The following is a 57,671-nucleotide window of genomic DNA, read 5'->3' as shown; positions in this document are numbered from 1 at the left end:
CCAAGTGCGAATCTGAATCTTACCGTGCTCTCGATACCCGTTTGCATCGTCTTCTTTTGCGGTATTGGCGTCTTCAGCAATCGCATCGGCGGCATTGCGGAGCAGATTCACTAACACTTGCTCTAACTTGATCTCCTCCGCGCGCACAAGCAGCGCTGACTCTGGCGGCTGCCAATCGAGCACAATGCGATGTTTGTCTAACCTAGGTTGAACCACCACCAGCGCGTTGCGCACAGACTGTGCGATATCAACGGGCGATAGCGCGCTGACCGACTTGCTGGCAAAGTGCTTCAAGCGTGAGATGATTTTTGTCACGCGGCGAATAAGGTGGTCGATCTCATCGAGATTTTCTTGCGCCATCTCATAACCACCGCGCTCAACCAATAACTGGGTACTGGCTAAATAGGTCAACGTCGCTTGCAATGGCTGACTAATTTCGTGCACCAACTCCGCAGACAGTTGACCCAACGCGGCCAATTTTTCTGCCTGAATCAACTCTTCGTTGGTTTGCCGCAAGATATTTTCCGTACGGATACGCTCTTCGATCTCTCGTTTGAGTTGCGAGTTACTCTGCCTGAGGGCGTTGGTGCGCTGCGCCACCCGCCATTCGAGCTGCTGCTGATGGCGAAAACGGCTCATCAGATAGAGCGCCACCAGCGCGAACACCATCGCTAGCAAGGCGGTCACGATCATTGCGTTGCATTTGCTTTGGGTAAGGTCTTGTAGATCACTGAGGTAGACCAATCGCCAGCCGAGCGCACGAATGTCGCGTTGATGGAGAACGTAGCGTGTCGCAACGCCATCCTCGCCGCGAAGATCCAACACCGTTTTTCCTTGTGGTGAGGCGGGCAAATCCGTATAGCTCAGCGGTTCAATCGGGTGATTGGCGTACTTTTGTGCTTGGCGTAATGCCTCTCGGACTTGGTCAGAAATCGCGCCCAAGGTGCGGTATCGCCAATGCGGCTGACTGGCCAAAAAGATCACACCGTCAGCATCACTGACCCAAACCCCTTCGCCACCTGCGTGCCAACTCGATTCTAATTGAGACATGTCCACTTTGAGGACAGTGACACCAACAATCCGGTTTTCGACGCGAACAGGACGAGAGAGAAACAGACCCGGTTCACCTGTGGTCACGCCAATGGCAAAAAATCGACCATTGCGGCCCGCCATCGCCTCGGTAAAGTAAGGGCGAAAGTGGTAATCATGGCCGACAAAGCTGCCCTCTTGGTTCCAGTTGCTACTGGCAAGGACTTGCCCTGATTTGTCCATTAGATACAGTGCATCCGCACCTGATTCACTTTGCCACTGAGCCAGTTTTTGGTTCACTTCGTCAATCAGCCGCGTTTTCTTTGGCGTTGCCAGTAGCTGCTGCACGTCATCATCTTGCGCGGCAATAAACGGAAGATAGTGAAAGCGTTGATACTCAGCCTCAACGGTAGAGGCGTAGAGGTTCAGCCTCTCTTCACCGACGGTATCAAGCTCCGCAAAATGTCGTGTCTCGATACTCTCGATCCATAACCGAGCCATAACAATAGCCAGTACCGTTGCAATCACCACGATCCAGACCGTGACTTTTCTACTGCTCTCGAGGTGCAGCCCCCACCACGCCGGTTTACTGACCATGATTTCCCTTCTCTGTTGTACGACGACGATTGTGCCTTTCACTGAACTTAAGCAACTCAAAAACCGCGCCAGCCTGTACCCTCTACCGCTTAGCAACAAGCCTGATGGACGCGCGACGGCGTGAATCTTAATAGGTACACAAATAGCACTCACTGCCATCGGCCAAATTTGGCGCATCCAATCACTCAGCCCCCACAAGGATGAGCCAAATTTGGCCGATTTTCTTGTTGCTGCGTCTAAATTGCGCCGTTCATCACGCCTAGTCGGCTCGCTCAGCCCTTTCATCACCGGACGCGGCGCAAACAGTTAACATTATCACAACAAGTTGGCAAACCCCTTGCTATACCCAATGGGTCACAACAAAAAACGGAGCGCCATGTTAAGCAGGCTAAACCTGTCGCGCCCACTTCAACCCTACACGACTGGTGACCAGTCAAATCAATACAACAAGGATGAAAGAATGAAAACTCTCAACGCCACTTTAATCACCGCCCTCGCGTTAAGTGGGTTTGTCGCAACGGAAGTCAGAGCCGCTACCGAGTGGAACGTCTCTCTGTGGGGCAAACGCCGCGCTTTTACCGAAAACGTCGAAAAGCTGGCTGAGCTGGTCGAGGCGAAAACCAACGGCGAGTTCAAGCTCAATATTTCTTACGGTGGCTTATCAAAAGCAAGGGAAAATCTCGATGGCATCTCTTTTGGCGCGTTTGAAATGGCGCAGTTTTGTGCCTTCTACCACGCAGACAAAAACCCCACCATCACGGTGGCAGAACTACCCTTCTCTCAAGATGTATCGCTTGGCCGCGTGAGCGAAATCTACATGGAACTGTTCAAGCATCCGGCCGTGGTTAAGGACCTCGCTCGCTGGAATGCGACGCTCCTTATGCCTACACCAATGCCGCAATACAACATCGTCAGTAAAGGGGATCCGCTAACGTCACTGGAAGACTTTGACGGTCTGCGTGTCCGCGGCCCGGGCGGTATCATGGGTGTGTTAAGTAAACTGGGCGCGATCAAAACCGGTGTTCCGTTTGCCGAAGTTCGTCAGTCCATGGACTCCAATGTTATCGATGCGGCTTCATTTGCGCCGCACGCGCATCTCGCCACCAACTCCTATAAAGTGGCGACGTGGGGCACCACCAACCTCAACTTAGGTTCTGCGAACTGTCCGGTGGTGGTCAACACCGAAGCGCTAGAGATGCTCAAACCCAGTCACCGTGAAGCGCTGCTTGGTTCTGTGGATGAAGCGCTCGATCTCTACGTTCAAAACTACGAACAGAACACCACCGCAAAATACGAAGCCGCAGTTAAAGCGCAAGGTTTGACCATGGTGACGTTCAACGCCGAACAAACCGAGCAGTTGAACACGCTCTCTGAGTCCGTACGTCAAGAGTGGGTGGCGCAGTACAAAGATCAGTTTGACTCTCAAGCGGTCCTTGATTTCACCGCCGGGTTATTCGCACAAAAGTAACTGAACACTAAGCTCGTTGGGCTCAATCTGAGCCCAACGTTTCCTGCTTCACCTTGATTTTATTTTGATGACGTTAATCGCTATTCGATGAATGTCTGAGACAAAAGGAGGCCGAAATGTCGGCTGCTGCGTCCGTACGAGAAGATCACTCTCTGCTCAGTCGAGTGGATCGCTGGTTGTTCCGTTTTGAATCGCTACTGAACTTACTCGGTGGCATCACCATATTTTTATTGGTTTTTCTTGCCACCGTGAACATCTTGGGTCGTTGGCTGTTTAGTGCCCCTATCAGCGGTTATGTGGATTGGGTGGAACAAGCGATGGCGTTTATCGCCTTTCTTGGCATTGCCTACACTCAGCGAATGGGTGGCCACATTCGCATGGACATTGTTGTCGGCCAGTTTCGCGGTCGATGGCTGTGGTTTACTGAACTGCTGACGACCGCGCTGATGCTGATGGTCACTTTCGTACTGATCTACGGCTCTTACCTGCATTTCTGGCGCGCTTACTCGATTGGCGACTCCTCACTCGACATCAATCTCCCCACGTGGCCAGCCAAATTAGTCGTCACTGCGGCGCTGTCGATTCTCGCCTTGCGTCTCTGTTTACAACTCTGGGGTTATGCACGTGCGCTAAGGCAAGGCGGCGACTCGCCAGTAGCCGTACCTTTGATTGAGTCCGCTGCGGAAGTGGCGGCAAAAGAAGCTGAAAGTGTCAGCGGTCACGACAACTAGGAGCCTTATCTTGTCTGATTTATTTACTACGATGGGCAACATGGACAGTATCGAAATCGGTCTGTGGGTGTCCGGAGCCATGCTCCTGTTTGTTCTTCTCGGTGTGCGCGTCGCCTTTGCCGCTGCGATTGCGGGGTTTTTAGGTTTGGTTTGGATCTTTAGTGCCAAACTGGGTTTTGAGCGCGGCTTTATGGTTGCGATCAAAATGGCTGGCACCATCCCTCACTCTAAAGTGTCATCGTTGGCGCTCTCATTGATCCCAACCTTTATTCTGATCGGTTTTCTCGCGTATCACGCAGGACTCACCAAGTCATTGTTTGAGGCGGCGAAGCGTTGGGTGGGCTGGCTCCCCGGCGGCATGGGGGTGGCGACGGTTTTCTCTACCGCAGGTTTTGCCGCGGTGTCGGGAGCGTCTGTAGCCACCTCTGCAGTGTTTGCGCGTATCGCGGTCCCTGAAATGCTCAAACTCGGCTACGACAAGCGCTTTGCTGCAGGCGTGGTCGCTGCAGGTGGCACACTCGCTTCCTTGATCCCCCCTTCGGCTATTTTAGTGATTTACGCCATCATTGTTGAGCAAGATGTCGGCGCGCTGCTGATGGCGGGCTTTATTCCCGGATTGGTCTCGGCACTCATCTATGGCGGCTTAGTCATCTTCCTCGCGATGACGCGCAAAAACTTCGGTCCACCAGTGCGCGGCTACACTTGGAAACAGCGCATGGAGTCACTGCCTGCGGCTGCACCTATCTTCTTTGTTGTCGCCATCATCATGATCTGTATCTATGGTGGTGTGGGTACGCCCACCGAAGCAGGCGCGCTTGGCGCGACCGCCATTCTGTTTGTCGCACTCTATCATGGCAGTCGCTGGCAAGAGCTGAAAAGCTCAATGATGGAGACCGCGAAACTGTCGGCGATGATCTTCGCCATCATTTGGGGCGTGTTGATTTACGTGCGTTTTCTTGGCTTTGCCGATTTGCCGAGCGCCTTCTCAGACTGGATTGTTAGCCTTGAACAAAGCCCGATGCTGACACTGCTGCTGATCCTCTGCGCCTACGCCGTCCTTGGCATGTTTATGGACGCCATCGGCATGCTTTTGCTGACGTTACCTGTGGTCTATCCTGCCATTATTGCCTTAAACGGCGGAATGGATGTCGCCGCAGCAGACTCCGCCTTTGGTGTGTCTGGCATTGGCTGCGCAATCTGGTTTGGCATTATCGTGGTGAAAATGGCAGAGCTGTGTCTCATTACTCCACCGATTGGCTTGAACTGCTTTGTGGTCGCTGGCGTGCGCCCCGAGTGCTCAGTACAAGATGTCTTTCGCGGATGTACGCCATTTTTTGTCGCCGATGTCATTACCATCGCGGTCTTGATCGCCTTCCCGAGCATCGTTCTTTGGTTACCAGAGTTGATTGGCTACGCTTAATCAACGCAAACAGGGAGCCTCGGCTCCCTGTTTGTTTCTCTCTATCGGATTGAATCTCGACACACGCTCAATCTCGCTATCTAGAGCATGGTCAACGCCAATTTGGCAAGGTTGTAGGCATCGACATAGCCTGAGTGCTGGCGCCCTTCCCAGTCAATGCCTTGACTTTCTTGCGCCGCGCGATGCCCAATACGTTTATCTTTCAGGCGATGCTGAATTCGATACAGGGTCGCAAGGTTAATGAACTCTCTAAACGGCATCTCAATGCCTTTCTCTGCGCACTCTTTCGCAAGGATCTGGTCGTCTCGCCCCCATGAGGCATAAATCTTATTGCTACCGCCAAAGTTTTTAATCATCGACTTGATCACCTCGGCTAAAGGGCGACCTTGCTTATCAATTTTGCGCGGTGTAATGCCTGTCAGTTCCGCACAAAACAGTGAAACTTCATCACGCTCGGGTTTGACATAGTATTGCGCTCGCTTAACCACCTCGCCTTTGGCCAAATCGATTTCCGCCAGACCAATTTCAATGATCTCGCCCGTGGTGCCGACACCGTTCTCATTCCAGCAACACATTTCTAAATCGAAACAGACTACTCGGTTGTGGTTCATGACTCGCCTTTAGGTTCGCTATTGTGACAGTAACAAAGCGCCGAATTTTACCCTAACTGGGCGCAAAACTCGACCTCGCGCTGACCAGCATTGCATCGCTTAAACCGATTTGGCGCGATTTTATTTGCCGTTTCTGCGCCCGTTTTCACCATTCATTACGTTGGCATGGTTAAAAAGAGAGCAAATACATCGCCAAATCTGGTGCGAGTTTGCTTTGACACAAGCGGTTTCACTTGAATGTGTTATATTTGCCCCAATTTCATGTCAAATGATTGTGCCGCTGCCAAGGCAGCCAACACAGGCAGCCGTGTTTAGCTCGGCGCAAAATTTAGTTTCCAAGAGAATGATTATGACTTTCGATTTACAAATGATTCCTCAAACCTTCGACATGCTTCATGCCGGATTAACCGCCTCAAGCGTTCTACTGTTACTTGTTGCGGTTTCACGCAAGTCTAAGGTGATTGAGAAAGTGGTTGAAAAGCCCGTTGAGAAAATTGTCGAGATAGAAAAGCCGGTCGAGAAAATCGTCGAAGTTGAAAAAGTCGTTGAAGTCGAAAAGATCGTTGAGAAAGTGGTGGAAGTGGAGTCAAAACTGGCCACGGCGTCAACCGATTCCGCGATGCAGTTGCTTTCATTGTTACAACAAGAAGCGCGTTTAATTGATTTCCTCAAAGAAGACGTCAGTGCGTTTTCTGATGAAGAAGTTGGCGCTGCTGCGCGCGTCATTCATAGTGGCGGGCAAAAAGTACTCGCAGAGTACGTGACCCTTGAGCCGATTCGTCAAGAAGAGGAAGAGAGCCGCATTACTGTGGAAGAAGGTTTTGATCCGCAAAAGGTTCGTCTAACGGGTAACGTGACCGGCCAAGCGCCGTTCCATGGCACCTTGGTCCACAAAGGCTGGAAAGCCAGCGCGATGACGCTGCCTAAGTTGGCGGATCACTATGATGCGTCGATCATTGCACCAGCAGAGGTGGAGCTGTAATGGAACAAACAACAAACGCACCGACCTTCAGTGTCGGTATTGACTTAGGCACGACTCACTGTGTCATGTCGTTTGTTGATACGCGCGTCGAAGATGCGCGTGTCGAGGTGATGGCCATTCCACAATTGACTGCCCCGGGCACGGTAGAATCCCATACTCAACTGGGTTCGTTTCTCTATCAGCCCCATGAGCATGAGATGAACCCTGCTGCGCGCGTTCTTCCTTGGTCTTCAGAACCTAAAGCCTTGGTTGGTGCTATTGCTCGTAACCTCGGTGCTAAAACCCCGATTCGCTTAGTGGCCAGTGCCAAATCTTGGCTTTGTCACGGCGGCGTAAACCGTCGCGACGCGTTTTTGCCCGCAGGTAGCCCGGAAGAGGTCGAGAAGGTCTCGCCTTTGCGTGCGACTGAGCTCTACCTTGAGCACCTCAAAGCGGCGTGGAATCATCGCCATCCTCAGTACCCGCTAGAAGAGCAAGACGTAACCTTAACGGTGCCCGCCTCGTTTGACCCTGCCGCGCGCGATTTAACGGCGGAAGCGGCGCGTCATGTGGGCCTCACACACCTCACACTGCTTGAGGAGCCTCAAGCGGCGCTCTACAACTGGATAGACAACAGCCAAGACGCTTGGCGTGATGAAGTCGAAGTCGGTGATGTGGTTCTGGTGGTCGATATTGGCGGCGGTACCACGGATTTGTCTCTGGTTGAAGTGACCGAAGAAGAGGGTAACCTCGCGCTAAACCGCATCGCGGTGGGCGAGCATATCCTCCTCGGCGGTGACAACATGGATCTGGCCCTCGCCTATCGATTAAAGATGAAACTTGCCCAAGAAGGCAAAGAGCTGCAACCTTGGCAAGTTCAAGCCATGACTCACGCCTGTCGTGATGCGAAAGAAGCGTTGCTCAACGATGCGGATCTGGCGAGCGTGCCGATTGTCGTGCCGAGTCGAGGCTCCAAACTATTGGGCGCGACACTCAAAACAGAACTCACTCAGCAAGAAGTGCAGCAAACACTGGTGGATGGCTTCTTCCCGCAAGTAGGGATTGATGAGCACCCGGTTCAACGTGCGCGCGGCGCATTGACCCAAATGGGTCTGCCGTACGCCCAAGATGCGGGTATCACTCGTCACATTGCGGCTTTTCTCGTCAAACAAGCAGGCGCACAAAGTGGCCAACATGAGTCAGAGAGTGCCATGCCATTTGCTGGTATTCCGGGTATGGCCCCTGCTCCGCTCAGCTTTATCAAACCTACGGCGCTGCTGTTCAACGGTGGCGTATTGAAGTCGCCTCTTTTGGCAGAACGTCTTGAGAGCACACTCAATACTTGGCTCACTGAGGCCAATGCCCCTGCGACCAAGCGATTGACTGGTGTCGACCTTGATCTGGCGGTTGCCAGCGGCGCAGCCTACTATGGCGCGGTGCGTCGTGGTCAAGGCGTGCGTATTCGCGGTGGTATTGCCTCAAGCTTTTATGTCGGTATCGAAAGTGCCATGCCAGCTATACCAGGAATGGCGCCGCCGATGGAAGCACTGTGTGTAGCACCTTTTGGTATGGAAGAAGGCTCAAGCGTGGACGTACCCAGCCAAGCCTTTGGTTTGATCATTGGCCAGCCAGTCAACTTCCAGTTCTTCGGTTCGACCGTGCGTCGAGACGATCTGGCCGGCACGCACCTTGACCATTGGGGGCCAGATGAGCTCGAAGAGCTGCCGGAAATTCAGGTCACGCTGCCCGTCTCTGAAGGTCGTAGAGAAGGCGAAGTGGTGCCCGTCACCCTCTCTTCACGCGTCACTGAGCTCGGTACTTTGTACCTTGAAGCCATTGCCAATGATAACGGCCAAAAATGGCACGTTGAATTTGACGTACGCGAAGAATAATCCCATAACGGCATCCCTTGGATGCCGTTTTTACTCTGATTTCAACCTATCTGCACATTGAAAAGGTTTTCAACATGACCACGGCTCGTTATTTAGTGGGTATCGATCTTGGCACCACCAATACTGTGGTGGCGTATTGTGAGATCACCGCGGATCTCAACGCCTCCCCAGTGGCACTGTTCGATATAGACCAGTTGATTGGTCCCGGTGAGGTGGTGCGTAAACCGCTGCTGCCCTCTTTTCGCTATCATCCCGCGAAGGGGCAGATTGGCGAGCGCGATTTGACGTTACCATGGGAACATCAGCCCGTCTCTGGCGATATGGATCAGGTCATTATTGGCGAATGGGCGCGTGAGCTTGGCGCGAAAGTGGAAGGTCGCCAAGTGGCCAGCGCTAAAAGCTGGCTCTCTCATCAAGGCGTCGACCGCCGCTCTGACATATTACCTTGGGCGGGCGCCAATGACGTCACCAAAGTGTCCCCCTTAATTGCCAGCGCCAGTTACCTCAATCATATACGTCAAGCTTGGAATCACCGCCATCCGAGTGACCCGCTTGAAGTGCAAGATGTGGTGATCACCGTACCGGCCTCCTTTGATGAAACTGCGCGGAAATTGACTCTCGAAGCCGCCGAGCTCGCAGGGTTAGACAAGGTGGTGCTCCTTGAAGAGCCGCAAGCGGTCTGCTATGACTGGTATGCACGTCATCAAGAAAACGCCGCCGACGCGCTATCGAACGTACCTTTGATTCTCGTCTGTGATGTCGGTGGTGGCACCACGGATTTGAGCTTAATCTCCGCACAAGTCAGTGACGACCATGCGCTGACGTTAAACCGCATTGGAGTAGGCGAGCACTTGATGCTCGGCGGAGATAACCTCGATCTCGCCCTAGCCCATTTGGCGGAGCAGCGTCTAAACAGCGGTAAAAAACTCAATGCGGCGTCGCTGTCCAAATTAATTCAGCAGACGCGCAGCGCCAAAGAGCAGTTGCTGAGTCGCCAAGCGCCCAACGATGTCAAAATCACCATGCTAGGCAGTGGTTCTAAGCTGCTTGGCGGCACTAAAAGTGTGGCGCTTGGCAAAGATGAAGTACACCAAATTGCGCTGGAAGGTTTTTTCCCTCTCAGTGACATCAACGAGGGCCCAGACAAACGCCGCAGCGCTGTCGTCGAGTTCGGTCTGCCCTATGTTTCCGATCCTGCGGTGAGTAAACATGTCGCCGCTTTCTTGCAGCAACATCAAAGTGTCGCTCTTGACGCACTCAAACACACATTAAGCACAGCACCAGACAACACGTCGGCCGTCCCGGTTGGCTTGCTACTCAATGGCGGTGTTTTTAACAGTGAACTTATCAGCGAACGATTGGAGACGCTGCTTAGCCAATGGCGAGGCGAGCCTGTCCGACTGCTGGACAACCCACACCCCGATTGGGCAGTGGCGCTAGGCGCCGTGGCATTTGGTAAAGCGCGCCGCGGTGTACAACTCAAGATCGGTGGCGGAGTCGCACGCTCCTATTTCCTCCATTTACCAGACAAACAACGTTTGGGCCATGCACTGTGTTTATTGGCCAAGGGCTCAGAGGAAGGCCAAGAAATCCGACTCACAGGACGTCGCTTTTCCCTCACTCTCGGCGAGCCGGTACGCTTCAATCTTCTGACTTCAACCCATGATCGCATTCGCGACGATCAAGCGTTGCAAAATGGAGTGATGGTTGACGTTGACCCTGACAAGCTTTCGCCTTTGCCTCCTTATGTCGTGACACTGGACAGCCAAGGGGCACAGTTGCACGCCAATCAAAAAGAGCGGGTCGAAGTTCAACTGGCGTGCCAACTGACCGAAGTGGGCACATTGAAGATGGAGTGTGTGAGCGTCGCAAACGAGCAGCAACGCTGGGCAGTAGAATTCGAAGTTCGTCATCAAAAAGAAGAACAGAAACCACACAGCCTGCCCCCAAACTTACCGCACTGCCAAGCACTGATCAGCAAACTCTACAGCGCGAATAAAAAAAGTGCGGAGGAGGCGGACATTCGCACCTTGAGTAAATCCCTTGAACGTCAACTGGGCAAACGCGATGAGTGGGACTTCACCACGCTTCGGCAGCTGTTTGACACCTTGGCTCAAGGAAGAAAGCGTCGCCGCCGCTCAGAAGCACACGAGAAACAGTGGTTACGTTTGGCTGGCTATACGCTACGCCCCGGCTTTGGCGATGTCACCGATGATTGGCGGATTGAGCAAGTGTGGGGGCTCTACTCGCAAGCGATTCAATTTAAAAATCACCAAGGCTGGACGGATTGGTGGGTGTTCTGGCGCCGAGTGGCTGGCGGACTCAATCAAGAGCAGCAAGAGCAACTGCTCGCCGATATTGCTAAGTACCTGCATCCCGGTGCGATGAAAAACCCGCAATCGGCCAAAGCCGCGCAAGAGATGGGGTATGAGTCGATGGTGAGACTGGCCGCCTCTTTGGAACATTTAGAGGTGGAAGATAAGACGCTGCTGGCCAACTGGTTTTTAAGCAAAGCGCTCAATCAAAACCAGTTCAACGATGCCCACTGGTGGGCGCTAGGCCGCCTTGCTTCCCGTACTCCGCTCTATGGCAGTGCGCACAATGTGATTGCTCGGGAGCAGATTCAGCAATGGCTGCCCACCTTGCTTGACCAGCCGTGGCAACAAGACCGAATGGTGGCCTTTGCGGCCGTAATGATGTGCCGTAAAACCGGCGATCGCCAGCTCGATATCTCAGACGAATTTCGCGCCGAGGTCGTCGCAAAACTTAAACAAAGCAAGTTGCCTGAAGCTTGGATAACCCTGGTTGAGCACGTTAGCGAACTGTCAGGCACGGAGTCAAAACGCGTGTTTGGTGACGCACTGCCGCACGGGTTAACGCTGATTAAATCGTGATCGCTGAGCGTCATTGGCTCAGCGCTAAACACAAGGAATCATGGTATGACGATTGAAAAATTTACCCAGATTGAGGCGCGAGCAGCAGCGCGAAAAGGCGGCATCGCGCAGTTGGAATCTCTGCTCTCTCACCCGCTTTCTCGTGACGAAATCGCCGCGATACCCAACGATCGCTGGCTTTCCGCCTTTAGCATGAAGGTGTTTCAAAGTGGCATCAGTTGGAAAGTCGTGCGCAACAAGTGGCCAAACTTTGAAGAGGTCTTCTTTGGGTTCGATATCGAACGGCTATTGATGCTAGGTGATGAACATTGGGATGCCAAGTCTGAGGATGCGCGTATCATTCGCCATCACGCGAAAGTGAAATCGATACAAGCCAACGCACAAATGATCTACGAGGCTTCATTGCAACACGGCTCGTTTGGTCAGATGGTCGCGCAGTGGCCAAGTGAGCGTATCACCGAGCTTTGGGGGTACTTAAAAACTCATGGGCAGCGTCTAGGCGGCAACACTGGGCCTTACACCCTGCGCCAAATGGGGGTCGACACCTTCATTCTCTCCAGCGATGTGGAAGCCTATTTGCGCCAATGCAAAATCATTGAAGGCGGCAAAGACACTAAGCGCTCGTTACAGGCCGCCAGTGACGCATTCACTCAATGGCAGCAAGAGAGCGGACGTAGCCTCACACAAATCAGTCAGATCATTGCATTCAGCACCGGCGACAACCGAATTTAATCTCAATTGGGTTCGCAATTTGAGACGTGCCAGTTTTATGACATATGCACTCTGGCACTCATATTATAATTCAAAGAGATAGACCTCATCGACAAGTTGGCACTCTCTATGCTTCGTCTCTACTAGTTCTCGACAAGGTTGAGTGAGGCATCGCCACACTGCGACCACAGTGAAAAACGAGGTCTGTTATGGAACATCATCGCCACACCTATTATCGCTTAATCCACCACGGTATTAAGACCCTAGTTCAAGACCGATTCGGCCACTACAGCGAACTCGAATATCACGAGTACCTTAATGTGATGACCGGTAAATCGAGCTGCTTTGCCATGAGTGACGAGGAGTTGCTGTTTACGGTCGAGAGCCTGCGCGAAGAGGGCTATTTAGAGGACTTCAAACGTCAACTACCCCACTGAGTTGTTTCAGATTGTCACTAAGCCCTATGTCCGACGCTGGAATTTGGTTAGACTTAGGGCAATTTTATCCAATCATAGAATTTAGATATGAAACAATTGCTCGACTTCATTCCGCTGATCATCTTTTTCGCGCTGTATAAAATGGTCGACATCTACGCTGCCACCGGCGCTTTGATAGTCGCGACCGCTATCCAGATTGCCATTACTTATTTCGTCTACAAAAAAGTCGAGAAAATGCAGTTGATCACCTTTGTGATGGTTGCGGTATTCGGGGGCATGACCATCTTCTTGCACGATGACAATTTTATTAAGTGGAAGGTGACGATTGTCTACGCCGTTTTCGCGATTGGACTCGCGGTGAGCCACGCCATGGGTAAATCGGCCATAAAAGGCATGCTTGGTAAAGAGATCACTCTGCCCGACAGCGTGTGGGCTAAAGTCACATGGGCTTGGGTCGGCTTCTTTGCGTTCTGCGCCGCACTCAATATCTACGTCGCCTATGAGCTGCCGCTTGACGTCTGGGTTAACTTCAAGGTGTTCGGCCTTTTGGCGGCTACCTTTGGTTTTACGCTGCTTACAGGCGTCTACATCTACAAACAAATGCCTAAAGATGAGTCAAACACCAGCAACTCATAAGCTGACTTCACAGCGCAAAGTTTGCTAAACTGTTGACTTTCCAATTTAACAGCGGCCTCCCCGGTCGCTGTTTTGTTTGTCGATGTCCGCAAAATATGAACAATACCTACAATGCCCCAAAGGGCCAACTACTCCTTAGAACGTTAGCTATGCCAGCCGACACCAACGCCAACGGTGATATTTTTGGCGGTTGGATCATGTCTCAACTCGACCTTGCAGGTGGGATCCTCGCAAAAGAGATTTCCAGTGGCCGAATTGTGACTGTCTCGGTCTCTAGCATCACCTTTAAAAAGCCCGTCCGCGTCGGTGACGTGGTCTGCTGCTACGGCGAATGTAAGAAGATTGGCCGCAGTTCGATGAGCATTGATTTGCAAGTGTGGGTCAAACCCGTCAAAGAGCACGGCGTTGAAGACAGATACATGGTCTGTGATGCCACATTCAACTATGTAGCGATTGATAGCGAAGGGCGACCTCGTGCAATAGAGCGATGATTCGCTTCACAAATTGTTAGTGTCGGCGCGTCGTTTTCGCCACACTTAAGGTACATTAATTCCCTATTCCACACGATAAGGATTTTGACTATGTGGTACGTCATTTTTTCTCAAGACGTTGAAGATTCACTCGAAAAACGCTTAAGTGTCCGTCCTGCGCATTTAGAACGTTTGCAAGCGCTGCAAGACGAAGGCCGACTGTTAACCGCCGGCCCTATGCCTGCCATCGATTCAGAGAACCCAGGCGAAGCTGGCTTTACAGGTTCAACCGTCATCGCCGAATTTGACAGTTTAGAGCAAGCGCAATCCTGGGCGGATGCCGACCCTTACGTTGCCGCTGGGGTCTATCAGTCCGTTATCGTTAAACCCTTTAAGAAAGTGTTTTAGTGGTCATGGCGATCCTGCGCCGCTCGGCGGCTTTGCTCGGGCTAGTGGTAATGACGCTCGCGGGCTGTTCATCCAATGCGGAAAAGCAACGTAACCTCGAATTGCTTGCAGAGAACCGCGCGAGCGTGCTTTCTGCCGAACTGCCACTTGAGGCGGGGCCACTCTCCATCTTGCGAGCAAGCGCAAGTGGGACGACGATTGAAATCATGATGGTCTACAATACGGATGCTCGAGGCGCAAAACCCGCTTCACAACTGCTCAACCAAAGTATCAATGTCTACTGCACCAACCCAGACACCAAAGCCAATATGGAAGTCGGACTGAGTTATCGCATCAAGATTCGTAATACTCGCGGTCAGTTAATGATCGATGAATTGATTACGTCACAGCGTTGCCAATCCTAACAACAACGCCTATCCAACGCCTTGCTTATCGCAAGGCGTTTTTGATTGACCCTCACCCAAAAGTTGATTGCGTTAAGCAAAATAAATTATGAACTTTTTATTTCAATCACAGAGACTCAAGCGAGAAACAGAAGACTAACTATTCCCGATGGTTACCTCATGATGTCTCTCTTTTGACCCACTCTAAAACACATTTTTTTTGAGAAATTTCCTCGATTCATCCCTTCGGCGCATTGACGTTTTTTTAACCAGTAACTAATTTTTCATATTAGTGTCATAACCGTGGAGGATCGCCCAAATGAAACGTGCTAGTAACTCGTACCGTCTGCAACTGATTAAAGAAGTCGCAACTCGGCAAGAACGCTTACACAGCGGCGATCCCATGGTGAACCACATTCAGCACATGTTGGATGCAAAACCCAAAGCCGACGCCTCACCTGAGACAAATCGACGCTTTATCGGCTGTCATTTTGACGAACATGCAGGTGGTTGGGTGAGTGACCAGTGGGGATTAAAATAACGGTTGTTGCGGATCGATAGGAGGCTCAGGTGGTGATGCGTCTGAGCCCTGTTTTTTGATTTTTCGCAGGTAGCGCTGACGGCAGAGCTTGATCACATGCAACTGCTGAGCGGGCGACATCGACAACCAGTTGAAACGTTCCTCACGCTTTCTCATGCACCCCTGACAATAGCCACGTTCGTCCACGGTGCACACACCGACGCAAGGACTGGGGACTTGAAAAAACTCGAGCTGCTCCATGGTACGCCTTATTTCACTCTGTCCGCTGCAACTTGGCTTGTTGATCGCAAAGATAGTGAACAACCGCCGCTAAACTATGACTCACTTCTGACATTAACCGCTTGGTTTGCATTATACTTTCGCCAAGCACCGTCGCGTTTTGCGACACGTTTGATTTTTGGAGTTGATATCATGAAGCTTAGTCTAAAAACGCTATTTGCCGCAACCGCACTGCCCTTCGTCGTGACAGCGTGTGCAAGCAGTCAAGACGCCCCTACCCCAATCACAACGCAAGATCTTCAGCACCACAACTGGGAACTGCTCGCTGTCGACGGTCAAGCCATCAGCCTTGAAGAAGGTGAATCTACACCGCGTCTTGAAATCGGTGAGAAAATGACAGCGAACGGCCATGCTGGATGTAACAACTTCTTTGGTCAAGGTGAGTTAAAAGACAACCAGTTCCGCATTGAAAAAATGGGGATGACAATGAAGATGTGTGGTGATGACGCCATGCAAGTTGAGCAAGCCTTCTCACAAACACTGTCGGATTGGAGTGAAATGACTCTCACCAACCAAGGACTGGAGTTAAAAGGGGCTGCGCATACGCTCACATTCAAGCTCAATGACTGGAAAAACTGACCGAGTGTCTGTCTAGACATCGTTTGAACAGCAGATACATGAACGCCCCTCCAATTAGGAGGGGCGTTTTGTTTGGCTAATGTCTAAAACTGACTGCTATCCGCTCTTCAAGGCATCATGCGCTAACGGCAACTCTCCAACAGTTGCTGTTTGCGCGGCTCTTGAATGAGTTTCCAATGAATGCCGTCGATAGCGCCAGCAAACTTCCACAGCAGTTTCACATCCACATCGCTGCCGTATGCTTTCTTCACTTTGGCGTAGACCGTCGGCGCGCCGAGCTTGACGAAAGTATCCACATCATCGATGCCGGCTTTTTTCACCATTCGCTCCAACGTCAATTGCATGTTGGGCAAATCACGCAAGCGTTTATTGGTGGGAGACAATCTCAATTTTCTTGCCGCCAGCGCACCGTCGAGTGAACGATGAATTAATCGGTCAAGCTGAGGGTGCTCGCTCTCGAACAATCCAGTGATGTCGTAATAATTGACCGTCGCGGTGGTTTGCTTTTCTACATGAACGTATTTTTCACAGCCCAATGACATGAGACGTTGGTCAAGTGATGAACCACCACGCAAATAGATGGTGTTATCGCTGATCAGCACGAACATGGCGTCATCTTTAAACAACCCTACGCCGCCAAACATTGCACGCTTATAGTAGTCGCCAAACTTAGCGATATATTGAATGAACAATTGCTCTGTCATATCCATTGATCCTTAATCTAAAAACCCCGATTAGTAGTGATCACCAGATAGCAGCAGAAGAAAGCGAAAAAAGGAGTGTCAATCAAACGTTAGAGCTATATTTGTATTTGTTTGACTCACGACACTTAATCAGATGATAGTTAACGACGCAAAATAAGTCCGTGCCCAGTTCACATTTTTTAAATGGAACTAGGCGCATAAGCGGTTTTGAGTGGTCAAATGTTATTCAGAGTGAGGGCAACATCGCTTTTTGTGCAAGCTTTTTGTGTAAGATCACTGCGCAGCGAAAACAAACCGCGCTCCCAGTTCAATAGAAAAACGCAGTTCAGCAATTGCTAATCCAGACGCATCAACGGTAAACTGTGACGAGCGAACAAAAATAATGACAACGTATGAACCACTTATCTTTCTATTGGCTTCCAGAAAATAAAGAACTCCTCATTCAAGGGATTGAATCTGAGTTTTCTGAGATGATCGAAAAAGCGATCAAATCGCGCAAAATTGCTCTGCCTCCGATCCCAGACGTTGTGCTCAAAATTCAGAAGCTCTGTACGTCAGACACCACAACGGTACTTAATATCGCCGACGCACTACTCGAAGACCCAGGCCTTGCCGCTGTGGTTATCCGTGTAGCGAACTCAGTGATCTTTAATCGGCGTAACATCACGTGCACCGATATTGTTACGGCCGTGTCGCGTTTAGGGATATTTCGCGTTCGCGATATTGTCACTGCACAAGCCATTGAACAACTCAAGCACAACGTCAACCTAAGTAAAAACTGCAAGCGCATGTTGGTCAATAGTGCCGCCAACTCCCGTGAATTAGCCGCGACTATGGTCATGGTCGTTAAAGGCTTTCAGGAATCAGGCGAAAACTACTACGCCCACTTAGAGAGCGACAAAGCACTTCTGGCCGGTTTGCTTGCAGACATTGGCCTGTTCTGCATCGTAAATGAGTACCATCACTACCTTGAGCAAGGCAACTACCTTAACGAGCAGATCGCATTTCAGATTTTCGACAACCAGTGCGCCAATGCCAGTAAATTGGTGCTCGAGACTTGGGGGTTTGACAACGACTTCCTCGAAGTCTCAGCTAATCATAAAATCGCTCAAGTGACTCATGCCGTGAGTTATCTCGATGTAGCGAGAATGGCCAATCATATATTAATGTTCCGCAGGCAAGATGAAAACCTAGATGAACATGTGGTCGAATTTGATATTACCGGCGCAGATATACTGTACAAGTTGACTAATATGAGTGATAGTGAGTTCAATACTCAAATAGGCGAATTGATGAACGCCAGCGGCTTATAAAGTTCAACACAGGAAGTACCATGTTCTCAGGGATGTTATTTATTTTTACCCCACTTGTTGTGGGGTATTTCATTTCTATTTCTAATCCTGCTCGACTGCAAACCATTAATACCACTACGTCCAATCTGATTTACGTCATATTAAGTCTGATGGGGCTGAGCTTAGCAGCGCTGGATAATTTGGGAACCAATCTACAAATTATCCTGAAATTCACTGCGGTCTTTTTTTGTAGCCTGAGCGCCGCTAATCTTTGCGTATTGCCATTGATCGATAAACTGATGCCACTAAAAACAGACAGCGCATCGCATAAAGTGCCGCTGCTGCAAATGGCGCTCGAATCCGCAAGATTGATCCTTGTAGTGGGGGGTGGACTATTAGTTGGATTAGTGGTGTCGATGGATCTCAGCTGGGTGGATACCGCAAGCGAGTGGATCCTCTTTTTGCTGCTGTTTTTTATTGGCATTCAACTGCGCAATAGCGGCTTGACCCTGCGCCAAATCCTGTTGAACAAGCACGGCATGTTGATCGCTTGTGCCATCATCTCCAGCTCTATGGTGGGCGGTCTGATTGCCGCTTGGATTCTCGAGATTGATTGGTATCGAGGTCTCGCTATGGCGTCCGGCTTTGGCTGGTACTCTTTAGCCGGCATCTTGATGGGCGACGCCTTTGGCCCCATCTACGGCGGCGCGTCCTTTATGATTGAGTTGCTACGAGAATTGATTGCTTTGGTGCTGATCCCCCTCTTTATTCGTACTAAACCTTGTACGGCAATCGGCTATGCGGGTGCAACGGCGATGGACTTCACCTTGCCAGTCATCCAAACCACCGGCGGCGTGCGCTGCGTGCCTGTGGCGATTGTCAGTGGCTTTATTCTTAGCCTATTAGTCCCTGTAATGATGCTGTTCTTTGTCTCACTTGCAGGTTAGATCGCAGGAATGCCAGAAACAATCCACTATATTGTCCCTTTGCTTCGTCCATCCGAGTGAAGGAAACCCGTTCGGCACCTAATGATGACGATGCCGACATGAAAGGCCAATCAAAGAAGTTGGCCCAAAGAATACGTCTTTAAAGGAATGCTTATGAAACGCACCATTGTCGCCCTCGCACTCGCTGCTACCTCCCATTTAGCGTTGGCAGCAGACAACGCTTGCCTAGAAAAAAAATACGACGCTTATATCGATGCGTCTTTGCATTGGTATGAAGACTTGTCTCAGCTTACCTCAGAGCAATACCCAGAGTTGACCGAAGTCAGTGAGTGGTTCCTACAAGGCCGCCAGCATCACTTTGAGCTCAATCGCGCTGCGGTGAAATACTACCTTGAGCATGACGCCTCAAAAGTGGCGACTGCGCAGCCAGTAGAAGCGTGGTTGCAGCTTGATCAAAAAGACATCAAGGTGCTGACCTCGCGCAGTGATGAGCTTGGCCAATTAGCGAGCGTGACGTTTAATGATCGTCAAGCCAAGCCGCACGAGAAAAACTACGAGCTACGCTCTGCGTTTGCCGATTTACTGAGCCACCCAACCAAAATTGATGCAGCGCTCAAGCGCTACAATCAATCGATTCAAGCGCTTGAATCGATTGATTGTCAGTAAACCGAATCTCGTCTGTACTCACTCGTTAACATTCACGCTATTACCGGCATCTGTGACTGAGTGATGCAAACTGAGATCCATCAATTAAAACGGGACTTTGTGCCCGTTTTCGTTTAGATTGTCGCGCTTGCAACAAAAAATATTAGAGCAATGTAGCTGTATGGTATCGGAACACAAAACGGCAGATGTGAGTTTCGAAAGCTTACTTCGAATCTTTACAGTACCTGAAGGGCCAGACTCAACACTCACCAAGATAGAAGAGGAACTATCGCGAAACTTGAACAAGTTTTTGCGAGAGCACATCGTTGCGGAAGAAAAACCTCTACTCGACATAGAGAAAGACTTCTCCAACGCCTCTATCCCAGAGCAACCTGAGTTTGTCTCAGACCACACACAGCATTTGCTCGACACGCTCGTCTCTCAATCTGTTCATACATCAGCACCGAGCTTTATTGGTCATATGACCTCTGCTCTGCCCTATTTCCTGATGCCACTCTCCAAGATCATGATTGCGCTCAATCAGAACTTGGTCAAAATCGAGACGTCCAAAGCATTTACGCCCCTTGAAAGGCAAGTGCTCGGCATGCTCCATCGCCTGATTTACCATCGCAGTGACGACTTTTATTCGACTTGGATGCACAGCGCAAACCACTCTCTAGGTGCGTTTTGCTCGGGCGGCACCGTCGCGAACATCACCGCGCTGTGGGTGGCGAGAAACAATGCGCTACGCCCTGACGGTGCCTTCACTGGCGTCGAAAAAGAAGGCCTATTCAAAGCCATGAAGCACTATGGCTATGAAGGGCTCGCAATTTTGGTCTCTGAACGAGGCCACTACTCGTTGAAAAAAGCGGCGGATGTCCTCGGGATTGGTCAAGATGGTTTGGTCTCGGTGAAGACTGGGCCGGATAACAAGATCTGCCCACAAGATTTGAAACATCAAATTGCTGAGCTCAAAGCTAAACGCATCAAGCCATTTGCCGTTGTCGGCGTTGCAGGCACCACAGAAACGGGCAATATCGATCCTCTACGTGAAGTGGCGCTGATCTGCCAAGAAGAAGGCTGTCATTTCCATGTCGATGCCGCTTGGGGCGGTGCGACATTAATGTCGAACAACCATCGTCACCTACTCGATGGTATTGAGTTGGCCGACTCAGTCACCATAGATGCGCATAAACAGCTCTACATTCCAATGGGCGCGGGCATGGTGCTGTTTAAGCAGCCAGATGCGATGAAATCCATCGAGCACCACGCACAGTACATACTGCGCAAGGGCTCCAAAGATCTCGGTAGCCATACATTAGAAGGTTCACGCTCAGGTATGGCCATGCTCGTTTATGCGGCTATGCATATTATCAGCCGTCCCGGTTATGAGCTGCTGATCGATCAAAGCATCGAAAAAGCGAAATTCTTTGCGGATTTAATTCAGCAGCAACGTGATTTCGAATTAGTCTCTGAACCTGAGCTGTGCTTACTCACCTACCGTTATCTACCTGAGAAGGTGCGCGCGGCGCTAGAACAAGCCAATGACGCTCAAACCCATGAGCTGAATAATTTGCTTAACGAGCTCACTAAGTTTATCCAAAAGCGCCAGCGTGAAACCGGCAAATCCTTCGTTTCACGAACACGACTCAATCCTGAGCGTTGGAATCGTGAGCACACCATCGTATTTCGTGTTGTTCTGGCGAACCCGCTCACGCATTGTGATATTCTGAAATCTGTGTTGGAAGAGCAGCGTCATATCGCAACACAAGCGCCAAACTTAATGGCGCAAATCGATGCCCTTGCCGAAAACATTCTCACCAAATGAAATTTTCTTTCTGAAAAGCTGTAATTCATTTATCAACACCCGACCGATAATGCGATTTTTGGTCGGGGTTTAAGCGTATTTCCGTAGTTTAAACAAAATTTAGTTTGAGGCTTGTCATATTCTCATCATTTGTATGACGGAAACACTGCCTTAAACGTTCGGCTTAGGTTTATACTGAGCTTATGGCGCTGGATTGTCATTACCTTTAGCGAACAAGTTGTTCTCTACACTACAAAAATCAGGTATATCCAGTTAGATGTTCTACATACCCTCGTGAACACTATGAACACATTAGAAAAAATTCAGAAGAACCTGGAAAATTTTAGCAAGTCTGAACGCAAAGTCGCCGAAGTCATCATGGCTTCACCTCAGACAGCGATTCATTCCAGCATCGCGACGTTGGCCAAAATGGCCGATGTCAGTGAGCCGACCGTCAACCGCTTCTGCCGCCGCTTGGACACCAAAGGTTTCCCCGACTTTAAACTGCACTTGGCTCAGAGCCTTGCGAACGGTACACCTTATGTCAATCGCAACGTCGAAGAAGACGACGGCCCAGATGCCTACACGCACAAAATTTTTGAGTCCACGATGGCCTGTTTGGATGTCGCTAAAAACAGCCTTGACGCTATGCAAGTCAATCGTGCCGTCGACCTTCTGACACAAGCGAAGCGCATCTCTTTCTTTGGTTTAGGGGCATCGTCTGCTGTGGCGAAAGATGCTCAAAACAAATTCATCCGTTTCAACATCCCGATCACCTGCTTTGAAGATATCGTGATGCAACGCATGAGCTGCATCAACTGTACAGACAACGACGTCATCGTGTTGATTTCACACACTGGCCGTACAAAGAGTCAGGTAGAGATCGCCAACCTAGCGCGCGAAAACGGTGCGACGGTCATCGCGATTACCGCGAAAGACTCCCCGCTTGATAAAGCCAGCTCACTCTCTATCACGCTCGACATCCCTGAAGACACCGACGTGTACATGCCAATGGCTAGCCGCGTGGTTCAAATGACGGTGATTGACGTCCTTGCGACTGGCTTTACTTTGCGCCGCGGCACCGGATTTAGAGAAAACCTACGTCGCGTCAAAGACGTATTGAAAGACTCTCGCTACGACAAGCTTTCTCAGTTCTAGAGATCTTCCACTGGCAAGAATCCATAACGGCGCTCAATGAGCGCCGTTATTATTAGGATTTTTGTAGCCGCGATGGTTCTATATCATGACTGGTAAAGACGATAGAAGCCCGCGCGTCCTCGCCCACCGAACTGTGCTCGGTACACTCGCCTTGACATTGGCACACTTGGCCTAGAATCGCCATCAGTCGCTCTTTGGTCAGTGGTAGCGGATTGCCTTTGATCGACGTTGATTTCAGCGCATCCGCCGCGACCACATCAAACGCTGTCGAGCAAACCCCAAATTGACTCAACTCTGGGATGTTCAATTTTTCGAGCATCATATTGACCCATAAGATCGCGTCTTCTCGATGCGCATTCACTCGCCCCGTCAGCAATTGCGCGACTTTGGTGAACCTTTCGAGCACGTCTGTACGCTTGGATTCCATCGCCGCTTGAATGTTTTCCGCCATCACATAAGGTGCCAAGCGCGCGGTAATCACGCTGTGTGGCGCATCGAGTTTGCCTCCAAGCGCTGACGCCAATCCGTGCGCTGCACCGAGCTTGGCATTGGTGCTAGCCATACCGCCGAGCATAGCGGCAAACGAGATGTCGGCTCGCGCTTTATGGTCGTCCTTCAAACACGCTGGCAGCACAGAGTGGCTTAACCGTCTTAAGCCCTCTTCACAAATCATATCGGTGAGCGGGTTAGGCATGCCACACACATAGGCTTCCATCAGATGCGTGAACGCATCCATTGCACCTCGCCCAGAGCGGTAAGGGTCCATCCCATAGGTTAAAGTCGGATCGACAATCGCGACATCCGCCAGCATGTCGGGGCTGCGTAGACTCACCTTTACTTGTTCTTGACCTGAGCGCAGTACGGCATTACGCGTCACTTCAGAGCCGGTACTCGCTGTGGTTGGGATCGCAATAAAAGGTAAAGGCTTGGTTTTGAGCGGAACGTTTCGGCCCACCACCTCGACATAATCATACACATCGCCTTGATTTGGAATCACCGCCGCCAGCGCTTTGCCGACATCAATCACACTGCCACCGCCCATCGCCACCACCAAGTCAGGTTTAAAACGGCGGCCGACCGTCGCGGTTTCTTCAATCATGGTGATGTTGGGTTCGCCGCTCACTGCAACGTGTTGGTAGCGAAGTTTTTGACTTTTGAGGTGATGCAGTAGCGGCCCGCACCGATTGAGGTTTTTACCGGTGACCAGAAGCACGCTGTAGCCAAACTGGTTGATAAGCGAAAGCGACGACTCAAACGCCCCTTCACCAAACACGATCCGTGTTGAAGTCATAAACTGAAACATTGGCCGACTCCTTGATTCATTCCATTACTGGATACAGAGTGCACCGTCTCCCCAAAAATAACGTTGAGCTAGTGCAAACTTGCTTATTTAACCTTAAATTAATCATGGTTTTCTCGATAAAGACCACACCTTGTACGTCGCAAAAAAGTAAAATGTTTAAAACACAATCAATAGGTCTGCCCTATTAACCCAAGAGGTAAATGCCACTTTATTTCCTATAACGATTCGGGCATAGTGGCACTATTAAAATCAAAGGAGAAAGATATGTTCGTCGTTATTTTTGGTCGCCCAGCTTGCCCATACTGTGTTCGTGCAAAAGAACACGCAGAAACGCTAAAAGCAAAGCGTGACGACTTCAACTACCGCTACGTGGATATTCACGCAGAAGGCATTTCCAAAGCTGACCTAGAGAAAACCGTCGGCAAGCCAGTGGAAACTGTGCCACAGATCTTTATCGATCAAGAGCACATCGGTGGTTGCGATGATTTCGAAGCATACGCAAAAGAGCACTTGGGTTTGTTTGACGCTTAAACGTCACCCACTCACACTGTTGTACGAAAACCGCGAATATCGCGGTTTTTTTGTGCGTGCGTTTTACATTACTTTGTCTAATGTCAACGATGAGTAAACTCTCAAAAAATTCACTTATCTTTTTGAAATATTTCGCTACAATTCGCACACTTAACTTACTCCTCGGCAGCGCACAGATATAGCCCGTGAACATTGACGTCGTACTCTTGTTAGAACAAAACCCTATCTTATTGATTTTCGTCGTATTAGCGATCGGTTTAGCGATTGGTAAAATTCGATTTGGCAACTTCCATCTTGGTAACTCGATTGGCGTTTTGATTACCTCTTTGATCATGGGTCATTTAGGTTTCATGTTTAATGCTGACGCACTGACCATCGGCTTTATGTTGTTTATCTACTGTGTAGGTATTGAGGCAGGCCCCAACTTCTTCGGCATATTCTTTCGTGACGGCAAGCACTACTTCATCTTGAGTATGGTGGTGTTGTCAGCCGCGCTCAGTATTACCTATTTTGCTAGCCACTATATGGGCCTAAACTATGGCTTGGCCGCCGGCATGATGGCAGGTGCGCTAACCTCAACACCCGTATTGGTCGGTGCGCAAGATGCGCTCAATTCAGGATTGGCGGAATTACCCAAGAATATGGATTTCGCCTTGGTGCTAGAAAACCTCTCCGTCGGTTATGCGATGGCCTATTTGATTGGCCTTATCAGCATGATCTTCTTCGCCAAACTCCTGCCGAAACTGCAAAAACAGAATCTATCTGACTCTGCTCAGCAAATCGCACAAGAGCGCGGATTGGGCGGTTCTGGGCAACGAAAAGTTTACCTGCCGATTATTCGTGCATACCGAGTCGGCCCGGAGCTGATTGATTGGACCGATGGCAAAAACTTGCGTGAGTTGGGTATCTATCGCCAAACGGGTTGTTACATCGAGCGCATTCGTCGTAATGGCATCCTTGCCCACCCTGATGGGGATGCGATTCTGCAAGAGGGCGATGAGATTGCACTGGTTGGCTTCCCCGATAGTCACGCACGTCTTGATCCTAGTTTCCGCCATGGTAAAGAAGTGTTTGATCGTAACTTGCTCGATCTGCGCATAGTTGAAGAGGAGATCGTAGTCAAAAGCGATGCGATTGCGGGGAAACGTCTCTCTGACCTCAATCTTTCTGAGTATGGCTGTTTCCTAAACCGAGTGGTTCGTGCTCAAATTGAGATGCCAATGGACTTGGATATTGTGCTTGCCAAGGGTGACATTATCCAAGTCAGTGGTGAGCGCAGCCGCGTCCAAGGGCTGGCGGAAAAAATCGGCTTTATCTCTATTCATAGCCAAATGGCGGATTTGCTCGCGTTTTGTAGCTTCTTCATTCTTGGCATTATGTTTGGTTTGGTCACCATGACCTTTGGCCAAGTGTCGTTCGGCTTGGGTAATGCCGTTGGCTTGCTGCTTTCGGGGATCACTCTCGGCTTTTTGCGTGCCAACCACCCAACGTTTGGCTACGTTCCGCAAGGCGCACTCAACATGGTCAAAGACTTGGGACTGATGATCTTTATGGTGGGGATTGGCCTCAGTGCCGGTAGTAAAATGTTTGATCACCTCACGCAAGTAGGTCCTCAAGTGCTCGGTTTGGCGTTTTTAGTCAGCGTAGTGCCAGTGGCTCTGGCGTATCTGGTTGGCGCCTATATCTTGAAAATGAACCGTGCGCTGCTGTTTGGCGCCATCATCGGCGCGCGTACCTGTGCGCCAGCGATGGACATCGTGAATGACTACGCCAAATCAACCATCCCTGCACTGGGCTACGCAGGTACCTACGCCATCGCCAATATCTTGATGACGCTGGCCGGTACGGTGCTCATCATTTTGTCTTAGTGCCCAGAGTTCGATTTTGCGTTGATTCGATTTTGCGTTGAATAGAAAAATGGCTTCCCGATGGAAGCCATTTTTTCTTTCACAAGATAGGTTAACTCAGCGGTCTCAGGTACGCTAAGAAACGTTTTTCTGCCCCTTTGAAAACCCAGAGAATCACGAAGGTCAGCGCCATATAGAACAGACCAGCCGTTAGGAAGGATTCAAACGGCGCGTAGTAGCGAGAATTCACCAGACGCGCAGCGCCCGTCAAATCTAAGATGGTGACAATACCGGCCACCGCACTTCCATGCAGCATAAAGATCACTTCGTTACTGTAGGCTGGCAGTGCTCGGCGCAATGCGCTCGGCAGAATGATACGACGATAAGTCAAAAAGGTGCCCATACCATACGCTTTAGCCGCTTCCACCTCGCCTTTTGGCAGCCCGTTGATCGCGCCGCGAATGATTTCAGCGGTGTACGCCGATGTATTGAGCACAAAGGCAACCAACGCACAAAACCAAGCATTTTCCCACAGGGTATCTTTCACTGGGAAAAACTGATCCATACCGTAATAGATTAGATAGAGCTGAACCAACAGCGGCGTGCCACGGAAGAAATAAATAAACGCCCAGCTTGGTCCGACCAACCAATAATGTTGGCTATTTCGCGCAATACCCAGCGGGATAGCGACACACAAACCAATCACGAGAGCGAGTCCCACCAACCACGTTGTCGTCCACAAACCATCTAGGTAGATTGGCAAGCTATCAATAATCAATGAAAAATCCATGCCCTACCTCGTATGAATACTGAATTTGCGCTCGACGACTTTAAGCAGCCCAGTCGACACACTGGTGAAAAAGAGAAAAATCACCGCGACCGCCATGTAAAAAGTGAACGGCATTTTGGTTGAGCCTGCGGCGAGCGAGCTCACGCGCACCATATCTTCTAGCCCGATAATAGAAACCAAGGCTGTGGTTTTAAGCAATACCAGCCAGTTGTTACCAAAGCCCGGTAAAGCGTGGCGTATCATCTGAGGGAGTAAGATCCGGCGAAAGGCGAGCACTGAGCTCATGCCGTATGCTTTTGCCGCTTCCATCTCGCCCTTATCTACCGCCATGATGGCGCCACGAAATGTCTCCGCCATGTAAGCACCGAAGATGAAGCCTATGGTCATCACGCCAGCGATAAACGGGCTAACGTCGATGTAATCAGGTAAATAAGACGTCCACTCGTGGTTTGGATCACTCGCGGCAAACCAACCATTCAAGGTTTCGTTGATCGAGTAGAGACTGTTGTTTAATAGAATCTGTCCGCCGAAGAAAATCAGCATCATTAAGACTAAATCGGGAATACCACGGATAACCGTTGTATAGAGAGTGGCGATAGCTCTTGCCCAGCGATAAGGGGCGAGTTTCGCCAAAGCACCCAGCATGCCTAAAATCATGGCAAGAAGCAGTGACAATAAGGCAACCTCGATGGTCACCACGGCCCCTTTCAATATAGAGGCTTCGTATCCTTGTAAATCCAGCATAGGTGAGTTCCTGATCCCTAAACTCAATTTCCTACATCAATAGAATCATTGAGCTGGCTATAGAAAGAGATCGACCGCTGGCTACATCAAGGAACGAGCACCAGCGGTCGAAGGAGAATTACTGACCGTAAACGTCGTAGTTAAAGTACTTAGCCGCAATCTCTTGGTACACACCTTTCTCACGTAGAGACAGGATAGCTGCGTCAAGTTTTTGCGTGAGATCTTTATCTTGTTTACGAACGGCAATGCCCATGCCGTCACCAAACCATTTTGGATCAGTCAAAGAAGGACCAACGAATTCGTAGCCTTCGCCACCCGCTTTATTCAGAACGCCTTCTTCCAATGCTGAAGCATCACCTAGTACTGCAACGATACGGCCGTTGGCAAGATCAAGGTACGCTTCATCAAATGAACCGTAACGCACGATTTCGACTTGGTCACCGTAGTTGTCTGTCAGGTACTTGTCGTGCGTTGTTGCACGCTGAACACCGATTTTAGCGCCGCTTAGGCTATCGAAATCAAGACCTGCGCCTTTCTTAGCGATAAATTTGTTTGGGATTTGTGCGTATTTGCCAGTGAAGTCCACTTTCTTTTTACGCTCTTCTGTAATCGACATCGCAGCGATGATCGCATCGTATTTACGTGCTAGCAGAGATGGGATAATGCCGTCCCAGTCTTGCGGTACGATCTTACACTCAACTTTCATCTCTTCACACAGCGCGTTGGCCATATCAACGTCGAAGCCTTTGAGAGAACCATCAGATTCTGTCCAGCTAAACGGAGGATACGCACCCTCAATACCAAAACGAACGGTTTTCCATTCTTTTGCCTGAGCCACACCAGTTACTGCTGTCGCAGCCAATGCTGCAACGACTAACCACTTTTTCATTTCCATACTCCTGTGATTTTGTATGTTGTGTTTATTGTTGTGTCCTTATAATAAAGACTGTTTTGATTAAAGAAGCCTTAATAGATAGACGAGATAAACTGCTTTAGACGTTTTGAGTCTGGGTTGGTAAACAGTTTAGCTGGGTCTCCTTGTTCTTCCACCAATCCTTGATGCAAAAACATGACATGATTTGAGACATCGCGAGCAAACGCCATTTCGTGAGTGACAACTAACATGGTGCGCCCTTCTTCTGCCAAATCTCTCATAACCCCGAGAACTTCACCGACAAGCTCAGGATCGAGTGCTGACGTCGGTTCGTCAAATAGCATCACTTCCGGGTCAACGGCCAACGCACGGGCAATCGCCGCACGTTGCTGCTGGCCACCCGACAAGTGACCTGGGTAATAGTCCTTTCGCTCGTAAAGGCCCACTTTCTTTAGCAGCATTTCTGCGTTTTCAATCGCTTGCGCTTTAGGGACACCAAGGACGTGCACTGGCGCTTCAATCACGTTTTCCAGTACCGTCATATGAGACCACAGATTGAACCCTTGGAAGACCATGGCGAGACGAGATCGAATACGTTGCACTTGCTTTTCGTTGGCGGGAACGGCTTCCCCTTGACGATTGTGCTTCATCTGAATCAGTTCACCATTTACCCATATCTCGCCAGCGGTAGGCGTTTCTAACAGGTTGATACAACGTAGGAAGGTACTCTTTCCTGAACCGGAAGAGCCAATGATGGAAATCACATCCCCTTTGTGTGCCTCAAGCGAAATGCCTTTTAGGACCTCATTTTGTCCAAATGTTTTGTGCAGTTCTTTAATATCCAGCGCGGGTACATCTTTCATGCGCGCAAACTCCCTGTATTCTTTTTCTTGTCCGAATGACGATTCCGAGTCGGCGCTCGCGCAGCTATGGATCATCTGTGTTGACAAAAACCATCTAGCGGCGAAATTGAGAACGACACTTGCCTCTGTGATAGCAAAAACTGTGCCCCCTAAACGAAAACGTTCACGTCAATCCGGTTGACTGCTTGGGCTATGGCCCACATTCGCTACAAACTAGCACTAGTCCGGACAACATGCAACAAATTATTAACCTGACATTGTGGGATATTAAGTTACAAAATATGACTTTTTATTCAACTTTTAGATTATTCACCTTGTTTATGCGCATAAATGAAATATCTCGCCATCACTATATCCAACCCGACCCTTTAACAATTTTATAAAAAGAAGATCCACTTCAAGTAATTGATAATTTTATCTGAAACATACACGGCGCAAATGGTTGTATATCTAGTAAAAATAGCAATGTGAAATTAATTTTCAGGCGTATGAACAGTAACTTACGTGCATATGAGGTGTTGTGTAGTTTTCTTTCACATTCTTTCTTAAAGTGATCTAAATCAATCACTCTAAGGGGTTAGCACGTTAAACTCGCCTCATCCATAAAAGCCTAATTTGACTGACTTACTGCCTTTTCTTTTGTCTATGCTTAGGCACATAATGTTCGAGCCACAAGGTAAGAGCAGCGCAGCAAGCCAAATTGCAAGATTATGAGCTATCGACAATAATCACTATCGAGTAGCTTTTGGAATTATCAACATTTTGAAATATGAGGAATCTATGTCAGACGCAGTGAACAAACCGCACTCTGATTCGGATATCGAAAACAAGAGCTACCAGGAGCTGCACCGCCCTGCCTCTGAGTTTGCAACCCGTTCAGATTATCTAGACCACGAGCTTCAAATTATGAAGCCTCGTCGTTTTGGTCTTAACCTTCCGGGTCGCGACTTCCGTTTCGAGCTGGAGGACTTAGTCCCTGCACTTGCAGGTACCATCGGCATTATCGCAATGTACTCAGCGGTAATGATGTCATGGGCAGACGGCCTATCCGCCGCATGGGAACACGTGAACCTCGGTAAAGAGTTCGCCATCGAAGTGGCTCGTGTGGAAATGCTCATCCCAGCCCTGCTGTTCTGTATTATTTCATCCGGTTTCTTAAACCCACGAGCAAACCTTGCGGGTAACCACGGTCCGATGATTCCATTGATCGGCTCGATTGCCCTTGCCGGTGCTCACCCTCTTGCACTTGCGATTCTTTTAGGTGTATTCGGCTTGCTACTCAGCTACTTTAAAGGTGGCTCCAAGCTCGTCAACCTCACCTCAGAAGGCACCGCCGGCGGCTTGCTTATCTTCTTGGGCTTTACCGGTACCATGAGCCAGATCGGTTCCATTCAGTCGTGGGCAACAGGGCTCCAATCTGCTGATGTTGCGGCAGGTAGCATGGGCTATGTGGGTCTGATTGTATTGGGTATCACCATCGGTATTTACGCTTTCCTAGCAAAAATCAACATGCGCTGGTTGGCGATTCCCGTGTGTGCCTTTACCGGGCTTTTGATTGCCCTAGGTCTGGGTGCGGGCTTCGACTTAACCTTCGAAACCGAGATGGGTCTGCCAAACCTTAACCCTGTTTACTGGTGGGGCAGCACTGAGCAAGGTTGGATGCTAGGTCTACCAAATCTTGAACACTTTATCGCGTCTCTACCTTTTGCTATTTTGGCTGTCGCGATGTGGTCGCCTGACTTCCTTGGTCACCGTATCTTCCAAGAGCTGAACTACCCTCGTAAGACAGAAAAAGTCTTAATGGATGTGGACGACACCATGACCATGTGTTCAGTCCGCCAAATGGTCGGTACTGCCGTTGGTGGTGGTAACATTACCTCTTCTTGGGGTACCTACATGATCCCAGCAGCGATCGCTAAGCGTCCTATCCCAGCGGGTGCCATCTTGCTTGGTTCACTGTGTATCATCGTTGCGATTCTTGGTTTCCCAATGGACGTCGCGGTGTGGCCACCGGTGATGCGTGTTGCACTATTAGTGGGCGTATTCTTGCCACTTCTTGAAGCAGGCATGCAGATGGTTAAGGACACTAAAGATTCACAAGCAGCCGGTATCTGTATCTTTGCGTCTGTTGTCGCTAACCCTGTGTTGGCATGGGCACTGACTATGTTCCTAGATAACAATGGTCTCATTGGTGATAAAGAGCGCGCGTCTCGTTTGTCGTTCGCAGACAAAATCATTATCCCAGTAGGCGTGTTTGTTATCTGTCTTGTTGCTATGCTAGCAGTAGGTATGCTGGAAGCTCAGTACGGCATTCCAGCCTGGCTATAAAGATTCAACATTTGTGTGGGTGGCTTAAATAGCCACCCCATTTTTATCAACTTTTTTTAGCATTTATTGATTTAGTTTAAGGTTTGTAAGATTTTTTTAAGTTAACCTTGAAACTACAGTAAGAAATAACCATATTAGTTTTAGTGACAATAGTTATAGTTTTTCCTGTCCTTTGCGTTCCTTTGGTTTAAGACTATACCTATTGTTATTCATTAGAGTGTACTGCCTCAGTAATGAGGATGCTGAATCGTCAACACGTTGACTATATATTCAGCACAGTACGTGTTTTTACTACTAAAAAGGTAGGTATGTCATGGCAGAGCAATTTGCTAAAGCTTGGGAAGGTTTTGCAGCGGGTGACTGGCAAAACGAAGTAAACGTTCGTGATTTCATTCAGAAAAACTATGCCCCATACGAAGGCGACGAATCTTTCCTAGTTTCTGAAGGTACTGAAGCGACAAACAAGCTTTGGGCTAAAGTAATGGAAGGTATCAAGATCGAAAACTCAACGCACGCTCCTGTTGATTTCGATACTGACGTTATCTCTACCATCACTGCTCACGACGCAGGCTACATCGAAAAAGATCTTGAAGCTATCGTTGGTCTTCAAACTGACGCTCCTCTTAAGCGTGCTATCATCCCTAACGGTGGTATCCGCATGGTTGAAGGTTCTTGTAAAGTTTACGGTCGTGAACTCGATCCAGCAATCTCAAAAATCTACACTGAATACCGTAAAACACACAACGCAGGTGTTTTCGATATCTACACGCCTGACATCCTAAAATGTCGTAAATCAGGTGTTCTGACTGGTCTTCCAGACGCATACGGCCGTGGTCGTATCATCGGTGACTACCGTCGCGTTGCGCTATACGGTATCGACTTCCTAATGAAAGACAAGCTAGCTCAATTTGCTTCTCTACAAGAGAAGTTCGAGAATGGCGAAGATCTTCAAATGACAATGCAGCTTCGCGAAGAGATCGCAGAGCAACACCGTGCACTTGGCCAAATGAAAGAAATGGCTGCTAAGTACGGTTACGATATCTCTCGCCCAGCAGAAACTGCACAAGAAGCGGTACAGTGGACTTACTTCGGCTACCTAGCAGCGGTTAAGTCTCAAAACGGCGCAGCGATGTCTCTAGGTCGTACTTCGACGTTCCTAGACATCTTCATCGAGCGTGATATTGCTGCAGGTAAGATCACTGAAGAACAAGCTCAGGAAATGATCGACCACTTCGTAATGAAACTACGTATGGTTCGTTTCCTACGTACTCCTGAGTACGATGACCTATTCTCTGGCGACCCAATCTGGGCAACAGAATCTATGGGTGGTATGGGTCTTGACGGCCGTACGCTAGTAACACGTACGAACTTCCGTTTCCTTAACTCTCTATACACTATGGGTCCTTCTCCAGAGCCAAACATCACGGTTCTTTGGTCTGAGCAGCTACCTGAAGGCTTCAAGAAGTTCTGTGCGAAAGTGTCTATCGATACCTCTTCAATCCAGTACGAAAACGACGACCTAATGCGTCCAGACATGGAATCAGATGACTACGCAATCGCATGTTGTGTATCTCCAATGGTTGTTGGTAAGCAAATGCAGTTCTTCGGTGCTCGTGCGAACCTTGCAAAAACCATGCTTTACGCAATCAACGGTGGTGTTGATGAGAAGCTGAAAATGCAAGTTGGTCCAGTCATGCCGAAGATCACTTCAGAAGTCCTAAGCTTCGACGAAGTGTGGAACAGCCTAGACCACTTCATGGATTGGCTAGCTAAGCAGTATGTAGCTGCACTAAACGCAATCCACTTCATGCACGACAAGTACTCTTACGAGTCTGCACTGATGGCTCTACACGATCGTGACGTGTACCGTACTATGGCTTGTGGTATCGCAGGTCTATCTATCGCGGCTGACTCACTATCTGCAATCAAGTACGCGAAAGTGAAACCAATCCGTGACGAAGATGGCGTAGCGATCGACTTCGAAATCGAAGGCGACTACCCTAAATTCGGTAACAACGATTCACGCGTTGATGACATCGCTTGTGAGCTTGTTGAAGTGTTCATGAACAAGATCCGTAAGCTTAAGACTTACCGTGATGCCGTTCCTACTCAGTCTATCCTTACTATCACTTCTAACGTTGTGTACGGTAAGAAGACAGGTAACACGCCAGATGGTCGTCGCGCAGGTGCTCCGTTTGCTCCAGGTGCAAACCCAATGCACGGTCGTGATGAGAAAGGTGCGGTCGCATCTCTAACATCTGTAGGTAAACTGCCGTTTGCTCACGCGAAAGATGGTATCTCTTACACCTTCTCTATCGTGCCTAACGCACTAGGTAAAGACGAAGGTTCACAGCGCGCTAACCTTGCAGGCCTAATGGATGGTTACTTCCACCATGAAGCGGGCATCGAAGGTGGTCAGCACTTGAACGTGAACGTTCTTAACCGTGACACTCTAGAAGACGCAGTTAAGCACCCTGAGAAATACCCTCAGCTAACTATCCGTGTTTCTGGTTACGCTGTACGCTTTAACTCTCTAACTGCAGAGCAACAAGCTGACGTAATCGCACGTACATTTACAGAATCTCTATAAGAGACACTGTTGAATGATTGATGCAGCCCCGCCTAGTGCGGGGCTGCATTTTTTGTGCTTATCATTCCTCGGTAAGCTTTAGAGTTTGCGCACATTTCCCCACATCAATCAGTGAATTCCTATAGTGACCTTAGCGAATTGCGGTACTATCATCCGCACTATTCGTCAAAACAGAACACTATGGCTCGCTCTTCCTATCTCCCTTTTTCGTTGCTTCTTCTCTCCACCACTGCACTGGCTTCAGAGCAGTCAACCCTCGCCTTTTCACTCGACAACGACGGGGTATTTGGTGTTGATCAAGACTATACCAATGGCATTTTCCTCACTTACACCTCCGCAGGGATTCGCCCGCCTTCGTGGGTTGGGCCGCTAAGTTTGTCTTTTTGGGGCGCCGCCTCTTTGGACAAATGGGAAGTTACCCTGGCTCACAAAATGTATACGCCATCGGATATTGAAGCCGTTGAGCCCCTACAAAACGATCGCCCTTATGCGGGTTATCTTCACACCGAGTTCAATTACATCAGTCTCCACCCAATGCAAGCTCAGCGCTTTAACCTGACCTTGGGCACCGTGGGTGAAAACTCACTGTCGGAAGAGGCACAAAAATTCGTCCACAGCATCACGGGCTCTGATGATCCTAATGGTTGGGCAAACCAAGTGGATGAAGGGTTTGCTGGGAGTGTCGGTTACCTGACCCACATCAACCTATGGCGCGAGCCGATGTTGGCGAATACCGAGTGGGAAGTATCGAGCGTTTCTGAAGCCAACGTCGGTAATTTTCGTAGTGATGTGTCAACCGGTCTCATGCTGCGTTGGGGACAAGATCTATCGGGCAGCTTAGGGGCTGCCAATATTGACAATGAGAATCCATTTCGCGCTGGTATGCTGGGTGGGTCAAAGCAGGGCTGGTTTGTTTTTGCCGGCATTGAAGCTCGCTACCGCTTCAATGACATTACCATTGAAGGGGATAGACCAGGCATCCGTCATAATCCCGATGTTAGCGATCCATCGGTATACGATGTCACCTTAGACAAGGTGCAAGCGACCGCCGTTGCTGGCGTTGCCTGGTATAATCAGAGCTTTGGCGCGACCTTAGCGACCACCGTCAAAACCCCCGATTATAAAGAAGCCCCCGATTCCGTCTACGGCGCCGGGGGCATCAATCTCTACGCGTTTTTCTAGCGTTTGACGGTAAAGCGTTGGCAGTCTTGGTTTAGGCTGCTGGCGCGCTCTTCTACCACCTGACTGACGGATTTGAGCTGGGCGTTGTTTTCTTCTAACTCTTTCATCGCCGAAGAGATTTGCGTCATGCTGTCGGCCATCGATTGACTGGTGGTCGCCAACTCTTTGATGGATGAGAAAATCACCTCTGTTTGATGCGATGCTTCGTCGGCTTTTTCGGTAATAGTGCGCAGTGCTGTCATCGCTTCATGACCTCGCTGTTGGCCCGACTGCATCGTCACTTCCGATTTCCCTATGTATTGAATCACCTCTGCGCTCTCTTTTTTCATCGTATCGATGGTTTCCGAGATCTCACCCACCGCGTCCACAGTTCGCACAGCTAAGCTGCGCACTTCATCGGCGACCACCGCAAAGCCGCGACCTTGCTCGCCCGCTCGAGCCGCTTCTATCGCTGCATTAAGCGCCAAGAGGTTAGTTTGCTCCGCGATACCGTTAATGATCACCATTACAGAGTCAACTTTCGAGGAGGCTTCCTCAAGTTGTTTAATATGGCTGGCCGCCGAGGTCAAAATGCCGCCGACTTTCTCTAGGGACCCAATCGCGGCTCGAATGACCTGCGCCCCCTCTTCGGCCGCTTGATTGGACTGACGACTTAAATCCGAGACAAACTCCAATGAATTGGACACTTCGTGGGTCGTCACGCTCACTTCTTCCGTGGCTGAGGCGAGCAGCTGCGTCTGGCCCAATACTTCGCTTTGGTGGTGGGCGAGTAAATCCAAGCCCTGGTTCAACTCAGCAGCGTTACCGGATAACGCATCGCTGTTACTTTGCACCGCCTTCACCAACGAGCCGAGATTTTCACAACTTTCATTGATACTGCTCGCCAGTTGGTTGAATTCATCTTTTGGGTTATTCGTGAGAGCCATTCGACTCGACAAATCCCCTTTAGACAGCTTGCGCAAAATCTTCTGTGTCGTATTCACCAAGCGAGATTGCGACGAGCTCTGCAAGACAAAGATAAGAATGGTAAATAACGCCAATACCACGCACGCCGCCATAATCGACCACAGGGTTTGATCAGAGGTTTTTTCCGCACTGCTTTGATACCTCATACTCACTCCGCCAAGTTGCGAGGTAATGGCGGCAATCAAGTCAGCGAGGCGTTCTTTTGTGGTCAGCAACTGCTGCTCAATCGCACCGGCTTGCTGGGATAGATCGGCGACACGAATAAAGGTCTCTTTATATTGTTCAATCTCTTTTTCATACAAATCCAACATCGCATAAACGTTCGACATACTTTCAAAGCTGCCCATCGCGCGATTGAACAGCTTTAAGTTCTCTTCATTGGGTTGCAGCAAATAGTTCTGCTGCGATTTGATCATCGCCTGAAAGTCCGAGTTGAGCGTCACCATACCTGTCTCGGCGATTTTTTGTTCTATGATGGTGGCCAATTGCCCAAGCTCACCCAATTTGCCTTCATCAATAGTGAAGCCCAGCTCTTGTTTGATGGTTAACCAAGGCGTGACGGCCGCTTCAAAATCGGCAATGTCCTGCTCAAGCTGTTGGCTCTCTTGGCGAAAACCGAGGGATTGAAGAAAGCCAATATTGGCCTCCACATCCTGAACGATGGTCTGAATATCTCCTTTCACGCTGTCGACTTGAGCACCGCTCAAATTGTCTAAGTTGCTACTCAGAGTCAGTATTTTTGCTTGAGTTTGATAAATCGAAAGCGAGCCAACCGCAATATCCCCACTGGCGTGGTATTGGCGGCTCATTTCGCTCAATCTGGAAGAGGTAAAAAGTGCCAGTGCAACAAATCCAATCGTCAACACTGCAAGAAAGAGAATCCCTCTCTGTTTTTGTGATAGTGCAAGCCTGTCCATAAAAAGTCCTTTAACATCAGGTGAATGTGTAGAGCACTGACCTGTTGGGTTCCACTACTTATTTTGATTTTATTATCATTATTTACTTTTTTATAACATACATTTTAGACGAAAAAAGCACAATTTCGCTATTTATAAAAACTCTCTATTAAATGGCTAATTCACTATATAAACCCTACCATTTGTAATAAAATAACGAACAAATCACTTATAAGAGATGAGCTCATGTCTACAACTGGTCGAATTCATTCTTTCGAATCATGTGGTACTGTTGATGGTCCCGGTATTCGTTTCATTGTGTTTATGCAAGGCTGCCTAATGCGCTGCATGTATTGCCACAACCGAGATACTTGGGATACCCATGATGGGAAAGAAGTGACCGTTGAAGAGATCATCAAAGAAGCGAAAAGTTATCGTCACTTTATGAATGCATCGGGTGGTGGCGTCACCTGCTCAGGTGGTGAAGCCATGCTTCAGCCTGAGTTTGTGCGCGATTTCTTCCGTGCCGCGCAAGCCGAAGGCATTCATACCTGCCTGGATACCAATGGCTACATCCGTAAGCACACAGAGGTGATTGATGAGGTACTCGATGCGACCGATTTGGTGATGCTCGATCTGAAACACATGAAAGATGAAGTTCACCATGATTTCATCGGCGTCTCCAACAAACGTACCCTCGACTTTGCTCGTTACCTACACAAAATCGGCCAGAAAACCTGGATTCGTTACGTGATTGTCCCGGGTTATACCGACGATGAAGAAGCCGCACACATGCTCGGTGACTTTATCAAGGATATGGACAACATCGAGAAAATCGAACTGCTGCCATACCACAAACTTGGCGCGCACAAATGGGAAGCGCTCGGTCTTGATTACCCCCTTGAAGGTGTCAACCCGCCATCAAAGGAAACCATGGATAAGATTGTTGGCATCCTTGAGCAATATCACTCAAATGTAAAATATTAGTTTTATTTGTTTCCCAATTCAGAAAAAATACCAACCATAGCGCAGGCATGGTTGGTATTTTTTTGGGGACAATGTGGCACTCAGTGAACTCTATCTTTGGTTTATCGCTCTCGCCAGTTTCGGGCTGATATGGCGAGATGTTCGCACTGTACTGCTGCCCAAACTGCGCAATGAATCAGGCTTCCAACACTTTACCTTTGCGGTGGTCGCCGCGCTGGCCTTGCTGTGGTCCGCACAAGCAGGCGTTAAAGCAGGTCTCTCCATTCACTTTCTGGGCTTAACCACATTAACGCTACTCTACGGATGGCGAAGTGCTTACGCCATCGGCCTGTTCGCCGCCCTTGCCGTGACTCTGTTTGGCGAATTAACCCTCACGATGCTCCCTAGCTATTTGCTCTTCTCGGTATTGTGTCCAATCGTGATAAGCCACGGGGTGTTTTTAGTCAGTTATCGCTTTCTGCCACGTAATATCTTTGTCTTTATTTTCGTTGCTGGCTTTCTAAACGGCGCCGTCACAGGCAGCGCTCACCTACTCATCAACGCCGTACATCATTGGTGGCTTGGCCCTCACGATTGGCCTACCATCGTCGAACACTATTTGGTCTTCCTACCTCTCCTCGCTTTTCCAGAAGGGCTATTAAACGGTATGGCCGCGGCAATGTTCGTGGTATTCAAACCTGAGTGGCTACGCGTGTTCTCCGATAGAGACTACATTTATAACCACTACCACAAAAAGTAATCGGTAAAAAAGCCCCGTTTTTGTTTAAATCTGATCATTTTTCATCACAAACCTGTGTTGAGATCATGTTTCATCCTGTAATGAACGGATAACCTAAGCACATTAAAAATGTATTAGATTCTTTAAGTGAGGCCAGCATGGAAATGACAAACGCTCAACGTTTGATTCTTTCAAACCAATACTACTTGATGTCACAAATGGACCCAGAAAACGCCGCGAAATACCAGCGTTTGCAGGTGATCGTTGAACGTGGCTACGAGCTACAAATGAACGAGCTGAACAAGAACTTTGGCTGTTTGAGCGAAGCACACTGTCGTGAGATTATCGACATCATGGAAATGTACCATGCCATGCAGGAATCCTACCGCATGCTAGAGGCGCAAGAGCAAAAAGATGTCGACCAACGCCGTCTTACGTTCCTAGGCTTTGACATCGCTTCAGAAGCGCAGCTCGTCAACTATGTGCGTTTCCTAACGGACTCTGAAGGTCTCTACCCACAGTTTGATAAAGGTGATCACTACTTTAATGCGCAGATGCCGATGCTAGAGAAATATCGCCGCATGTTGACTACTTGGCGCAACTGTCCTCGTCAGTACCATCTCTGCGCTAACGAGCTAAAACAGATCTTCCGCGCGTAAGACAAGCACGATACTGCTCTCGCGCAACCAGCGACTAGAGCATAGCGAGACATAGAAAAGGGGCGTGTACGCCCCTTTTTAGTTGGTTAGCCAATTAGCTCAGCTTAAACATGGCCACTTTCGAGGTGAGCGCTTCCGCATTGGCTTTCACCTGATACGCCTCTTTCGAGCTGGTATCCGCACCTGCCACTAACTGGTCCGCCACATTCTTGATGGAGGTGATATTTTGCGTAATCTCACTCGTCACATGCGTTTGCTCTTCTGCCGCAGTGGCGATTTGTGTCGCCATGTCACTGATGAGTGCACCCGCGGTTTTGATTTCTTCCAACGCACTCGCAGCGCGATCCGCGTCTTGTACCGAGTGAGCGGCGAGCGCTGCGCTGCTCTTCATAATCGAAACCGCTTTATTCGTTGTACCTTGCAGTACATCGATGGTGTGTTTGATCTCTTCAGTCGAGGAGTGTGTGCGTTGAGACAACACACGTACTTCATCGGCAACAACGGCAAACCCGCGACCTTGTTCACCTGCACGCGCCGCTTCAATCGCCGCGTTCAACGCAAGTAAGTTGGTCTGCTCAGCGATTCCCTGAATGGTTTGCAACACAGTGGAAATCTCTTGTGCGTGTCTATCCAATTCACTGACAACCAATCCTGCACTATCGAGCTCCGCCGCCAGTTTGTTGATTGAACCTTTGGTATCCGCCACCAGCGCATAACCGTTATCGGTACTTTGCGTCGATTCGTGAGCTGCCTGAGCGGTTTGCTCTGCATGAGAAGCAATTTCATGGGTCGCACTGGCGAGCTGGGTGACCGCAGTGGCCACCATGGTGATCTCTTGCTGTTGCAGGTGAATATCTTTCACTGCATCTTGACCACGTAACGCACTCTGTTCTGATTGATCTTTGAGCTGGTGTGACTGCTCACGGATGTGGCCAATAAGCGACTGCAAGCTACCAACAAAGGTATTAAAGTTATTCGCTAAGCGACCCACCTCGTCTTGTGACTCCACCTTGATACGCTGGGTAAGGTCACCACTCCCGTTTGCAATTTGCTCGAGTGCGTTAGAAACGTTGTTGAGAGGGCGGAATAAGATGTTGCACAACCAGTTAAACAGCGCAACACAGACAATCACGACCACTAAGGTCACCAATAGCTGCCCCCAAACTGCGCTAGTCAGTGGCGCAACAAGGGAATCGTAATTGAGCACGACTACCGTCGACAACTCAGTGCCTTGAATATTGCGTGCAAACAAGACCGATTCTTGACCGTTGATGACTTGCATCGAGACTTGGCTACGTTGCGCTGCTTGCTTAACCGCATCGATATTAAGGCCTAGCTGAGAAATAGGTTTATTGAGCAGTTTGGTATCGGCGTGGACAAAGACGTTGCCTTGCGCGTTGGCAATAAACATGTAGCCTTCACCCGGCAAAATGACATGCTCCATACTGGTGAGGATATCGGTGATTTCAACATCCGCGCCCAACACCACTTGTTCGCCATGCAGCGTCAACGCTTTACCTAGCGACACCACGTTAGCGCCCGTTGCCGCAGCGACGGTAGGATTATCCATAAACACTTTCGACGGCTGCTTTACTGCGTTCTGGTACCAGCCCCATTTGCGCGGGTCATTATTACCCGGCGGCAGTACCACTCCATTGGCGTTGTCTTGCGAACCATCGGCGTAGGCGAGAAAAACGTTGTCAAACGCCGCTGAGTCACGCAACTGCTTGAGATGGGTCACAATGGCGCCCTTCTCCGACTCCTGAGATAAAGACGTCAGTGCTCGCCCCTTCGACCCTATCCAGTCTGTCACGTACTGATTGTAAGATGAGACGGTACTCTCTAGGCGCTGCTCGACCTCAAAATCCAACCGTTCCAATGAGGAACGAAAAGAGATCGCTTCCACCAAGAGCCCCCCGACTACAATGGCAACACTCGCCGATATCGCGAGTTTATTTTTTAACGAAATTTTATTGAACATATAGCAGTTACTTTCATTCTAATGTGATTGCGATGGGATCATCGTAGTCATTATATTTTGCGCATAGAAATAAATCATGACGCACGTCGAAAGCCTTGAAAAAAGTGTTTTGTTTGTGGAAGCGAGCGCACTCATTTTGTTTTAATTTGCCGCCTTCATCACAAGGGTGACACTCAAGAGCGGCTAACGCTCTGTTTAGATGGTGAGTTTTACCACCGCTTTCCTAATGCATTCTTCTCATAGATAGGTCGTAAATATTATTGATTCACGCCTTGATTATTTCACTACTTTGGGCTTGTCGGAAAAGAGCGCGGCTGAATCTGCCCAAAATCACAATTTGCAATTAAACACATATTTTTTAAGCAGAATTCCAAATACGGGCTAGTCTTATAGGAAGAGAGGAAACGCTTTTCAATGCGGGTTTAATGTCATTTTGACAGGTTCAGAGGGGATTTCATTATGAGTATTTTCGACCATTTCCAAGCACGCTACGAAGCCTCCAAGGATGAGGAGTTATCACTGCAAGAATTCCTTAGCCTGTGTAAGGACGACAAAAGTGCTTACGCAAACGCGGCTGAACGTCTATTGATGGCCATTGGTGAGCCACAAGTAATCGATACAGCGAAAGACCCCCGTCTCAGCCGTATCTTCTCCAACCGGATGATTTCTCGTTACGAAACATTCAAAGATTTTTACGGTATGGAGGAAGCCATCGAGCAAATCGTCTCCTACCTTAAGCATGCGGCGCAAGGTCTCGAAGAGCGCAAACAGATTCTTTACCTACTCGGCCCTGTGGGCGGTGGTAAATCGTCACTCGCGGAAAAACTTAAAGCCTTGATGCAACAGATGCCGATTTATGTGCTCTCTGCCAACGGTGTCCGCAGCCCAGTCAACGACCATCCATTCTGTCTGTTTGATGTCAATGAAGATGGTGAGCTTCTGAAAAAAGAGTATGGCATCGAAAATCGCTACCTACGTTCCATCATGTCGCCTTGGGCGGCCAAGCGCCTGCATGAATTTGGCGGCGACATCTCCAAATTTAAAGTTGTGAAAGTGCGCCCATCCATTTTGGACCAACGTGCGATTGCCAAAACTGAGCCGGGCGATGAAAACAACCAAGACATTTCATCACTGGTCGGTAAAGTCGATATTCGTCAGTTAGAACACTTCTCCCAAGACGATCCCGATGCTTACAGCTATTCCGGTGCCTTGTGTCGTGCAAACCAAGGCTTAATGGAATTCGTTGAGATGTTTAAAGCGCCAATCAAAGTGCTGCACCCGCTGCTTACCGCAACGCAAGAAGGCAACTATAACGGTACTGAGGGGCTCTCTGCGCTACCATTTGATGGCATGATTCTCGCGCACTCCAACGAATCCGAGTGGCAGACCTTCCGCAACAACAAAAACAATGAGGCGTTCCTAGACCGTGTCTACATTGTCAAAGTCCCTTACTGTCTGCGCGTGTCTGAAGAGGTGAAAATCTACCAGAAACTGCTTGATCACTCCGAGCTTGCCAAAGCGCCGTGCTCACCCAGCACGCTCGAATTGCTGTCACAGTTTAGTATTCTATCTCGCCTCAAAGAGCCAGAGAACTCGTCTATTTTCTCAAAAATGCGCGTCTACGACGGGGAGACCCTTAAAGACACCGATCCAAAAGCGAAAAGCTATCAGGAATACCGTGACTTCGCGGGTGTTGATGAGGGGATGTCTGGTCTCTCTACCCGTTTCGCGTTCAAAATCCTCTCGCGCGTGTTCAACTTCGACAGCGCGGAAGTCGCTGCTAACCCTGTTCACCTCTTCTATGTGATTGAGCAGCAAATTGAGCGTGAGCAGTTCCCTCAAGAGACCGCCGAGCGATACCTTGAGTTCTTGAAAGGTTACTTAGTACCACGCTACGTCGAATTTATCGGCAAAGAGATCCAGACCGCCTATCTCGAATCTTACTCGGAGTACGGTCAAAACATCTTTGATCGCTACGTAACCTATGCAGATTTCTGGATTCAAGACCAAGAGTACCGCGACCCTGAAACCGGCCAATTGTTTGACCGCTCAGCGCTCAATAACGAACTGGAGAAAATTGAGAAGACGGCAGGCATTAGCAATCCGAAAGACTTCCGTAATGAGATCGTGAACTTCGTGCTCCGCGCTCGCGCCAACAACGAAGGTAAAAATCCGGTCTGGACAAGCTACGAGAAACTTCGCACCGTTATCGAGAAGAAAATGTTCTCTAACACCGAAGAGTTGCTCCCAGTCATTTCGTTTAACGCTAAAACCTCTTCTGAAGATCAGAAGAAACACGACGACTTTGTCGCTCGTATGATGGAAAAAGGCTATACCGAACGCCAAGTTCGTTTGCTTTCTGAGTGGTATCTACGCGTACGTAAATCGTCTTAAGCACATCGCCCCTTGGTGATTCAATCCAAGGGGCGTATTGACGACGTTAACGCAATTGAGGGGGAACTCATGGCGCAATTTATTGACCGACGACTGAACGGTAAGAATAAAAGCGCGGTAAACCGCCAGCGCTTTATTCGCCGTCATAAAGAGCAGATCAAAGAGTCCGTAGCGGATGCCGTGAATCGACGTTCTATTACGAATACGGACTCTGGTGAAGACGTCTCTATTCCACACAAAGACATCAGCGAACCTGTTTTTCATCAAGGTAAAGGGGGATTGAAAGAACGCGTTCACCCAGGCAACGATCAATTTATTACCGGCGATAAAATCGAGCGCCCGAAAGGGGGGGATCAAGGCGGCGGTTCAGGCGAAGGTGAAGCCAGTCCCGACGGCGAAGGCCAAGACGATTTTGTGTTTCAAATCTCCAAAGATGAGTATCTTGATATTCTGTTTGAGGATTTGGAGCTACCAAACCTTGAAAAAAACCAAATCAACAAAATCACCGAATGGAAAACCCATCGCGCAGGCTATCAAACCGCTGGTGTGCCCGCCAACATCGCGATTGTGAAATCTTTGCAGCAATCCCTTGCTCGCCGCACAGCCATGACCGCGGGCAAACGTCGCATGCTACGAGAGCTCGAAGCGGCGCTCGATGAAGTCAAGATGAGTGAGCCTGCCCAGCTGCTTGAAGAGAAGCGCCTGCAGGACGAAATCGCGGCACTGCGTAAAAAAATCGACACCGTGCCCTTTATCGATACCTTTGATCTTCGCTTCAAAAATTACGAACGACGTCCGATTCCATCTAGCCAAGCGGTGATGTTCTGTTTGATGGATGTGTCAGGCTCGATGGACCAAGCCACCAAAGACATTGCCAAACGCTTTTATGTGCTGCTCTACCTGTTCTTGACTCGCACCTATGAAAACGTCGAAGTGGTCTTTATCCGTCACCACACCCAAGCCAAAGAAGTGGATGAACACGAGTTTTTCTATTCGCAAGAGACCGGCGGCACCATCGTGTCTAGTGCGTTGAAGCTGATGGACGAGATCATCAAAGACAGATTTCCAACCGCTGAATGGAACATTTATGCCGCGCAAGCATCGGATGGCGATAACTGGGCAGACGACTCACCTCGCTGTCGAGAATTGCTCACCAAACAGTTATTACCTGAGTGTCAGTACTATTCGTACATTGAAATAACTCGCCGTTCACACCAAACACTTTGGCACGAATATGAGAAGCTGGAAAACAGCTTTGACAACTTTGCGATGAAGAACATTCGCAGCGTCGAAGATATCTTCCCGGTGTTTAGAGAGTTGTTTCGCAAAGAGCATGCATAGGGAGGCGCTATGACGACGAAAACAAAAAAGTCTGCCAAATCAAACGCAAATAGACTGCCCGATGGTCCTGATTGGACATTCGATCTCATTGAACGTTATCACATGGAGATCAAACGCGTCGCCGAGCATTATCGACTCGACACCTACCCCAATCAGATTGAAGTGATCACCTCCGAGCAGATGATGGACGCCTATTCGAGTATTGGTATGCCCATCAATTACAACCACTGGTCGTTTGGTAAAAAGTTCATTCAAACCGAGCAAGGCTATAAACACGGTCAAATGGGGCTGGCGTACGAAATCGTGATCAACTCTGACCCATGTATCGCCTACCTTATGGAGGAAAATACCGTTACCATGCAAGCCCTAGTGATGGCGCACGCCTGCTACGGGCACAACTCCTTTTTTAAAGGCAACTATCTGTTCCAAACTTGGACCGATGCCAGTTCAATCATTGACTATTTGCTGTTTGCGAAAAACTACATTGCCGAGTGCGAACAAAAGTATGGCGTCAAAGAAGTCGAAGAGTTGCTCGACTCGTGCCACGCCTTGATGAATTTTGGCGTAGATCGTTACAAACGTCCGGAAAAGATCTCGATTGCCGAAGAAAAAATGCGCCAAGAGGAGCGTGAAGCGTATCTGCAATCTCAAGTCAATGACCTGTGGCGCACAGTACCCAAAAACAAGGTGGAGCAAGAGAAAAGCAAACTACTCTTCCCGTCGGAGCCACAAGAGAACATTCTCTATTTCATTGAAAAGCACGCCCCGCTGCTAGAGCCATGGCAACGTGAGATCGTCCGCATCGTGCGTAAAATTAGCCAATACTTCTACCCGCAAAAGCAAACCCAAGTGATGAACGAAGGCTGGGCAACCTTCTGGCACTACACCATTCTCAACCACATGTACGATGAAGGTTTGGTCAGCGAACGCTTTATCTTAGAGTTTCTTCATAGCCACACCAGTGTGGTGGCTCAGCCGCCCTATAACAGCCCCTATTTTAGTGGCATCAATCCCTACGCGCTCGGCTTTGCGATGTTTAGGGATATACGCCGCATTTGTGAAGAGCCTACGGATGAGGACAAAGAGTGGTTCCCAGAGTTAGCTGGCAGCGATTGGCTAGAAGCGGTGCACTTTGCGATGCACAACTTTAAAGACGAAAGTTTCATCAGCCAGTACCTATCACCGAAAGTGATCCGCGACTTTAAGCTGTTCTCCATCACCGATGACGATAGGAAAAACTTTATTGAAGTCACCGCGATTCACAACGACATTGGCTACCGTGCCATTCGTGAAAAGCTCGCGGCGCAATACAACTTGAGCAACCTTGAACCCAACATCCAAGTGTATAACGTTGACGTACGTGGGGACCGCTCATTAACCCTGCAATACGTGCCTCATGACCGTATTCCACTCGATGAGAGCTACGAGGAAGTGCTCAAACATGTCTACCGTCTATGGGGATTCGATGTGGTACTCGAAGAGGTGAAGGAGACTGGGCGACGTGAGATTCTCGGCACCTGCCCCAAGCGCAACGACTACGACACGAAAATCTAAACGCTGTGCGCTGACATCCTGTTACGTATAAAAGCAAAAGGCCCAGAAACCTGTCCGTTTCTGGGCCTTTATATTCTATGACTTTAGGGGTTTGCGCACTTAAGCACTAAAATGACGTCTGACGACATCAAGATCGTGTGGTGTATCCACTCCAGCGGCCGGCGCTTCTTTGGCAACATCGACATGGATTTTTTCTCCATACCAGAGCACACGAAGCTGCTCTAAGCACTCAATACGCTCTAGTGGCGTAGGCTGCCAATTGACATAGGTATTGATGAATCCCGCACGATAGGCATAAATACCGATATGACGCAGTAGAGGCTGTTTGGCATCGGCATTACCGCTAGCAAAGTGGTCACGATCCCAAGGAATCGTCGCCCGGCTAAAGTAAAGGGCAAAACCTTGCTGGTCTACCACCACTTTCACCGCATTGGGATTGAACACTTCCTCTTCATCACGGATCTCTACCGCCAACGTGGCCATTGGCGCGTTGCAACGGGCAAGGTTATCGGCCACTTGAGAAATGATCGATGGCGGTATCAAAGGCTCATCACCTTGAACATTGACGATAATGTGATCGTCAGCAATGCCCATCTGTTCAACCACTTCCGCTAAGCGCTCGGTGCCTGATTCGTGCTTGTCTGACGTCATGCACACATCACCACCAAAGGCTCGCACGGCTTGCTCAACCCGTTCATCATCGGTCGCAACGATCACTCGCTCGGCACCCGCTTGAATGGCTTGCTCGTAAACGCGTTGCACCATAGGCTTACCAGCGATATCGGCAAGAGGCTTACCCGGTAAGCGACTCGATTGATAGCGCGCAGGTATAACGACAGTAAAAGCCATTAGCGCCCCTCATCCATGCTCATTTGGCGAGCTTCAGGTTCGAGCAAGACAGGAATGCCCTCTTTAATTGGGTAAGCAAGTCGATCCAATTTACAAATCAGCTCTTGTTTATCTTTGTCGAACGTCAGCTTTCCTTTGCACACTGGGCAAGCAACGATTTCAAGAAGACGATGGTCCATACTGCTCTTTCACCTCTTTAATTTTATTGATGATGTACGCGGCATCCTGTGGCTCAAATTTGGCAGACACGGGCAAATACCACCAATTGTCCTGCGCAAATTGCGTACATTTTACGGCATCTTTTTCTGTCATGATCAAAGCGTCGCCTTTTGCAGCCAACGCGATTAATTCATCGGCGGAGAAGTCTTTGTGATCGGCAAAGCCTTGGCTCATGGTCACCTGCGCACCGAGCTGGGCTAAGGTATTGAAAAATCGTGGTGGATGACCAATTCCAGCCATCGCGATTAAGCGCCCAAGTTCGCCGACTGCGCGACGCTCTCCCGTTGTTAGGTTGACCGCAAGGTCTGGCACCAATTGCATCGATGCTTCACCTAGGTAAGCATTACCCCCGTTGGTAATGATAGCATCAACACTTTTCAATCGAGCGGTCGATTCGCGCAGCGGCCCTAAAGGCAACAGTTGTTCGTTACCAAAACGGCGAGCACCATCCACAACTACCAACTCTATATCTCTTTGCAAGGCGTAATGCTGCAACCCATCGTCGGTAATGATGATATCCACACCTTGTGGCAATAAGGCTTTTACTGCCTCAGACCGAACCGGTGATACGGCAACCGGCGCACCGGTGCGCTGATAAATAAGCTTAGGTTCATCACCACAATGCTGAGTTAGCGTTGACGCCTCCACCATCAGCGGATAAGACGGTGCTTTGGCCCCGTAGCCCCGAGACACCACACCCGGCGTGTAACCGAGTGCTTGTAAGGTCTCAACCAGCCAGATCACGACCGGCGTTTTGCCGTTGCCACCGGCGGTGATATTACCCACTACCACTATAGGCACAGGCGCTCGATAGCTCTGTTTAACGCCAGACTCGAACTGCTGACGTCGGCGCTGACTGATAACCGCAAACAAACGACTTAACGGCCACAGAAGCGGCCAAGCTAACCAACGCAGGGGGTGTTGACCAAACCAAATCTGCTCAATCACCGATTAAGCACCAAATTGAATACGGTGAAGCTGCGCGTACGCACCGTCTTGGGCCAACAGCTCAGCGTGTGAGCCACGCTCAACAATTTCACCCTCATCAACAACCAGGATTTCATCCGCGTTTTCAATGGTCGACAGTCGGTGCGCAATCACCAACACCGTTTTGTTTTTCTGCAATTCATCGAGTGCGGACTGGATTGCCTTCTCAGATTCAGTATCTAGCGCCGATGTGGCCTCATCCAAGATCAGTACAGGGGCATCACGCAGCAACGCTCGCGCAATGGCGATACGTTGACGTTGACCGCCTGACAAGCTAGTTCCGTTCTCACCAATCACAGTATCTAATCCGTCATCCATGCCTTCAATGAAATCCATCGCGTACGCCAGACGCGCGGCTTCTTCGATTTGCTCACGGCTGTATTTGTCTTTCGCCGCATAAGCAATGTTGTTGGCAATGGTGTCATTGAACAAGTGCACATTTTGCGACACAAGGGCAAAGTGACTGCGCAGATTGCTTAAGCTGTAATCGCGGATGTCGTGTTCATCGAGCAAGATGGTGCCTGAATCAACGTCGTAAAAACGGGTAAAGAGATTGGCAATGGTACTTTTGCCTGAACCCGATCGACCCACCAGCGCCACCGTCTTACCCTGCGGGATAGAAAAGCTCACTTGGCTGAGTGCCGGTTTCTCTTTACCGCCGTAAGTGAAAGTGACGTCTTTCACTTCAATATCACCACGGACTTTTTCAGCGCTGTATTGACCGGTATCTTTCTCGGTTTCAAGATCCATCAGGCCAAACAAGGTTTGGCTTGCCGCCATACCGCGCTGAAATTCTGAGGTGACGTTGGTGAGAGATTTTAGAGGGCGCATCAAGCCAAACATGGCAGAGAAGATGACCGTAAAGGTGCCCGGCGTCAGGTCTGCACGAATCGAATCGACGCTGGCCAAAAACAGCACCACCACCAATGCCATCGACGCGATCACTTGAATCACCGGGTTGGCGATCGCTTGGGCAGCGACAAGCTTCATCGTCTGTTGACGCATGCGATTACTTACTTCGTCAAAACGCTTGGTTTCCACATCCTGACCGCCATAACTCAATACGACTTTGTGGCCTTTCAACATCTGCTCCGCTGAAGAGGTAACGTTGCCCATCGCATCTTGCATATTTTTTGAAATACGGCGAAAACGCTTGGAGACCACGCCAATCCCCCATGCCACCACGGGAGCGACGACAAACAAGACTAAGGATAACTGCCAACTGTTCCAAAACATTAGGACAAGCAAGCCAATAATACTCGCGCCTTCACGCACGATACTGACTAACGCACGGCTGGTTGCACCCGCCACCTGCTCGGAGTCATAGGTAATACGAGACAGTAAACCACCGGTCGACTCTTTATCAAAAAACGACACCGGCATATGCATAAACTGAGCAAAGATACGGCGACGCATCAACATCACCACATTGCCTGATACCCAACTCAAACAGTAGGTTGAGACGAATCCACTCAAGCCCCTGAGCACCATCATCCCCAAAATGATAAACGGCAGAGTGCGCAAAAAGTTGGAGTCTGCATCACCAAACCCTTCATCGAGCAAAGGCTTGAGCAAGGAGATCATGTAGGTGTCCGCAAAGGCGTTAATGACAAGCGCAATGATCGCGACCACGAGACCCGCTTTGTACAGGCGAATGTATGTCCACAATCGTTTAAACGTGGTCCAGGTGGTTTCATCTTGGTGTTGTGACATAGAAAGGCTTTATTTTTCTTACAATATTGCGGTCATTCTACTCCGTTACGCAGCATCTGCCTATACCATGCCCGGCCTTTGACCTCTCGAATCCCACGGACAAACCACTCGTTTGGATAAAATTTCACCGTCAACTGGCCAAAGGTACCGGTATCACGCCAATCAATACCACGAATTTGATAGCGCTCCACCACCAATGGGTGTGGCAGTGTCCAGCGCCCTCGATACGCTGACGACGCTAAAGCCAACCTCGGTGAAACGGCGTCGATAAACGCTGGCAAAGACGAGGTCCGGCTGCCATGATGAGGCACTAAGAGGATGTCGGCCTTTAGATGTTGCGGCTCGCGGAGCAATAGCCACTCAGCAATGGCATCAATGTCTCCGGTCAGTAATACCGACGCCTCTGGCGAGCTCACTCGAATAACACAAGAGTGCGGATTGAACGCTCGAGAGACCTTTGTTGGCGGCCATAAGACCTCAAGCGTCAAACGCTGCCACTGTAGGGTTTGACCTTGACGACAGGGCACATCGCCTACGCCATGTTGACTGCTGATGAGTGTCGGTTGCCACTCTGCCACTAATGGCTGCCAACCACCGGCATGATCCCAGTCCATATGGCTGAGAATAAGATAGTCAACACGGCGAATTCCCCGCTTGTACAGCAGTGGCGTGATGATCTGCTCCGCATAGCTCGAGTCTTGCCAAGCGCTGCCCGTGTCATAAACCAGCGCGGTCTTGCCTTGTCGAATCACAACGGCGAGACCATGCCCGACATCGAGCATCCACATCTCCCATAATGGCTTGGGAGCAAATTCTATCCGCCCCATCGCCGACACAGCAAAAATCAGCAACAACACCCGCTTGCGTACCCAGACAGAAGCCAGCGCTAGCAGAGCGATCATTCCGAACAGCATTGCCCAATCGTCTGCGACCCACCACCACAAGTCCCAATGACCCAAAGCATTCGACACCCATTGCAACAACCTATTGATTAACGGCCACAACAACGAACAATCGAATAGCAACTGGGCCAGCAACGCGAGCAGCGTGAGAGGAATGATAATGAACGAAAACAGGGGCACACAGACCAGATTAGTGAGAAACGCGATACGACTGACGCCATCAAAAAACAGTATCGTCAGCGGTGTCATGAAAAGCAGAAAGAAAACCTGTAAGCGCAGCATGCTGCTAAGCGTACCGATTTGTGCGTAGCGGCTGGAAACAAACACGAAGATGATCGCCACCGCCAGAATCGACATCCAAAAGCTGAGAGACAAGGGTGCGAAAGGGTCAAAGAGTAACAAGATCGCAGTTACCAGACACCACTTGAGCCGCAGCGGCCAATAGCGTTTGACCAGCAGCAGTCCCACGGTCAACAAACACGCCAGTAACGCGCGCTGAGTCGGTAGCGTTAAACCTGCTAGCCAAGCGTAGCAAGTGGCGACGATAAGCCCCAAAATGAGCGGCGCCACGTTTGCCCTAGGCCATAGCATGAATACACCCCGCCCCAACCACGACCCTAGTCCAAACGCGATGCCGATATGCAGGCCAGAAATGGCAATCAGATGGCCAAGCCCGCTGCGCGCCAACTGAGCAGATTGCGCCGTACTTAAATGATGCCGAGCGCCAAAGGTCAACGCTTCAATCAAACCGCGCTGCGAGTATGGCGCTATGGCACGCTCGAGCAAAAGATAGTAATGCGCTCGAAGAGTGGGCAGGCTGCGCACGATAAAATGCGTCTTCGCAGGCGCTACCGCGGTGGCTAACCATCGGCGTGACAACGCCTGCTTTTCAGCATCAAACCCCACCTCATTGAGTAAGCCGACGACAGGCTCTAAGCGCACTTTAACGTCGATTTCATCGCCCGGCAGCAGAGCAATTGGCGATATAAACTGAACATTCAGTGGCATCAATCTGCGCAATGTTTGGCCATTGATTGATCTAACTACAATTTCGCCTCTAAAGCCGTGACTTATTTGTTTAAAAAAGCTGTCAGCTTTCGCGTTTATGGTAATATCTGGCCCTGCACGGAAGAGCGTTTCTATTTGCTGGTGAATTAAGTGACCATGAAGCATCACTAACAACAGACCGGCATTGATTCCCCACCCGATTCGAAGCACACGAATCCAAATAGAGACCACGAGGAGGCCAACATTAAGGCCACCCCAAATCCAATCTGGCATAGCTGGCCAAATTGCGGCGCTCATGACGGTCGCCGAAAAAGAAGCAAGAGTCCAACAACTGATTAGATAGTGAGCCATAGTCCCCTATGCCAAGAAAATTCATCAAACGCTTTATGCCTGACCATGAGTTAATCAAGCGTCAAAAGGCACTAAAGGTTTTTGGCAACGTGTTGTACAACCCGAATTTGTGGTGTTTGAATCGCCGTTCAGCGGCAGGTGCTTTCGCCGTGGGGTTGTTTATGGCTTTTGTCCCACTGCCTAGTCAGATGATCATGTCTGCTGGGTTAGCTATTGCTTGCGGCGTTAACCTGCCACTCTCCGTTGCGCTTGTCTGGATCAGCAACCCAATCACCATGCCGGTGATGTTTTACTTCGCCTACAAAGTGGGCACTTGGGTCATGCATACCCCACCGCAGCGCTTTCACTTTGAACTCTCTTGGGAGTTCATCTTGCAACAGATGAGCACCATTGGCCCACCATTCCTGCTCGGCTGCTTGATCTGCGGGATTGTCTCCGCCATGTTGGGCTATTTTGGCATCAAAGCGCTGTGGCGCTACTCGGTTGTCCGTAGTTGGCAAAAACGAAAGTTCAGAATACCGAGAATGCTGAAAAAATAGCAGATAGAGACCAACGCCTACCCACCCTATTCACACATTCTGATGCAAGGCGTGTTGAATCAAGATGAAAAAAGGACCCGCGGGTCCTTTTTCTGTTCTCACTCATCGCTGTCCACGACAAACACAACACCATCGCTACTTCGCACTGAGAACGCTGGCAGGGTGCAGTTTGACCGCCCGAGAAGCGGGATACCAAGTGGCGAGTAAGCTTAGGGTGATGGCAGTCAAAGAGACCAAAGCCACATCAAAGCCGTGAAGTTCAGAGGGAAGGAAATCGACAAAGTAAATGTCGCCAGAAAGAAATTGGTGCCCCGTCAGTGACTCCAGCCCCTGGATGAGAGAGGTCAAATTCCACGCCACGAGTACGCCAAAAATACTGCCAATCACACTGCCAAGCACGCCTGAGAAGACACCTTGCCAGACAAAGATCCGACGAACCAATCCATCGGTGGCTCCCATGGTGCGTAAAATCGCGATCTCGGCTGCGCGATCTTTAACGGCCATCATCAGGGTCGAGACGATATTAAAGCTCGCCACACCAATCACCAGCACCATCACCAAATACATAATGGTGCGCACCAATTGAATATCTCGGTACAAAAAGCCGTATTTTTGCTGCCAACTGCGCAAGTAAACATACACATCTAGCGTATTTCCCACTTCGCGTACAATCGCCGTTGCGTCTAGGACATCGCTCACTTTGAGCGCCACCCCCGTCACGGCATTGTCTAAACGGCCATATTCCTGCGCATCCTGAAGCGGAACTAAAATCAGACTGTGGTCAATTTGACCATTCAGTTGCAACATCCCTGCGATGGTCACTCGCACTCGACGTGGGGTCTGAACCTGTCGACTCGCACCACCCGTAGGAATCATCAGTGTGATGGCGTCACCCGTCTTTGCGCCGAGCGCATCCGCCACACCTTGACCAATAATGGCTTGCTGTTGTCCAGGTTTAAACTCTGCCCAGACTTGCGGGTCAATAAATTCCGCCAAACTGGAAATCCGCGCTTCCGCTTCGGGGTCGATGCCTCGCACCTCAAGAGCTTTTAATGCACTGCCGTTTTCCGCCAACGCTGTCATTTTGACAAACGGCGCAGCCGCTTCCACTTTCGGATGTCGCTGAGCGCGCTCAATCACCTTTGGCCACTCGTTGAGTGGGCCGCGCACGCCTTCGAACTCGCCGTGGGAAATCACCGACAAGACGCGATTTTTTAGCTCGCGTTCAAAACCATTCATTGCAGACAAACCAATGATGATCACCGCAACGCCAATGGCAATGCCAATCGTCGAGGAGATGGAAATAAACGACACCATTTTGTTGCGCTGTTTTGCGCGACTGAATCGACCACCAATAAACAGTGACAAAGAAGACAACACTTACGACTCCTTAATATCGATCAGCAGACCATCTTGCATATGCAGTTGACGATCCATTTTTGCCGCCAGCTCACCATCGTGGGTCACGACTAAAAAAGCCGTTCCTGATTCACGATTGAGCTCGCGCATTAAATCGTAAATCGCCAGTGCCGTTTTATGGTCAAGGTTACCGGTCGGTTCATCCGCCAAGACCAGATCGGGGCTATTTACCAAGGCGCGCGCAATCGCCACCCGCTGGCGTTCACCACCGGATAACTCCGATGGACGATGGTCGATGCGATGGGTCAAGCCCACTTTGTCCAGCAACGCGGCCGCTTTCTGTTTCGCTTCTGACACGGGCATGCCGCCAATAAGCAATGGCATAGCGACATTTTCTAATGCGCTGAAATCGGCCAAAAGATGATGAAATTGGTAAACAAACCCTAAATGCTGGTTGCGTAATTTCGCTTGCTTGTTAGAGCTCAGTTCGGCGAGCGGCTGATCCAAAAATGTCACATGGCCTTCGCTAGCATCATCGAGCGCGCCCAAAATGTGCAGCAAAGTACTTTTCCCCGAGCCCGATGTGCCAATGATTGACACTAATTCGCCGCGCTCAATATCGAAGCTGACCCCTTTTAACACCTGCGTACTTAACTCGCCCTCTTGGTAAGTTTTACACACATGTTCACAACGTAAGAGATTACTCATATCTTAATGCCTCAGCAGGTTTGACCGAGGATGCTCGGTAAGAAGGATACAAGGTCGCCGCTAGGCTAAGCGCAATCGCAAGCAGAACCACTAAGAGAATTTGCGGCCAGGAAATAACGATCGGCAGCTCGCCACCCACCGCAAATAACGCGATACCCGCTGCATCAAGCAACGCATTTAAATTCGTCGCCAGCAGCACACCAAGGCCGCCGCCAATGAATGCGCCAATGATGCCGCTGCTTGCACCTTGCACCATGAAAACAGCCAAGATGTGATGATTTTGCATGCCTTGCGTTTTTAAGATGGCCACTTCCGACTGTTTTTCCATCACCACCATGATAAGGGCGGAAATAATGTTAAATGCTGCCACACCAACGATTAGGCCTAGCATCAGCCCCATCATGTTTTTTTCCATTCGTACCGCTTGGAACAGTTCCCCACGCTGATCACGCCAATCTTGCCACTGCCACAGCTCTGGTAAAGACTTTTGCCCAAGCTCACTGACGATAAATGGGTCGTCGAAATAGAGTCGCCAGCCTGACATCTCATCACTTTTCATGCGCAGTAGTTTGGCGGCATCGTCAATGTGCACCATCATCAGTTGGCCATCGATGTCTGATCCTGTGTTAAAGATCCCTGCCACCGTAAACAGACGCTGGCTAGGAATACGACCAAGCGGCGTAAACTGACTGGCGCCAGTGACCATCAGACGCACTTTGTCACCCACCGAGACATCCAACCCTCGCGCCAAGGTTTGGCCAATCAGGATGCGGTAAGCCCCACTTTGCAGCTCCCCTGCCGAACCCGCGTACAGGTGCGTGGCAATCGAGCGGTCAAGATTCGGGTCGATGCCTACCATCAAGCCAGCACTCAAACTTTCTGCGCTTTGAATCACCGCCTCACTCTGAACGATCGGCGTCGGCGTAGAAGACGGAGAAAGCGCACGAACAAACTCAGGCGGCGTATCCGAACGAACAGTATGACCATCACTATTCGAGACGAGGGCTTGCGGCAGAACACCAAGGATGCGATTTTTAAGCTGCGACTCAAAACCGTTCATCACCGACAACACCGTCACCAGCGACATCACGCCAATAGTGATGCCCGCGGTTGACATATAAGAGACGAAGCGACTGAACCGGTCACCCGAGCGTCCACGTAAATAACGAAGCCCGATAAAGGTCGAGACTGGATGAAACATAAAACCAACCATCAATGTTTGATGGCGTTTACTCTACCCATTAATCTGCGTGGGTTGTAGTGTTTAATTGCAAAATGGCGGTGAAAATGTGGAATAAACAAAGGCATACCTTGATAAACGCTCTGGTATGACGATAATCAGAAAAAACTCGCAAGGAAAACGCATGTCAGAACAAGAATATTTCACCGTCAATCACGCGCTCGCCATCAATGTCGAGGCTCTAGAGGCAGGTGCTGACTTTCCTTGCTTTGACCAGTTTGAGCGCGAAATTCCCGCCCCCTTTTTAGTGGCGAGTGAATTTAGCCATCTGGATTTACTCAACGATCACGCGCGCAGTGAGCTAAAAAACAGCGATTTCAAACATGTCATTGAACTACTCGACACGCAGAACTCAAAGCTCAACCTACTGTTGACCTTTATACTCTCTCAGCAAGATGATCAAGCACTGCGTTTTCACACCAGCGCATTTGGTGCCAGCCAGTTGACCTATCAAGCCCAAACCGCGCTTGCGCTCAACAGCAAGTTACGCCTGAAACTCTTTTTAGATAGCCCAGCGGCGGCCATCTACTGCTACGGGCACGTCACTCAATGCGAGGCAGACAATGATGGCTACCTCATTACGGTCAAATACGACTTATTGCGTGATAGCGACCAAGACCTGCTGATTAAAGCCGCCTTGTTGCAGCA

General features: G+C 49.7%; 51 protein-coding genes (2 of these 51 running past the window's edge). 32 read left to right on the top strand and 19 right to left on the bottom strand.

Annotated elements, in window-relative coordinates; all coding sequences use genetic code 11:
- Positions 1 to 1,626 carry the 5' portion of a sensor histidine kinase gene (locus tag AC6R0R_RS06845; protein ID WP_500626158.1) on the bottom strand. Its footprint begins 261 nt before the window's first position, so only the first 1,626 of its 1,887 coding nucleotides appear in the window; its start codon is at positions 1,624 to 1,626; its stop codon lies beyond the left edge, outside the window.
- 460 nt (positions 1,627 to 2,086) lie between these two features.
- Here AC6R0R_RS06845 and dctP point away from each other — a divergent pair, with 460 nt between their 5' ends.
- The 3 genes from dctP to AC6R0R_RS06830 all read left to right on the top strand — a co-directional run bounded on the left by dctP (position 2,087) and on the right by AC6R0R_RS06830 (position 5,245).
- Positions 2,087 to 3,094, top strand: a complete 1,008-nt coding sequence (dctP, locus tag AC6R0R_RS06840) for a TRAP transporter substrate-binding protein DctP (protein WP_500626157.1) — start codon at positions 2,087 to 2,089, stop codon at positions 3,092 to 3,094.
- A gap of 116 nt (positions 3,095 to 3,210) precedes the next feature.
- Positions 3,211 to 3,825, top strand: coding sequence for a TRAP transporter small permease subunit (locus tag AC6R0R_RS06835; protein WP_500626156.1), 615 nt, complete (start codon positions 3,211 to 3,213; stop codon positions 3,823 to 3,825).
- A gap of 10 nt (positions 3,826 to 3,835) precedes the next feature.
- Entirely contained in the window at positions 3,836 to 5,245 is a 1,410-nt protein-coding gene (locus AC6R0R_RS06830; protein WP_334552457.1) for a TRAP transporter large permease, read from the top strand.
- 80 nt (positions 5,246 to 5,325) lie between these two features.
- Here AC6R0R_RS06830 and AC6R0R_RS06825 read toward each other — a convergent pair whose 3' ends face one another.
- Entirely contained in the window at positions 5,326 to 5,856 is a 531-nt protein-coding gene (locus AC6R0R_RS06825; RefSeq protein ID WP_487901174.1) for a 3'-5' exonuclease, read from the bottom strand.
- 349 nt (positions 5,857 to 6,205) lie between these two features.
- Here AC6R0R_RS06825 and AC6R0R_RS06820 point away from each other — a divergent pair, with 349 nt between their 5' ends.
- The 10 genes from AC6R0R_RS06820 (at position 6,206) to AC6R0R_RS06775 (ending at position 15,189) form a co-directional block, all read left to right on the top strand.
- Positions 6,206 to 6,838: a DUF2760 domain-containing protein gene (locus AC6R0R_RS06820; protein ID WP_500626155.1), complete on the top strand. Its 633-nt coding sequence runs from the start codon at positions 6,206 to 6,208 to the stop codon at positions 6,836 to 6,838.
- The gene (locus tag AC6R0R_RS06815) at positions 6,838 to 8,709 is read left to right on the top strand and encodes an Hsp70 family protein (protein WP_500626154.1); all 1,872 of its coding nucleotides are present in this window, start codon (positions 6,838 to 6,840) and stop codon (positions 8,707 to 8,709) included. Before AC6R0R_RS06820 ends, AC6R0R_RS06815 begins: the two co-directional genes overlap by 1 nt.
- 74 nt (positions 8,710 to 8,783) lie before the next feature.
- The gene (locus AC6R0R_RS06810) at positions 8,784 to 11,603 is read left to right on the top strand and encodes an Hsp70 family protein (RefSeq protein ID WP_500626153.1); all 2,820 of its coding nucleotides are present in this window, start codon (positions 8,784 to 8,786) and stop codon (positions 11,601 to 11,603) included.
- A 45-nt stretch (positions 11,604 to 11,648) separates the two neighbouring features.
- Positions 11,649 to 12,335 carry a DNA-3-methyladenine glycosylase I gene (locus AC6R0R_RS06805; protein ID WP_500626152.1) on the top strand — a complete coding sequence of 229 codons (687 nt, stop codon included), beginning with the start codon at positions 11,649 to 11,651 and terminating at the stop codon, positions 12,333 to 12,335.
- Between the two features lie 188 nt (positions 12,336 to 12,523).
- Positions 12,524 to 12,751 (top strand): hypothetical protein, encoded by a 228-nt coding sequence (locus AC6R0R_RS06800; RefSeq protein ID WP_334552463.1) that lies wholly within the window; start codon positions 12,524 to 12,526, stop codon positions 12,749 to 12,751.
- A gap of 87 nt (positions 12,752 to 12,838) precedes the next feature.
- The gene (locus AC6R0R_RS06795; RefSeq protein ID WP_500626151.1) at positions 12,839 to 13,387 is read left to right on the top strand and encodes a septation protein A; all 549 of its coding nucleotides are present in this window, start codon (positions 12,839 to 12,841) and stop codon (positions 13,385 to 13,387) included.
- A gap of 95 nt (positions 13,388 to 13,482) precedes the next feature.
- Complete coding sequence (gene yciA, locus AC6R0R_RS06790) at positions 13,483 to 13,878, top strand: acyl-CoA thioester hydrolase YciA (RefSeq protein ID WP_334552465.1); 396 nt, start codon at positions 13,483 to 13,485, stop codon at positions 13,876 to 13,878.
- A gap of 90 nt (positions 13,879 to 13,968) precedes the next feature.
- Positions 13,969 to 14,265, top strand: coding sequence for a YciI family protein (locus AC6R0R_RS06785; RefSeq protein ID WP_500626150.1), 297 nt, complete (start codon positions 13,969 to 13,971; stop codon positions 14,263 to 14,265).
- A gap of 5 nt (positions 14,266 to 14,270) precedes the next feature.
- On the top strand, positions 14,271 to 14,669 hold the full coding sequence (locus AC6R0R_RS06780) for a GspS/AspS pilotin family protein (protein ID WP_500626166.1): 399 nt from the start codon (positions 14,271 to 14,273) through the stop codon (positions 14,667 to 14,669).
- 298 nt (positions 14,670 to 14,967) lie between these two features.
- Positions 14,968 to 15,189, top strand: coding sequence for a hypothetical protein (locus AC6R0R_RS06775; protein ID WP_500626149.1), 222 nt, complete (start codon positions 14,968 to 14,970; stop codon positions 15,187 to 15,189).
- On the opposite strand, the gene AC6R0R_RS06770 is transcribed toward AC6R0R_RS06775, so the two are convergent.
- On the bottom strand, positions 15,181 to 15,429 hold the full coding sequence (locus AC6R0R_RS06770; RefSeq protein WP_334552469.1) for a DUF1289 domain-containing protein: 249 nt from the start codon (positions 15,427 to 15,429) through the stop codon (positions 15,181 to 15,183). The two genes, AC6R0R_RS06775 and AC6R0R_RS06770, sit on opposite strands and share 9 nt — an antisense overlap.
- Before the next feature lie 171 nt (positions 15,430 to 15,600).
- Between AC6R0R_RS06770 and AC6R0R_RS06765 the strand changes: the two genes are divergently transcribed.
- Positions 15,601 to 16,047, top strand: a complete 447-nt coding sequence (locus tag AC6R0R_RS06765) for an META domain-containing protein (protein WP_500626148.1) — start codon at positions 15,601 to 15,603, stop codon at positions 16,045 to 16,047.
- Between the two features lie 122 nt (positions 16,048 to 16,169).
- Here AC6R0R_RS06765 and AC6R0R_RS06760 read toward each other — a convergent pair whose 3' ends face one another.
- Positions 16,170 to 16,757, bottom strand: a complete 588-nt coding sequence (locus AC6R0R_RS06760) for a TfoX/Sxy family DNA transformation protein (RefSeq protein ID WP_500626147.1) — start codon at positions 16,755 to 16,757, stop codon at positions 16,170 to 16,172.
- Between the two features lie 386 nt (positions 16,758 to 17,143).
- Here AC6R0R_RS06760 and AC6R0R_RS06755 point away from each other — a divergent pair, with 386 nt between their 5' ends.
- The 5 genes from AC6R0R_RS06755 to AC6R0R_RS06735 all read left to right on the top strand — a co-directional run bounded on the left by AC6R0R_RS06755 (position 17,144) and on the right by AC6R0R_RS06735 (position 22,600).
- Positions 17,144 to 18,064: an HDOD domain-containing protein gene (locus AC6R0R_RS06755; RefSeq protein ID WP_500626146.1), complete on the top strand. Its 921-nt coding sequence runs from the start codon at positions 17,144 to 17,146 to the stop codon at positions 18,062 to 18,064.
- A gap of 20 nt (positions 18,065 to 18,084) precedes the next feature.
- On the top strand, positions 18,085 to 18,990 hold the full coding sequence (locus AC6R0R_RS06750) for a LysO family transporter (RefSeq protein ID WP_500626145.1): 906 nt from the start codon (positions 18,085 to 18,087) through the stop codon (positions 18,988 to 18,990).
- A 153-nt stretch (positions 18,991 to 19,143) separates the two neighbouring features.
- Positions 19,144 to 19,656, top strand: a complete 513-nt coding sequence (locus tag AC6R0R_RS06745) for a hypothetical protein (protein WP_487901162.1) — start codon at positions 19,144 to 19,146, stop codon at positions 19,654 to 19,656.
- A gap of 160 nt (positions 19,657 to 19,816) precedes the next feature.
- Positions 19,817 to 21,463: a pyridoxal-dependent aspartate 1-decarboxylase PanP gene (gene panP, locus AC6R0R_RS06740; RefSeq protein ID WP_500626144.1), complete on the top strand. Its 1,647-nt coding sequence runs from the start codon at positions 19,817 to 19,819 to the stop codon at positions 21,461 to 21,463.
- A 282-nt stretch (positions 21,464 to 21,745) separates the two neighbouring features.
- Complete coding sequence (locus tag AC6R0R_RS06735) at positions 21,746 to 22,600, top strand: MurR/RpiR family transcriptional regulator (protein ID WP_334552476.1); 855 nt, start codon at positions 21,746 to 21,748, stop codon at positions 22,598 to 22,600.
- 52 nt (positions 22,601 to 22,652) lie between these two features.
- Here AC6R0R_RS06735 and AC6R0R_RS06730 read toward each other — a convergent pair whose 3' ends face one another.
- The gene (locus tag AC6R0R_RS06730) at positions 22,653 to 23,903 is read right to left on the bottom strand and encodes an iron-containing alcohol dehydrogenase (RefSeq protein ID WP_500626143.1); all 1,251 of its coding nucleotides are present in this window, start codon (positions 23,901 to 23,903) and stop codon (positions 22,653 to 22,655) included.
- A 264-nt stretch (positions 23,904 to 24,167) separates the two neighbouring features.
- Between AC6R0R_RS06730 and AC6R0R_RS06725 the strand changes: the two genes are divergently transcribed.
- Together AC6R0R_RS06725 and AC6R0R_RS06720 are read left to right on the top strand one after the other, a co-directional pair.
- Complete coding sequence (locus AC6R0R_RS06725) at positions 24,168 to 24,434, top strand: GrxA family glutaredoxin (RefSeq protein ID WP_334552478.1); 267 nt, start codon at positions 24,168 to 24,170, stop codon at positions 24,432 to 24,434.
- A gap of 185 nt (positions 24,435 to 24,619) precedes the next feature.
- Positions 24,620 to 26,302 carry an aspartate:alanine antiporter gene (locus tag AC6R0R_RS06720; RefSeq protein ID WP_334552479.1) on the top strand — a complete coding sequence of 561 codons (1,683 nt, stop codon included), beginning with the start codon at positions 24,620 to 24,622 and terminating at the stop codon, positions 26,300 to 26,302.
- Between the two features lie 91 nt (positions 26,303 to 26,393).
- Here the strand turns inward: AC6R0R_RS06720 and AC6R0R_RS06715 are convergent, their stop codons facing one another.
- The 4 genes from AC6R0R_RS06715 to AC6R0R_RS06700 form a co-directional block, all read right to left on the bottom strand.
- The gene (locus AC6R0R_RS06715) at positions 26,394 to 27,071 is read right to left on the bottom strand and encodes an ABC transporter permease (RefSeq protein WP_334552480.1); all 678 of its coding nucleotides are present in this window, start codon (positions 27,069 to 27,071) and stop codon (positions 26,394 to 26,396) included.
- Between the two features lie 3 nt (positions 27,072 to 27,074).
- Positions 27,075 to 27,815, bottom strand: coding sequence for an ABC transporter permease (locus tag AC6R0R_RS06710; protein ID WP_334552481.1), 741 nt, complete (start codon positions 27,813 to 27,815; stop codon positions 27,075 to 27,077).
- A gap of 118 nt (positions 27,816 to 27,933) precedes the next feature.
- Positions 27,934 to 28,704: an ABC transporter substrate-binding protein gene (locus tag AC6R0R_RS06705; RefSeq protein ID WP_500626142.1), complete on the bottom strand. Its 771-nt coding sequence runs from the start codon at positions 28,702 to 28,704 to the stop codon at positions 27,934 to 27,936.
- A 77-nt stretch (positions 28,705 to 28,781) separates the two neighbouring features.
- On the bottom strand, positions 28,782 to 29,552 hold the full coding sequence (locus AC6R0R_RS06700) for an ABC transporter ATP-binding protein (protein WP_500626141.1): 771 nt from the start codon (positions 29,550 to 29,552) through the stop codon (positions 28,782 to 28,784).
- Positions 29,553 to 30,332: 780 nt separating this feature from the next.
- Here AC6R0R_RS06700 and AC6R0R_RS06695 point away from each other — a divergent pair.
- The 3 genes from AC6R0R_RS06695 (at position 30,333) to AC6R0R_RS06685 (ending at position 35,652) form a co-directional block, all read left to right on the top strand.
- Positions 30,333 to 31,880 carry a DUF3360 family protein gene (locus AC6R0R_RS06695; RefSeq protein WP_334552484.1) on the top strand — a complete coding sequence of 516 codons (1,548 nt, stop codon included), beginning with the start codon at positions 30,333 to 30,335 and terminating at the stop codon, positions 31,878 to 31,880.
- A gap of 313 nt (positions 31,881 to 32,193) precedes the next feature.
- Positions 32,194 to 34,470: a formate C-acetyltransferase gene (gene pflB / locus AC6R0R_RS06690; RefSeq protein WP_500626140.1), complete on the top strand. Its 2,277-nt coding sequence runs from the start codon at positions 32,194 to 32,196 to the stop codon at positions 34,468 to 34,470.
- Positions 34,471 to 34,650: 180 nt separating this feature from the next.
- Positions 34,651 to 35,652, top strand: coding sequence for a lipid A deacylase LpxR family protein (locus AC6R0R_RS06685; protein WP_500626139.1), 1,002 nt, complete (start codon positions 34,651 to 34,653; stop codon positions 35,650 to 35,652).
- On the opposite strand, the gene AC6R0R_RS06680 is transcribed toward AC6R0R_RS06685, so the two are convergent.
- Complete coding sequence (locus AC6R0R_RS06680; protein WP_500626138.1) at positions 35,649 to 37,535, bottom strand: methyl-accepting chemotaxis protein; 1,887 nt, start codon at positions 37,533 to 37,535, stop codon at positions 35,649 to 35,651. The two genes, AC6R0R_RS06685 and AC6R0R_RS06680, sit on opposite strands and share 4 nt — an antisense overlap.
- Before the next feature lie 225 nt (positions 37,536 to 37,760).
- Here AC6R0R_RS06680 and pflA point away from each other — a divergent pair, with 225 nt between their 5' ends.
- The 3 genes from pflA to AC6R0R_RS06665 all read left to right on the top strand — a co-directional run bounded on the left by pflA (position 37,761) and on the right by AC6R0R_RS06665 (position 39,878).
- Positions 37,761 to 38,501 carry a pyruvate formate lyase 1-activating protein gene (gene pflA / locus AC6R0R_RS06675; RefSeq protein WP_500626137.1) on the top strand — a complete coding sequence of 247 codons (741 nt, stop codon included), beginning with the start codon at positions 37,761 to 37,763 and terminating at the stop codon, positions 38,499 to 38,501.
- Positions 38,502 to 38,574: 73 nt separating this feature from the next.
- Positions 38,575 to 39,240: a hypothetical protein gene (locus AC6R0R_RS06670; protein WP_500626136.1), complete on the top strand. Its 666-nt coding sequence runs from the start codon at positions 38,575 to 38,577 to the stop codon at positions 39,238 to 39,240.
- A 137-nt stretch (positions 39,241 to 39,377) separates the two neighbouring features.
- A complete protein-coding gene (locus tag AC6R0R_RS06665; protein ID WP_500626135.1) occupies positions 39,378 to 39,878 on the top strand; it encodes a YfbU family protein in 501 nt (166 codons plus the stop codon).
- A 94-nt stretch (positions 39,879 to 39,972) separates the two neighbouring features.
- Here AC6R0R_RS06665 and AC6R0R_RS06660 read toward each other — a convergent pair whose 3' ends face one another.
- The gene (locus AC6R0R_RS06660; RefSeq protein WP_500626134.1) at positions 39,973 to 41,859 is read right to left on the bottom strand and encodes a methyl-accepting chemotaxis protein; all 1,887 of its coding nucleotides are present in this window, start codon (positions 41,857 to 41,859) and stop codon (positions 39,973 to 39,975) included.
- Positions 41,860 to 42,318: 459 nt separating this feature from the next.
- Here AC6R0R_RS06660 and AC6R0R_RS06655 point away from each other — a divergent pair, with 459 nt between their 5' ends.
- From AC6R0R_RS06655 to AC6R0R_RS06645, 3 genes are all read left to right on the top strand, one after another.
- Entirely contained in the window at positions 42,319 to 44,253 is a 1,935-nt protein-coding gene (locus tag AC6R0R_RS06655) for a PrkA family serine protein kinase (protein WP_334552492.1), read from the top strand.
- A gap of 69 nt (positions 44,254 to 44,322) precedes the next feature.
- Positions 44,323 to 45,594 (top strand): YeaH/YhbH family protein, encoded by a 1,272-nt coding sequence (locus tag AC6R0R_RS06650; protein ID WP_500626133.1) that lies wholly within the window; start codon positions 44,323 to 44,325, stop codon positions 45,592 to 45,594.
- Positions 45,595 to 45,603: 9 nt separating this feature from the next.
- Positions 45,604 to 47,148 carry a SpoVR family protein gene (locus tag AC6R0R_RS06645; RefSeq protein ID WP_334552494.1) on the top strand — a complete coding sequence of 515 codons (1,545 nt, stop codon included), beginning with the start codon at positions 45,604 to 45,606 and terminating at the stop codon, positions 47,146 to 47,148.
- Between the two features lie 99 nt (positions 47,149 to 47,247).
- On the opposite strand, the gene kdsB is transcribed toward AC6R0R_RS06645, so the two are convergent.
- Genes kdsB through AC6R0R_RS06620 form a run of 5 tightly spaced genes read right to left on the bottom strand, consistent with a single transcriptional unit; the run spans position 47,248 to position 53,123 of the window.
- On the bottom strand, positions 47,248 to 47,997 hold the full coding sequence (gene kdsB / locus AC6R0R_RS06640; protein WP_487901149.1) for a 3-deoxy-manno-octulosonate cytidylyltransferase: 750 nt from the start codon (positions 47,995 to 47,997) through the stop codon (positions 47,248 to 47,250).
- Entirely contained in the window at positions 47,997 to 48,176 is a 180-nt protein-coding gene (locus AC6R0R_RS06635; RefSeq protein WP_005474972.1) for a Trm112 family protein, read from the bottom strand. The genes kdsB and AC6R0R_RS06635 overlap by 1 nt, the downstream gene beginning before the upstream one ends.
- Positions 48,157 to 49,164 carry a tetraacyldisaccharide 4'-kinase gene (gene lpxK / locus AC6R0R_RS06630; RefSeq protein WP_500626132.1) on the bottom strand — a complete coding sequence of 336 codons (1,008 nt, stop codon included), beginning with the start codon at positions 49,162 to 49,164 and terminating at the stop codon, positions 48,157 to 48,159. Before lpxK ends, AC6R0R_RS06635 begins: the two co-directional genes overlap by 20 nt.
- Before the next feature lie 3 nt (positions 49,165 to 49,167).
- Positions 49,168 to 50,916: a lipid A ABC transporter ATP-binding protein/permease MsbA gene (msbA, locus tag AC6R0R_RS06625; RefSeq protein ID WP_500626131.1), complete on the bottom strand. Its 1,749-nt coding sequence runs from the start codon at positions 50,914 to 50,916 to the stop codon at positions 49,168 to 49,170.
- Between the two features lie 32 nt (positions 50,917 to 50,948).
- A complete protein-coding gene (locus AC6R0R_RS06620) occupies positions 50,949 to 53,123 on the bottom strand; it encodes a DNA internalization-related competence protein ComEC/Rec2 (RefSeq protein ID WP_500626130.1) in 2,175 nt (724 codons plus the stop codon).
- 62 nt (positions 53,124 to 53,185) lie between these two features.
- On the opposite strand from AC6R0R_RS06620, the gene AC6R0R_RS06615 reads away from it, so the two are divergent.
- Positions 53,186 to 53,716 carry a DUF2062 domain-containing protein gene (locus AC6R0R_RS06615; protein ID WP_334552499.1) on the top strand — a complete coding sequence of 177 codons (531 nt, stop codon included), beginning with the start codon at positions 53,186 to 53,188 and terminating at the stop codon, positions 53,714 to 53,716.
- 135 nt (positions 53,717 to 53,851) lie between these two features.
- On the opposite strand, the gene lolE is transcribed toward AC6R0R_RS06615, so the two are convergent.
- From lolE to lolC, 3 genes are read right to left on the bottom strand one after another with little or no spacing between them, the layout of a single operon-like run.
- Positions 53,852 to 55,096 carry a lipoprotein-releasing ABC transporter permease subunit LolE gene (lolE, locus tag AC6R0R_RS06610; RefSeq protein ID WP_500626129.1) on the bottom strand — a complete coding sequence of 415 codons (1,245 nt, stop codon included), beginning with the start codon at positions 55,094 to 55,096 and terminating at the stop codon, positions 53,852 to 53,854.
- Positions 55,097 to 55,783 carry a lipoprotein-releasing ABC transporter ATP-binding protein LolD gene (gene lolD / locus AC6R0R_RS06605; protein ID WP_500626128.1) on the bottom strand — a complete coding sequence of 229 codons (687 nt, stop codon included), beginning with the start codon at positions 55,781 to 55,783 and terminating at the stop codon, positions 55,097 to 55,099.
- Positions 55,776 to 56,984, bottom strand: a complete 1,209-nt coding sequence (gene lolC, locus AC6R0R_RS06600) for a lipoprotein-releasing ABC transporter permease subunit LolC (protein WP_500626127.1) — start codon at positions 56,982 to 56,984, stop codon at positions 55,776 to 55,778. Before lolC ends, lolD begins: the two co-directional genes overlap by 8 nt.
- A gap of 163 nt (positions 56,985 to 57,147) precedes the next feature.
- On the opposite strand from lolC, the gene AC6R0R_RS06595 reads away from it, so the two are divergent.
- Positions 57,148 to 57,671: the 5' portion of a PilZ domain-containing protein gene (locus AC6R0R_RS06595; protein ID WP_500626126.1), read on the top strand. 43 nt of this gene lie beyond the right edge of the window; 524 of the gene's 567 nt are visible here — the first part of the coding sequence; its start codon is at positions 57,148 to 57,150; the stop codon falls past the right edge of the window.

It is taken from the genome of Vibrio sp. R12-SW3-ISO1 (genome assembly GCF_059834005.1).
This window is presented reverse-complemented; position numbering and strand designations above follow the sequence as displayed.

Excerpts from the sequence above, each read along its gene's own strand:
- AC6R0R_RS06655 (WP_334552492.1), top strand. The coding sequence starts at position 42,319 with ATGAGTATTTTCGACCATTTCCAAGCACGCTACGAAGCCTCCAAGGAT.
- AC6R0R_RS06620 (WP_500626130.1), bottom strand. The coding sequence starts at position 53,123 with ATGAGCGCCGCAATTTGGCCAGCTATGCCAGATTGGATTTGGGGTGGC.
- AC6R0R_RS06780 (WP_500626166.1), top strand. The coding sequence starts at position 14,271 with ATGGCGATCCTGCGCCGCTCGGCGGCTTTGCTCGGGCTAGTGGTAATG.
- AC6R0R_RS06650 (WP_500626133.1), top strand. The coding sequence starts at position 44,323 with ATGGCGCAATTTATTGACCGACGACTGAACGGTAAGAATAAAAGCGCG.
- AC6R0R_RS06680 (WP_500626138.1), bottom strand. The coding sequence starts at position 37,535 with ATGGACAGGCTTGCACTATCACAAAAACAGAGAGGGATTCTCTTTCTT.
- AC6R0R_RS06760 (WP_500626147.1), bottom strand. The coding sequence starts at position 16,757 with ATGGATATGACAGAGCAATTGTTCATTCAATATATCGCTAAGTTTGGC.
- panP (WP_500626144.1), top strand. The coding sequence starts at position 19,817 with ATGGTATCGGAACACAAAACGGCAGATGTGAGTTTCGAAAGCTTACTT.
- pflB (WP_500626140.1), top strand. The coding sequence starts at position 32,194 with ATGGCAGAGCAATTTGCTAAAGCTTGGGAAGGTTTTGCAGCGGGTGAC.
- AC6R0R_RS06785 (WP_500626150.1), top strand. The coding sequence starts at position 13,969 with ATGTGGTACGTCATTTTTTCTCAAGACGTTGAAGATTCACTCGAAAAA.
- yciA (WP_334552465.1), top strand. The coding sequence starts at position 13,483 with ATGAACAATACCTACAATGCCCCAAAGGGCCAACTACTCCTTAGAACG.
- AC6R0R_RS06770 (WP_334552469.1), bottom strand. The coding sequence starts at position 15,429 with ATGGAGCAGCTCGAGTTTTTTCAAGTCCCCAGTCCTTGCGTCGGTGTG.
- AC6R0R_RS06705 (WP_500626142.1), bottom strand. The coding sequence starts at position 28,704 with ATGAAAAAGTGGTTAGTCGTTGCAGCATTGGCTGCGACAGCAGTAACT.
- AC6R0R_RS06635 (WP_005474972.1), bottom strand. The coding sequence starts at position 48,176 with ATGGACCATCGTCTTCTTGAAATCGTTGCTTGCCCAGTGTGCAAAGGA.
- AC6R0R_RS06800 (WP_334552463.1), top strand. The coding sequence starts at position 12,524 with ATGGAACATCATCGCCACACCTATTATCGCTTAATCCACCACGGTATT.
- kdsB (WP_487901149.1), bottom strand. The coding sequence starts at position 47,997 with ATGGCTTTTACTGTCGTTATACCTGCGCGCTATCAATCGAGTCGCTTA.
- AC6R0R_RS06795 (WP_500626151.1), top strand. The coding sequence starts at position 12,839 with ATGAAACAATTGCTCGACTTCATTCCGCTGATCATCTTTTTCGCGCTG.
- pflA (WP_500626137.1), top strand. The coding sequence starts at position 37,761 with ATGTCTACAACTGGTCGAATTCATTCTTTCGAATCATGTGGTACTGTT.
- AC6R0R_RS06825 (WP_487901174.1), bottom strand. The coding sequence starts at position 5,856 with ATGAACCACAACCGAGTAGTCTGTTTCGATTTAGAAATGTGTTGCTGG.
- AC6R0R_RS06730 (WP_500626143.1), bottom strand. The coding sequence starts at position 23,903 with ATGTTTCAGTTTATGACTTCAACACGGATCGTGTTTGGTGAAGGGGCG.
- AC6R0R_RS06835 (WP_500626156.1), top strand. The coding sequence starts at position 3,211 with ATGTCGGCTGCTGCGTCCGTACGAGAAGATCACTCTCTGCTCAGTCGA.
- dctP (WP_500626157.1), top strand. The coding sequence starts at position 2,087 with ATGAAAACTCTCAACGCCACTTTAATCACCGCCCTCGCGTTAAGTGGG.
- AC6R0R_RS06775 (WP_500626149.1), top strand. The coding sequence starts at position 14,968 with ATGAAACGTGCTAGTAACTCGTACCGTCTGCAACTGATTAAAGAAGTC.
- AC6R0R_RS06820 (WP_500626155.1), top strand. The coding sequence starts at position 6,206 with ATGACTTTCGATTTACAAATGATTCCTCAAACCTTCGACATGCTTCAT.
- AC6R0R_RS06615 (WP_334552499.1), top strand. The coding sequence starts at position 53,186 with ATGCCAAGAAAATTCATCAAACGCTTTATGCCTGACCATGAGTTAATC.
- AC6R0R_RS06645 (WP_334552494.1), top strand. The coding sequence starts at position 45,604 with ATGACGACGAAAACAAAAAAGTCTGCCAAATCAAACGCAAATAGACTG.
- AC6R0R_RS06745 (WP_487901162.1), top strand. The coding sequence starts at position 19,144 with ATGAAACGCACCATTGTCGCCCTCGCACTCGCTGCTACCTCCCATTTA.
- AC6R0R_RS06750 (WP_500626145.1), top strand. The coding sequence starts at position 18,085 with ATGTTCTCAGGGATGTTATTTATTTTTACCCCACTTGTTGTGGGGTAT.
- AC6R0R_RS06735 (WP_334552476.1), top strand. The coding sequence starts at position 21,746 with ATGAACACATTAGAAAAAATTCAGAAGAACCTGGAAAATTTTAGCAAG.
- AC6R0R_RS06815 (WP_500626154.1), top strand. The coding sequence starts at position 6,838 with ATGGAACAAACAACAAACGCACCGACCTTCAGTGTCGGTATTGACTTA.
- AC6R0R_RS06805 (WP_500626152.1), top strand. The coding sequence starts at position 11,649 with ATGACGATTGAAAAATTTACCCAGATTGAGGCGCGAGCAGCAGCGCGA.
- AC6R0R_RS06685 (WP_500626139.1), top strand. The coding sequence starts at position 34,651 with ATGGCTCGCTCTTCCTATCTCCCTTTTTCGTTGCTTCTTCTCTCCACC.
- AC6R0R_RS06665 (WP_500626135.1), top strand. The coding sequence starts at position 39,378 with ATGGAAATGACAAACGCTCAACGTTTGATTCTTTCAAACCAATACTAC.
- AC6R0R_RS06710 (WP_334552481.1), bottom strand. The coding sequence starts at position 27,815 with ATGCTGGATTTACAAGGATACGAAGCCTCTATATTGAAAGGGGCCGTG.
- AC6R0R_RS06695 (WP_334552484.1), top strand. The coding sequence starts at position 30,333 with ATGTCAGACGCAGTGAACAAACCGCACTCTGATTCGGATATCGAAAAC.
- AC6R0R_RS06700 (WP_500626141.1), bottom strand. The coding sequence starts at position 29,552 with ATGAAAGATGTACCCGCGCTGGATATTAAAGAACTGCACAAAACATTT.
- AC6R0R_RS06810 (WP_500626153.1), top strand. The coding sequence starts at position 8,784 with ATGACCACGGCTCGTTATTTAGTGGGTATCGATCTTGGCACCACCAAT.
- lolC (WP_500626127.1), bottom strand. The coding sequence starts at position 56,984 with ATGTTTCATCCAGTCTCGACCTTTATCGGGCTTCGTTATTTACGTGGA.
- lolD (WP_500626128.1), bottom strand. The coding sequence starts at position 55,783 with ATGAGTAATCTCTTACGTTGTGAACATGTGTGTAAAACTTACCAAGAG.
- msbA (WP_500626131.1), bottom strand. The coding sequence starts at position 50,916 with ATGTCACAACACCAAGATGAAACCACCTGGACCACGTTTAAACGATTG.
- AC6R0R_RS06725 (WP_334552478.1), top strand. The coding sequence starts at position 24,168 with ATGTTCGTCGTTATTTTTGGTCGCCCAGCTTGCCCATACTGTGTTCGT.
- AC6R0R_RS06715 (WP_334552480.1), bottom strand. The coding sequence starts at position 27,071 with ATGGATTTTTCATTGATTATTGATAGCTTGCCAATCTACCTAGATGGT.
- AC6R0R_RS06765 (WP_500626148.1), top strand. The coding sequence starts at position 15,601 with ATGAAGCTTAGTCTAAAAACGCTATTTGCCGCAACCGCACTGCCCTTC.
- AC6R0R_RS06755 (WP_500626146.1), top strand. The coding sequence starts at position 17,144 with ATGAACCACTTATCTTTCTATTGGCTTCCAGAAAATAAAGAACTCCTC.
- AC6R0R_RS06660 (WP_500626134.1), bottom strand. The coding sequence starts at position 41,859 with ATGTTCAATAAAATTTCGTTAAAAAATAAACTCGCGATATCGGCGAGT.